The 57,324-nt window shown below is 44.0% G+C and carries 55 protein-coding genes and 1 tRNA gene (2 of these 56 running past the window's edge); 20 read left to right on the forward strand and 36 right to left on the reverse strand.

Features of this window, described 5'->3' with window-relative positions:
* The 7 genes from WCW_RS00240 to WCW_RS00270 form a co-directional block, all read left to right on the forward strand.
* A protein-coding gene (locus WCW_RS00240) for an MFS transporter (protein WP_227738816.1) crosses the window boundary here: on the forward strand, positions 1 to 641 show its 3' portion. 613 nt of this gene lie to the left of the window's left edge; 641 of the gene's 1,254 nt are visible here — the last part of the coding sequence; its start codon lies off the left edge, out of view; the stop codon is at positions 639 to 641.
* Between the two features lie 52 nt (positions 642 to 693).
* A complete protein-coding gene (locus tag WCW_RS00245) occupies positions 694 to 1,335 on the forward strand; it encodes an alpha/beta hydrolase (RefSeq protein ID WP_013181158.1) in 642 nt (213 codons plus the stop codon).
* A 33-nt stretch (positions 1,336 to 1,368) separates the two neighbouring features.
* Positions 1,369 to 1,608: a hypothetical protein gene (locus tag WCW_RS00250; protein WP_041941428.1), complete on the forward strand. Its 240-nt coding sequence runs from the start codon at positions 1,369 to 1,371 to the stop codon at positions 1,606 to 1,608.
* Between the two features lie 6 nt (positions 1,609 to 1,614).
* Positions 1,615 to 2,274 carry an HAD-IB family phosphatase gene (locus WCW_RS00255; RefSeq protein WP_013181160.1) on the forward strand — a complete coding sequence of 220 codons (660 nt, stop codon included), beginning with the start codon at positions 1,615 to 1,617 and terminating at the stop codon, positions 2,272 to 2,274.
* Complete coding sequence (serA, locus tag WCW_RS00260) at positions 2,258 to 3,481, forward strand: phosphoglycerate dehydrogenase (protein ID WP_013181161.1); 1,224 nt, start codon at positions 2,258 to 2,260, stop codon at positions 3,479 to 3,481. Before WCW_RS00255 ends, serA begins: the two co-directional genes overlap by 17 nt.
* Before the next feature lie 64 nt (positions 3,482 to 3,545).
* Positions 3,546 to 5,345: an exonuclease/endonuclease/phosphatase family protein gene (locus WCW_RS00265; protein WP_013181162.1), complete on the forward strand. Its 1,800-nt coding sequence runs from the start codon at positions 3,546 to 3,548 to the stop codon at positions 5,343 to 5,345.
* Positions 5,346 to 5,408: 63 nt separating this feature from the next.
* Entirely contained in the window at positions 5,409 to 6,533 is a 1,125-nt protein-coding gene (locus WCW_RS00270) for an Lpg1974 family pore-forming outer membrane protein (protein ID WP_013181163.1), read from the forward strand.
* Here WCW_RS00270 and WCW_RS00275 read toward each other — a convergent pair.
* The 10 genes from WCW_RS00275 to WCW_RS00320 form a co-directional block, all read right to left on the reverse strand.
* Entirely contained in the window at positions 6,530 to 9,349 is a 2,820-nt protein-coding gene (locus tag WCW_RS00275; protein WP_013181164.1) for a wzc Tyrosine-protein kinase, read from the reverse strand. The two genes, WCW_RS00270 and WCW_RS00275, sit on opposite strands and share 4 nt — an antisense overlap.
* A 20-nt stretch (positions 9,350 to 9,369) precedes the next feature.
* Positions 9,370 to 10,416, reverse strand: a complete 1,047-nt coding sequence (locus tag WCW_RS00280) for a polysaccharide biosynthesis/export family protein (protein WP_013181165.1) — start codon at positions 10,414 to 10,416, stop codon at positions 9,370 to 9,372.
* A 124-nt stretch (positions 10,417 to 10,540) separates the two neighbouring features.
* A complete protein-coding gene (locus tag WCW_RS00285; protein ID WP_013181167.1) occupies positions 10,541 to 11,626 on the reverse strand; it encodes an Lpg1974 family pore-forming outer membrane protein in 1,086 nt (361 codons plus the stop codon).
* Between the two features lie 220 nt (positions 11,627 to 11,846).
* Positions 11,847 to 12,944, reverse strand: a complete 1,098-nt coding sequence (locus tag WCW_RS00290) for an Lpg1974 family pore-forming outer membrane protein (RefSeq protein WP_013181168.1) — start codon at positions 12,942 to 12,944, stop codon at positions 11,847 to 11,849.
* Positions 12,945 to 13,213: 269 nt separating this feature from the next.
* Positions 13,214 to 14,284 (reverse strand): Lpg1974 family pore-forming outer membrane protein, encoded by a 1,071-nt coding sequence (locus tag WCW_RS00295; RefSeq protein WP_013181169.1) that lies wholly within the window; start codon positions 14,282 to 14,284, stop codon positions 13,214 to 13,216.
* Positions 14,285 to 14,371: 87 nt separating this feature from the next.
* Complete coding sequence (locus tag WCW_RS00300; protein WP_013181170.1) at positions 14,372 to 15,274, reverse strand: glycosyltransferase family 2 protein; 903 nt, start codon at positions 15,272 to 15,274, stop codon at positions 14,372 to 14,374.
* On the reverse strand, positions 15,267 to 16,193 hold the full coding sequence (locus tag WCW_RS00305; RefSeq protein ID WP_013181171.1) for an NAD-dependent epimerase/dehydratase family protein: 927 nt from the start codon (positions 16,191 to 16,193) through the stop codon (positions 15,267 to 15,269). The genes WCW_RS00300 and WCW_RS00305 overlap by 8 nt, the downstream gene beginning before the upstream one ends.
* Positions 16,190 to 16,717, reverse strand: coding sequence for a dTDP-4-dehydrorhamnose 3,5-epimerase (gene rfbC / locus WCW_RS00310; RefSeq protein WP_013181172.1), 528 nt, complete (start codon positions 16,715 to 16,717; stop codon positions 16,190 to 16,192). Before rfbC ends, WCW_RS00305 begins: the two co-directional genes overlap by 4 nt.
* The gene (gene rfbG / locus WCW_RS00315; protein ID WP_013181173.1) at positions 16,668 to 17,753 is read right to left on the reverse strand and encodes a CDP-glucose 4,6-dehydratase; all 1,086 of its coding nucleotides are present in this window, start codon (positions 17,751 to 17,753) and stop codon (positions 16,668 to 16,670) included. Before rfbG ends, rfbC begins: the two co-directional genes overlap by 50 nt.
* On the reverse strand, positions 17,737 to 18,585 hold the full coding sequence (locus WCW_RS00320; RefSeq protein ID WP_013181174.1) for a glucose-1-phosphate cytidylyltransferase: 849 nt from the start codon (positions 18,583 to 18,585) through the stop codon (positions 17,737 to 17,739). The genes rfbG and WCW_RS00320 overlap by 17 nt, the downstream gene beginning before the upstream one ends.
* A gap of 130 nt (positions 18,586 to 18,715) precedes the next feature.
* Between WCW_RS00320 and WCW_RS00325 the strand changes: the two genes are divergently transcribed.
* Positions 18,716 to 19,942, forward strand: coding sequence for an amino acid permease (locus WCW_RS00325; RefSeq protein WP_013181175.1), 1,227 nt, complete (start codon positions 18,716 to 18,718; stop codon positions 19,940 to 19,942).
* A complete protein-coding gene (locus WCW_RS00330; RefSeq protein ID WP_013181176.1) occupies positions 19,939 to 20,673 on the forward strand; it encodes an FkbM family methyltransferase in 735 nt (244 codons plus the stop codon). Before WCW_RS00325 ends, WCW_RS00330 begins: the two co-directional genes overlap by 4 nt.
* Before the next feature lie 39 nt (positions 20,674 to 20,712).
* Here the strand turns inward: WCW_RS00330 and WCW_RS00335 are convergent, their stop codons facing one another.
* The 10 genes from WCW_RS00335 to WCW_RS00380 all read right to left on the reverse strand — a co-directional run bounded on the left by WCW_RS00335 (position 20,713) and on the right by WCW_RS00380 (position 31,292).
* Entirely contained in the window at positions 20,713 to 22,080 is a 1,368-nt protein-coding gene (locus WCW_RS00335; RefSeq protein WP_013181177.1) for an NAD(P)(+) transhydrogenase (Re/Si-specific) subunit beta, read from the reverse strand.
* A gap of 2 nt (positions 22,081 to 22,082) precedes the next feature.
* Complete coding sequence (locus WCW_RS00340; protein ID WP_013181178.1) at positions 22,083 to 22,373, reverse strand: NAD(P) transhydrogenase subunit alpha part 2; 291 nt, start codon at positions 22,371 to 22,373, stop codon at positions 22,083 to 22,085.
* Between the two features lie 8 nt (positions 22,374 to 22,381).
* A complete protein-coding gene (locus WCW_RS00345; protein WP_013181179.1) occupies positions 22,382 to 23,518 on the reverse strand; it encodes an NAD(P) transhydrogenase subunit alpha in 1,137 nt (378 codons plus the stop codon).
* 42 nt (positions 23,519 to 23,560) lie between these two features.
* Positions 23,561 to 25,339, reverse strand: coding sequence for an AMP-dependent synthetase/ligase (locus WCW_RS00350; RefSeq protein ID WP_013181180.1), 1,779 nt, complete (start codon positions 25,337 to 25,339; stop codon positions 23,561 to 23,563).
* Positions 25,340 to 25,406: 67 nt separating this feature from the next.
* Positions 25,407 to 26,393, reverse strand: a complete 987-nt coding sequence (locus tag WCW_RS00355) for a rod shape-determining protein MreC (RefSeq protein WP_013181181.1) — start codon at positions 26,391 to 26,393, stop codon at positions 25,407 to 25,409.
* Positions 26,390 to 27,586, reverse strand: a complete 1,197-nt coding sequence (locus WCW_RS09860; RefSeq protein WP_013181182.1) for an amino acid aminotransferase — start codon at positions 27,584 to 27,586, stop codon at positions 26,390 to 26,392. The genes WCW_RS00355 and WCW_RS09860 overlap by 4 nt, the downstream gene beginning before the upstream one ends.
* Positions 27,587 to 27,655: 69 nt before the next feature.
* Positions 27,656 to 27,728 (reverse strand) — tRNA-Ala (locus WCW_RS00365).
* A 78-nt stretch (positions 27,729 to 27,806) separates the two neighbouring features.
* Positions 27,807 to 28,463, reverse strand: coding sequence for an NYN domain-containing protein (locus WCW_RS00370; protein ID WP_013181183.1), 657 nt, complete (start codon positions 28,461 to 28,463; stop codon positions 27,807 to 27,809).
* Positions 28,464 to 28,519: 56 nt separating this feature from the next.
* Positions 28,520 to 29,122 (reverse strand): XTP/dITP diphosphatase, encoded by a 603-nt coding sequence (locus WCW_RS00375; RefSeq protein WP_013181184.1) that lies wholly within the window; start codon positions 29,120 to 29,122, stop codon positions 28,520 to 28,522.
* Between the two features lie 4 nt (positions 29,123 to 29,126).
* Positions 29,127 to 31,292 carry a GreA/GreB family elongation factor gene (locus WCW_RS00380; protein ID WP_013181185.1) on the reverse strand — a complete coding sequence of 722 codons (2,166 nt, stop codon included), beginning with the start codon at positions 31,290 to 31,292 and terminating at the stop codon, positions 29,127 to 29,129.
* A gap of 293 nt (positions 31,293 to 31,585) precedes the next feature.
* Between WCW_RS00380 and WCW_RS09605 the strand changes: the two genes are divergently transcribed.
* From WCW_RS09605 to WCW_RS00410, 6 genes are all read left to right on the forward strand, one after another.
* Positions 31,586 to 32,401 (forward strand): SET domain-containing protein-lysine N-methyltransferase, encoded by an 816-nt coding sequence (locus tag WCW_RS09605; RefSeq protein WP_013181187.1) that lies wholly within the window; start codon positions 31,586 to 31,588, stop codon positions 32,399 to 32,401.
* A 70-nt stretch (positions 32,402 to 32,471) separates the two neighbouring features.
* Entirely contained in the window at positions 32,472 to 33,923 is a 1,452-nt protein-coding gene (sufB, locus tag WCW_RS00390; protein ID WP_013181188.1) for a Fe-S cluster assembly protein SufB, read from the forward strand.
* Positions 33,924 to 33,928: 5 nt separating this feature from the next.
* Positions 33,929 to 34,696: a Fe-S cluster assembly ATPase SufC gene (gene sufC, locus WCW_RS00395; protein WP_013181189.1), complete on the forward strand. Its 768-nt coding sequence runs from the start codon at positions 33,929 to 33,931 to the stop codon at positions 34,694 to 34,696.
* Positions 34,693 to 35,958 (forward strand): Fe-S cluster assembly protein SufD, encoded by a 1,266-nt coding sequence (gene sufD / locus WCW_RS00400; RefSeq protein WP_013181190.1) that lies wholly within the window; start codon positions 34,693 to 34,695, stop codon positions 35,956 to 35,958. Before sufC ends, sufD begins: the two co-directional genes overlap by 4 nt.
* Positions 35,958 to 37,184 carry a cysteine desulfurase gene (locus tag WCW_RS00405; protein ID WP_013181191.1) on the forward strand — a complete coding sequence of 409 codons (1,227 nt, stop codon included), beginning with the start codon at positions 35,958 to 35,960 and terminating at the stop codon, positions 37,182 to 37,184. The genes sufD and WCW_RS00405 overlap by 1 nt, the downstream gene beginning before the upstream one ends.
* Complete coding sequence (locus WCW_RS00410; RefSeq protein WP_013181192.1) at positions 37,174 to 38,097, forward strand: L-threonylcarbamoyladenylate synthase; 924 nt, start codon at positions 37,174 to 37,176, stop codon at positions 38,095 to 38,097. The genes WCW_RS00405 and WCW_RS00410 overlap by 11 nt, the downstream gene beginning before the upstream one ends.
* Here the strand turns inward: WCW_RS00410 and WCW_RS00415 are convergent.
* The 11 genes from WCW_RS00415 to lpdA all read right to left on the reverse strand — a co-directional run bounded on the left by WCW_RS00415 (position 38,094) and on the right by lpdA (position 47,312).
* Complete coding sequence (locus WCW_RS00415; RefSeq protein ID WP_013181193.1) at positions 38,094 to 38,672, reverse strand: chloramphenicol phosphotransferase CPT family protein; 579 nt, start codon at positions 38,670 to 38,672, stop codon at positions 38,094 to 38,096. The genes WCW_RS00410 and WCW_RS00415 overlap by 4 nt on opposite strands.
* A 1-nt stretch (position 38,673) precedes the next feature.
* A complete protein-coding gene (locus tag WCW_RS00420; protein ID WP_013181194.1) occupies positions 38,674 to 39,519 on the reverse strand; it encodes an EscT/YscT/HrcT family type III secretion system export apparatus protein in 846 nt (281 codons plus the stop codon).
* Complete coding sequence (gene sctS, locus WCW_RS00425) at positions 39,520 to 39,798, reverse strand: type III secretion system export apparatus subunit SctS (RefSeq protein ID WP_013181195.1); 279 nt, start codon at positions 39,796 to 39,798, stop codon at positions 39,520 to 39,522. It lies immediately after the preceding gene.
* Positions 39,799 to 39,809: 11 nt separating this feature from the next.
* A complete protein-coding gene (gene sctR, locus WCW_RS00430) occupies positions 39,810 to 40,700 on the reverse strand; it encodes a type III secretion system export apparatus subunit SctR (RefSeq protein WP_013181196.1) in 891 nt (296 codons plus the stop codon).
* The gene (locus WCW_RS00435; protein ID WP_013181197.1) at positions 40,697 to 41,386 is read right to left on the reverse strand and encodes an HrpE/YscL family type III secretion apparatus protein; all 690 of its coding nucleotides are present in this window, start codon (positions 41,384 to 41,386) and stop codon (positions 40,697 to 40,699) included. The genes sctR and WCW_RS00435 overlap by 4 nt, the downstream gene beginning before the upstream one ends.
* Positions 41,383 to 42,246 carry a hypothetical protein gene (locus WCW_RS00440; protein WP_013181198.1) on the reverse strand — a complete coding sequence of 288 codons (864 nt, stop codon included), beginning with the start codon at positions 42,244 to 42,246 and terminating at the stop codon, positions 41,383 to 41,385. Before WCW_RS00440 ends, WCW_RS00435 begins: the two co-directional genes overlap by 4 nt.
* A gap of 14 nt (positions 42,247 to 42,260) precedes the next feature.
* Entirely contained in the window at positions 42,261 to 43,286 is a 1,026-nt protein-coding gene (sctJ, locus tag WCW_RS00445) for a type III secretion system inner membrane ring lipoprotein SctJ (protein ID WP_013181199.1), read from the reverse strand.
* Between the two features lie 103 nt (positions 43,287 to 43,389).
* Positions 43,390 to 44,025, reverse strand: a complete 636-nt coding sequence (locus WCW_RS00450; RefSeq protein ID WP_041941431.1) for a hypothetical protein — start codon at positions 44,023 to 44,025, stop codon at positions 43,390 to 43,392.
* Between the two features lie 4 nt (positions 44,026 to 44,029).
* The gene (locus WCW_RS00455) at positions 44,030 to 44,929 is read right to left on the reverse strand and encodes a hypothetical protein (protein WP_013181201.1); all 900 of its coding nucleotides are present in this window, start codon (positions 44,927 to 44,929) and stop codon (positions 44,030 to 44,032) included.
* Positions 44,926 to 45,897 carry a lipoyl synthase gene (gene lipA / locus WCW_RS00460; protein ID WP_013181202.1) on the reverse strand — a complete coding sequence of 324 codons (972 nt, stop codon included), beginning with the start codon at positions 45,895 to 45,897 and terminating at the stop codon, positions 44,926 to 44,928. The genes WCW_RS00455 and lipA overlap by 4 nt, the downstream gene beginning before the upstream one ends.
* Positions 45,894 to 47,312 carry a dihydrolipoyl dehydrogenase gene (lpdA, locus tag WCW_RS00465; protein ID WP_013181203.1) on the reverse strand — a complete coding sequence of 473 codons (1,419 nt, stop codon included), beginning with the start codon at positions 47,310 to 47,312 and terminating at the stop codon, positions 45,894 to 45,896. The genes lipA and lpdA overlap by 4 nt, the downstream gene beginning before the upstream one ends.
* A gap of 224 nt (positions 47,313 to 47,536) precedes the next feature.
* Between lpdA and WCW_RS00470 the strand changes: the two genes are divergently transcribed.
* The 4 genes from WCW_RS00470 (at position 47,537) to WCW_RS00485 (ending at position 49,656) form a co-directional block, all read left to right on the forward strand.
* Complete coding sequence (locus tag WCW_RS00470) at positions 47,537 to 47,866, forward strand: hypothetical protein (protein WP_013181204.1); 330 nt, start codon at positions 47,537 to 47,539, stop codon at positions 47,864 to 47,866.
* On the forward strand, positions 47,863 to 48,426 hold the full coding sequence (locus WCW_RS00475; RefSeq protein ID WP_013181205.1) for a hypothetical protein: 564 nt from the start codon (positions 47,863 to 47,865) through the stop codon (positions 48,424 to 48,426). The genes WCW_RS00470 and WCW_RS00475 overlap by 4 nt, the downstream gene beginning before the upstream one ends.
* Before the next feature lie 12 nt (positions 48,427 to 48,438).
* Positions 48,439 to 49,020 (forward strand): hypothetical protein, encoded by a 582-nt coding sequence (locus WCW_RS00480; RefSeq protein ID WP_013181206.1) that lies wholly within the window; start codon positions 48,439 to 48,441, stop codon positions 49,018 to 49,020.
* A gap of 177 nt (positions 49,021 to 49,197) precedes the next feature.
* A complete protein-coding gene (locus tag WCW_RS00485; RefSeq protein ID WP_013181207.1) occupies positions 49,198 to 49,656 on the forward strand; it encodes a hypothetical protein in 459 nt (152 codons plus the stop codon).
* 16 nt (positions 49,657 to 49,672) lie between these two features.
* Here the strand turns inward: WCW_RS00485 and WCW_RS00490 are convergent, their stop codons facing one another.
* Positions 49,673 to 51,079 (reverse strand): hypothetical protein, encoded by a 1,407-nt coding sequence (locus WCW_RS00490; protein ID WP_013181208.1) that lies wholly within the window; start codon positions 51,077 to 51,079, stop codon positions 49,673 to 49,675.
* Positions 51,079 to 54,177 (reverse strand): preprotein translocase subunit SecA, encoded by a 3,099-nt coding sequence (secA, locus tag WCW_RS00495; protein ID WP_013181209.1) that lies wholly within the window; start codon positions 54,175 to 54,177, stop codon positions 51,079 to 51,081. Before secA ends, WCW_RS00490 begins: the two co-directional genes overlap by 1 nt.
* Positions 54,178 to 54,311: 134 nt before the next feature.
* Between secA and WCW_RS00500 the strand changes: the two genes are divergently transcribed.
* Entirely contained in the window at positions 54,312 to 55,055 is a 744-nt protein-coding gene (locus WCW_RS00500; protein WP_013181210.1) for a Bax inhibitor-1/YccA family protein, read from the forward strand.
* On the opposite strand, the gene WCW_RS00505 is transcribed toward WCW_RS00500, so the two are convergent.
* From WCW_RS00505 to WCW_RS00515, 3 genes are all read right to left on the reverse strand, one after another.
* On the reverse strand, positions 55,033 to 55,947 hold the full coding sequence (locus WCW_RS00505; protein WP_013181211.1) for a phosphatidylserine decarboxylase: 915 nt from the start codon (positions 55,945 to 55,947) through the stop codon (positions 55,033 to 55,035). The genes WCW_RS00500 and WCW_RS00505 overlap by 23 nt on opposite strands.
* The gene (locus WCW_RS00510) at positions 55,944 to 56,726 is read right to left on the reverse strand and encodes a TatD family hydrolase (RefSeq protein WP_013181212.1); all 783 of its coding nucleotides are present in this window, start codon (positions 56,724 to 56,726) and stop codon (positions 55,944 to 55,946) included. Before WCW_RS00510 ends, WCW_RS00505 begins: the two co-directional genes overlap by 4 nt.
* 93 nt (positions 56,727 to 56,819) lie before the next feature.
* Positions 56,820 to 57,324: the 3' portion of an OTU domain-containing protein gene (locus tag WCW_RS00515; protein ID WP_013181213.1), read on the reverse strand. The gene runs 392 nt beyond the window's last position; the window shows 505 of its 897 coding nt (coding positions 393–897); the start codon falls outside the window, past its right edge — the gene reads right to left on this strand; it ends in the stop codon at positions 56,820 to 56,822.

The following is a 57,324-nucleotide window of genomic DNA, read 5'->3' on the forward strand; positions in this document are numbered from 1 at the left end:
CCAAAAGTTCTCCGTTCGGTGTTGCAGGATGCTTTGCTGCGGGATTGATCATGAGTACGATCTACAGTTTTTTTCCGATCTATTCCGAGTCGATTCGTATTCCCAGCGCAGACTTGATGTCCGTCACAATTGCAGGAGGAGTTCTTCTGCAGTGGCCCATCGGGAAACTCTCCGATTATTTTGAGAGGCGGCGTACGATTCTAACGGTTATTGCTATCACTTTAGCGCTTTCCCTTTTAGCTCTCATCAGCAGTACATTTAACATGTACAATACTCTTCTTCTCTTTTTTTTCCTGGGAGGATTTATTTTTACCCTCTATCCTTTGAGTGTGACCCAGGTATGCGACCATCTCGACCAATCGGACATCACCACCGCTTTGTCTCTGCTTCTGATTGCTTTTGGCTTGGGTTCTGTTGGAGGACCGACAACATCGGCATTTTTAGTTGCTGAAATGGGAATTAGCTCTATTTTCCTCTATTTTGCCGTTTTACTTGGAGGCTTATTCATGGTCGGAATGATCTCAACAATTCAAAGGCCTATTGTTCCTCTCGAAGAGCAAAATGATTTTATTCCGCTGCCTACAGCAACGCCTGTTGCTTATGAAATGGATCCCCGTGGCGAGGGGGACCTGCCCGAATAAAAAAACTTGCTCAATTTATCTCGAAATTCTATGAAATATTCGAGTTGAGAAAATGTTTGATGTCAAAAAAGTGCCTAATGGAGGAATTTGGATTCCTTCGACTAAAAAAGATTCTAAATGGGTTTTGGTTGCCTTGCATGGCAGTGGAGGATCTTCAGAAAATTATCGCGGTTTAGAAGCTATTTTCAATCTTCCTCAGCTGAATTATCTTTTTCTCAATGGCCCAATACGTGAATACGCCAATTTTCGTTGGTATGGAGATTCTGCTGAAAGCAGGCAGAGGGCTCTGGAGTATCTTGCCGTTGTTTTTGATCAGTTAATGAGTGCCGGGTTCCCTGCTTCGAAGATTTTTCTGATGGGGTTTTCACAAGGGGCTGCATTGGTCTTTGAATTTGGCCTTCGTTATGCTCATCTATTCGCTGGATATATTGCGATCAGCGGACGGATTGAAGACCTGCCGGCTCTGCTCCATCAAAAAAGAGCGCACATAGCGGAAAAAGGGCGTTGGCTTGTGACCCACGGCTCCAAAGATTATCATCTGTCTGTCATTGTTATGCGTGATCAGGTCGAAAAGCTTAAAAATGCAGGCTTGCATATCGATTATCGGGAATACCCGAAAATTCATGAGTTTGATCACCGGAAAGAATTGCCTGAAATCTGCCAATGGATTTCCCATTTGGCACCGAATAGATAAAATTTGTTATAATTGAGAAAAAAGGAGGAGGTCATGAAAGACAAGCTCTTTTTATTTACAATGTTAATACCGTTCAATTTTTTGACAGCGGAGTTGGCTCCCGATCAGATTCAAAATCTGGAAGAACAAAAAAAAGCTTATGGCGAAATCCCAGAAAGAGAAATTAAGTATTACGAAGAAACCGCTCCACAGAATGCCGATAAACAACGCAATTTCTACATGCACGACCATCCGCTCCAAGAGGATTCAGTGCCTGATGACACAGTTAAATAGTCCCGCATGGCAACCATCGTTTTTGATTTTGACTCGACGCTTGTGCAATGCGAAAGCTTAGAATGGATTCTCGAAGAGCAGCTGAAAGGCAAGCCGGAAGTCAAAAAACAGATTCATGAAATCACGTTGAAAGGGCTGAAAGGAATCATTCCTTTTTCCGAATCGTTGACCGAAAGGTTGAAACTTGCTGCTCCAAATAGGAAAGCTGTTGCAGCATTTGGCCAAAAAGCTTTGAAAATGATCACTTCAGGAATCCCTGAATTGATCAGTAAGTACAAAAAAGACGGCGTGGATATCTGGGTCATCAGCGGAGGGTTGTACGAGTCTCTAGTTCCGGCTTGTAAACACTTAGGGATCAATGAAGAGTGTGTGATGGGTGTGAGGCTTCTTTGGGGAAATCAGGGTGAATTTTTAGGGATCGATCCTAACGATCCTTTAAGCAGGTCAAAATCGGCGGCAGCGGCGGCAGTTTCTTTTTTGTGGAGCAGACCATGCATTGTCGTCGGAGATTCTGTGTCTGATTATCAACTTTTCAATGAGGGAATTGCAGATGAGTTCGTGTTGTATACAGAACATATCGAATGCACAGAAATTGCAAAACTGGATGTAAAAAAAGCAAATAACACGAAAAAATTAAAAGAGATGATTGATGCTATCCTTGAATAAAGACAAAATTAAAATCGTACTGCTTGAAGGAATCGATCCGAATTCTGTTCAATTTTTTAATGAATGTGGCTATCGAAATGTTGAGTTGATCGGCAAAGCCTTGGAAGGGCCGGATTTGGCGGCTGTTTTAAAAGAGGCTTTTATCTTGGGAATCCGTTCGAGAACACAGTTAAATCTAGAAATTTTACTGCAAGCCCCTAAACTTTTTGCTATCGGATGTTATTGTATTGGAACAAACCAAGTGGCTTTGACCGATGCTGCAAGCCGGGGAATCCCTGTGTTCAATGCCCCTCATGCAAACACTCGCTCTGTCGCAGAACTTGTGATTGGGTGGACGATCATGCTGATGCGCCGCATTTTTGAAAAAAATCACCTGGCTCATGAAGGAAAATGGAAAAAGACAGCTTTTGGAAGCCATGAAGTACGCGGGAAGATCATGGGGATTGTAGGGTATGGGCATATTGGATCCCAAGTATCGGTTCTGGCTGAGGCGATGGGGATGCAGGTGATCTATTATGATATTGTGGGCAAGCTTCCCCTTGGCAATGCTCGGCCAGCCCAAAGCTTAGAAGAGCTTTTACAAAAATCTGATATTGTCACGCTTCACGTTCCTGAATCAGCTCAGACCAAAAATTTGTTGGATGCTGAGCGGATGGAATTAATGAAAAAAGGGGGGTGCCTGATCAATGCCAGCAGGGGAACGACGGTCGATCTCGATGCACTTAAACAGTTTTTAGATCGAGGGCATCTTGCTGGAGCAGCACTGGATGTTTTTCCGAAAGAGCCGGAAGGGGAAGCAGTGGAATTCAATAGCCCTTTGAGAGGAGATCCTCGAGTGATTATCACACCTCATATTGGAGGGTCGACAGAAGAGGCGCAGAGTCAAATTGGTAGCGAAGTTAGCCGTAAGCTTGTTCAGTACAGCGATTGGGGAAGCACGGAAGGAGCTGTGAATTTTCCTTCTCTTTCACTGCCTAAGCATCAAAAAACGCATCGTATTCTTAACATCCACAAAAATGCTCCAGGCATGATCCGAGAGATCAATGCTGCAGTTGCCGGTGAGGGGATTAATGTGCAAAGTCAATATTTACTGACAAATATGGAGATCGGATATGTTGTTTTGGATATAGAAAAAGCTGTATCCAGCCGATTAAAAGAAAAAATTCAACAGTTAGAAGGCTCTATACGCACACGAATTTTGTATTGATCCCCTATTGTCAGGAAATGATGAAAACCGCTAAAATGCGAGCCTCTGCGGTTTTCCGGTTTTCATGAAAAAAATCTATTTCTTCCTATTGATTTTGCTGACTTCTATTGAACTGTGTGCAATCGAACACGGTTCCACTGCCCATTATTATGTTGGCGAATTAGGGGAAAAATGGCAATTTCCAAGCGATCATTTGCCTGTGGGTTTGTCTGTAGGCGATATCCATTTAGCTTTATGGAATACGTTGAATACCCGCTATCTTTATCATATCCATGCGAATCATCAGGGGTTGAAGGGAAGTTTAATCACGACAGCTAATATTCCTGAGGATGCGCACTCCAAATTGACGATGAGAGAAGAGGCTGTTATAGACCTTGTACTTGGTATGGTGCATCACGCGGTTTTTCCACGCTCTTTGATCGCGCTGCAGGAAGTCGGCAACGAAGTTTACGAAGAGCTCAGGAACCGTTTGCCGGAAAAGATGGCCTTTGTCACAGCTTTTCCAGATGATTTGGCGAATGGAGATATTTTTATCTATGATACGGATCGATTTGATGAAATCTCCTTAGTCTCTGGCTGTTTTCAAATCTGCCCGCGCAACACTTATTTGACGTTGACGCTTAAGGAAAAGAAAACCGGAGAGATCTATCGCTTTATGCAATCCCACGTACCCGGAGGTCCGGTTGCTTCAGGATCTGCGAGAAAAGAGTGGGCAGAGGATCTCTTGATCAATTTCGATCCCAATGCTGTCAACATCGTGATGGGAGACATGAATCGTTCTCCCGATTTTTTTCTTAAGGATTTAAAAGATGCCGCCGAAGATTTTGAGCTGGAAAAGCATCCTTTTCAAAATTTATGGGTCCCTTATCCCACGCATATCGACACTTATAAACGAGCAACTTGGATCGACAACTTTTTTATCTATCAGCCTAGATGGTTTCCTTCTGTCAGCGTGGAAAAAGATCCTGAGAATTTGGGGCCTGATGTTGAGAAAGCAGTCTCCATCTTGCGTGGGTTTTGCAGTTGCCCTTTAAGAGCGGCACTTGAGCTTCGCAGCCAGCTTGCTGTCCATCAATTTGCAGTTTTTCAAGGTTCTTTTGGAAGTTGGACGGATGTGCAGCTGAAAGCGGCGCTTCCAGACACACTGTATGTGAAGTGCAATTTGCATCAGTTGTTTTGCATTCAAGAAGGAGAAAAGGAGAAAGAGTGGATCAGAGAGAATAAGCGCCGTTTGATCGCTGATTGGAGTGAAGAAGAGTGCATCGTCATTGATCAATTTGATTTTGCTTCTGCTTTAGAGGATTCTGAGGATCAGTTGGAAACAGTGATGGAAGTGATTGATATGGCTCGAACGCTTCTGCGGCAAGGAAAGTCCGTTGTTCTGGTGACCCATCAAAATTGCCGCTCCGCATTTAAATTTTGGGAAATATTGTCGGATGCGCTCTCTTTTCACCCAAGCAATATCATTGTTCAAGAATATCTGACAGATGAAGAAGAGGAAAGACTTCTATCCAACAGTGAGCTGAATAGGGAGGAAAAAGATCTATTCAAGGCTTTGACTAAAGGTTCTCCCTTCGCCTATGCTGCGCTGGCAGATCAAAAAGAATCCAAAATGAGTTTTAATGAATTGTGCGATGGGATGATGCATCACATTGAATATGCCTGGTCTGAATTTGCAGGCAATGAATCCTTTGACGTGCAGTCTATCCTTGTGGAAATCGCTCACCAATCATTGGAAATTGATCTGCTTGCTGAAACTTCGGAATTTGGTTATCTACTGGAAACAGGATTCATCGGAAGCAAAAACGGCACCTGGATTATGCCTCAAGTGATCAGAAATTTTTTATTAACAATCAATCCATAAGAAAAGATTTGATTCTTAAAGTTGATTCGTTATATACGGTTCTTTTTTTAAGAAGAGGTTTGAATGATGAAAAGGTGTTTTTTATTTTTATCGGTTTTTGTGTGTTGTTGCTTCTTTTTGTCCAGGGTTGATGCAGGTAATTGCTGCGCTTCCCAATCATATGCTCCTGGTTTTCGAGAAACACCTTTATACAGGCCTAGTTGTTGCAATTATGTAGATTCTTGCAGTTATGAATGCGATCGCCAATGCTCTATAGAGATTGGGGCCGAGTTTCTCTATCGGAAAGTTTGCCTTGACGAATTTAACTGGGCGTTTACCCGTACAGAGACGACTGAAGCCAATGTGACCTCCATCGATCTTTCTTATGAGAGGCTGTGCTTGGATGATGAACCTGGCGTGCGTGCTTGGTTGGGTTTCCAGCCTGCTGGAAAAGAATCTTTAGGGATCTATTTTGGCTATGTCTATTTATCCGGCAGCAAGAATGATTCAATTCAGCAAAGCTTCGGCAATACAATCGGTACGACTGTGATGCACTACGGCCTTTTTCAGGAATCAGCAGGTTTTACCGATATTGCTGTCGATTGGAGAAATCAGTATCACGAAGGAGAAGTTGTTCTTGGCTCTAGTGCCTTTTGCGGAAAAAACCATGTATTTCTCCCCTACTTTGGAGCTGCAGGGATTTATCTTGAACAGAAATTTGCATTAGATCTTTCCGATCCTGATTTGGTTTTTGCAGGTGATGCGGGAGCTGTCGATTGGGAATCTCAATATTGGGGCGTTGGACTTCGCTTCGGTTCTCATTACAAATACCAACTAGGAAGCTGCCTCGCTTTTATTGGAAGATTTAATGCTTCTTTACTCGTTGGTGAAAATAAATTTCACAACTTTCAATCTGTGATTTTCTCCTCGGAGGCAGAGGAACTGCAGCTCAATATTTCTGGAAAGAACAAGTGTCATGTTGTTCCCGGCTATAGTTTAGGCGCAGGATTTGCTATTGAGCCGGAAATTTGCGGCTGCACCCTATCACTGAGAGTAGGGTATGAATTCAACGAATGGTACAACATTCCGAAGCATCGTACATTTTCCGGTGAATCGACTGTCGATGGCGAAGTTGCCTATTCCGATTCAGCTTCAAACCGTACGTGGGGGAGTCATGGACTCTTTGCGGGTTTGAGTTTTGCGTTTTAAGGTAATATAAAAACTAGATTCTGCTTGCTTGATTTTTGTATCAAAGGTTGAAGCTCGATATTGGTTTCTTCTTTGAGAAGAAGATAAGCTGTTTCCACCAGGTCTAATACCATGCTAGACGTTGCCGAAAGAGGGCGAGCAGAAACGCTTAAAATTACGTAATCGTAACTGCTTTCGGCATCTTTCAATACTTGAGAGAGATTGTATGCTTCCGATGCATTTTCTTCGATAAACAGTGTTTCATAGCTTGAATGCGATTCGATACTTTCTCTTTTTGCTTTCCCTAGTTCGATGACGAATAATTTTTTTCCTTGTTGAGCCAGGCGCTTGGCCAAATGCCTGGAGAAAGAAAACTGCAGATCTCCAATAACAGCGAACTTTCCCCTCTCGCTTTTTATCAGAGAAGAGAGAATATTCATTTCAGTTTCTTGAAGACGAGAAATTGTTCCCCCAATATTCACACCTGCGCCTGCTAAATGATCTTGAGAAACGGCAAACCCTTTTACAAATGCATTGAAGAATAAAAAGCCGCAGGAAATGCACATCCCAAAGATAGCTCCTAAGATTGCATACAGTAAAAGATGAGGACGAAGAGGTTTAACAGGAGGGGTAGCCAGATCTAAAGGAGCTGATTGGGCAATCTCCAGGTTAGAGGAGATATTTTTGGACTCTACCAGTTTGGTTAACTCCTCTACCATCCGGGCATTCATGTCGATTTGATGTTCGATGAGTTTTTCTGAAGCCCATTTTTTAGGTAATTGATTCAACTCTTTTTGGATTTTAGCCGTTTGCCGGCTGATTAAGTTTTTTTCTTGCTTTAAGCGCTGTTTCTGTGCAGCAACGGCTTCTGCTAATTGGTTGACCAGGATCGATTTTTGCTGTTGGATCAGATCTAAAACTGCGCTCTGCAAAGATTCAATTTTTGCTTTCAATTGCAGTTGTTTCAAATTAGTCAATTCGAGGGTTTGATTGAGGTGGAGAGCATAAAATTTCTTTAATGTTTCCAATTCAACTTGAATTCTCTCTTTTTCCCTGGTGCCATGATTGGAATCGTCTTGAATGGCGACCACGTATTGGCTGGCTTTTTTTGTCAAATCCAACGAAACGGGGTCGTTTTGGAATGCGGAGCTGAATGAGCTGATCTCAAATCCTGGCTTATAGAGCTGATCGATCATGTATTCATATTGCAACGCTTGATTTTCTAAATCGCTAAGTTGTTTTGAATAAGTGATATAAAGTTCCGAAGCAGTGTCAAGGTTGATCCCCTGGAATTCAGTTTGCGGAAATTGTTGATGCTCCAGCCTTTCCTTGATTGATTTTTGGCTGACTTCGAGATAATGCAGTAAATGACTGAGATAATTGATGAATTGGAGGCGGTATTGCGTAAGCTCTTCTTTCAAGGTGTCTTCTTCCCAAGGATGGGCATTCTTAAGTTTCTCTAAACACCTGTTGAGTTCTTCATTCCATGAGTTGACCAGATAGTTAGGATGATCCATTAAGCGCACTGCTGGCAGAGGATATTTTTCGCTTTTGAGGCTTGCTATCACGATTTGTGCGTCTTCTGTCCGATGACGCAGTTCATTCAGGTCTTCAATGTGTTTAGAGAAACTCTCTTGCCAAGCGGAGGCTGTCTTGGAATGAGAGGTTCGAAGAGCAAGTTCAATTTGATCGGAACGGGCGTCAAGTTCTTTAATTTTAGAAACCAGTTCATTGAAATATTCTGGCTGCTCTTTTGCTTGATAAATGCAGTGATTGGTATCAAATTCTTCAAACCTTTGCAGGTTTAGCTCAGCGTGCATGTATTGCTGCCTAAGCATTTGCAGCTCTTTTGTTAGAAGCTCCATCCCTTTTTCAGATTCGATATAGCCAACGCTGTCGGTATCATCGGAAAGCTGAGAAGCGTAAGTAGTCAGGATCTGTTCAAGGCTGTCTACCATCTCTTTTTCTCGACGGTTGAGATAGGAAATTTGCTCTGCGGAAATTCTGTCTTGCTCTTCTCTTTGGTATTCTTGATACACTCTCATCAATGCGTTTAGAAACTGAGCTGAGAGCCTGCGATTGGGATCATCGAATGCTAGTTGCAAAAGAGAGCTGTCATCAGGATCGGAAGTGATCGATAAGCGGTTGCGCAGGCTCTCTACGACGTTATCCATAGGGAGCAGATGTAAAAGGTATGGAGCCGATTCTTCAGGCGTTTCGTTGATGCGGACGACAAAGGAAAAATCTGCATTTTCAAATGGGAGATTTGGAGCGCCGGTACCCAGAATCTCTCCGGTTTCTACATCGATCACTTTAAAAAAAGGTTCTTTTGTAAAAATAATGGTTAGAGATTTGGGAATTTGAGAGGTGTAGATTATCTTTTCAATGAAAATTTTAGATTGTTGGTCTGGAATCGGATAATTTTGAATTTTTCTCAGATAGTAGTATTCGGTGGTAAAATTTTCAAAGATCTTTTGTTTAAGACCGGCCTGGCTCGGAAACTTCTGCAAAGATGCTTGCAGCCCAAGCTGGTAAACGACCCTTTCCAGTAATTTTCGAGACATCATCAGTGATTTTGCATCGCTTTTTTGCTGGTTGGAAAAGCTTGATGTTAGAAGGGAGGCAAGATTGGAAGTGCCAAGAGAGTCTTTTGTTTTTCCTCTATCTTTGAAGCTGGCCTCTGAGTGGAACATCACCGGGCGGGTGAGCCCAAAAATGCTCATCGCAAGAGATCCTAATAAGATGGTGAAAATGATCCAATGTTTTTTCTTTTTTAAGAGGGAGTACAGGTCTTTGAAAAGAATGGCATCTTCCTGAGGTTGCTGCGTTTGGGGCATGGGGCTCTCTTTTTTCTTATCTAAAACATTTCATAAGTCATAAAGATATCACGCGTTCCTACAAGTGAAGGAGTCAACTGGCTGATGAATCGGTTCCACTGAGTGATCGGTTTTTCCGATACGTAAATGGTGTCTCCAGGCATGAGCAGCATGCTTCGATTGGGCAGATGAATGATATGCTCCCATGAAATAACGTAGATTTTTGGACAAGCGAGATCTCCTCTGATGATTTGAATGCAGCGTCTATTTCCTGTAAAAGGGATTCCTCCTGCCCTTACAATGGCTTCAGGCAGGCTAATATATCCATAGGGAATTTCGATTGCTGAAGGGCGGTTGACCTCCCCCATCACCATCACGACGGCATCATCCGGGTTGGCAATGAAGATCTTATCTCCCCCTTTCATGACGATGTTTTGGCTCATATCCCCTTCGTTCATGAGTTTGTAGAGATCAACAGAAAGAGGGGTTCCGTCTCTTAAAACATAGCTCATGAAAAGGTTTGCTCTGGGGTTGATTCTTGCTTTTGACAACATCTCGTATAAGCGTATTTTGCCATCTGCCGGCATGATCGGAACTTCTGCGTTTCCTGCGATGTCCACTTTGCGAGACAGACGGTCCCGATATGAGATAAAGACTTCCGCATCGGCATATTGCTGTTGAATTTCCCGTTGGATTTTCTGTTGTGCTTCTAGCAAAGTCAATCCTTCTACTTTAACCGGAGCAATATCCGGTAGATCTACTTCGCCATTAACAACGCGAAACCCTCCGACAGCATGGTTGATGAAGTCGAATGCGTTTTGAATCTCTTTTCGCAAAGGGTGGTAGAGGACGATATTGAGCACGTCGTCTTCGACAATGACATCTTGATACTCAATCAAAGCATCGTGAGGAAGCGGGGGGATCTCTTCTCCGGTCATTTCCAGTATAGCTAGTTTTCCCTGACGGATGCGGTAGGAGTCGATCACAAATTCGTCGGGACCAACGACATTGTAGTCACAGCATGGCCGTGAACATGAGTTAAAGAGAATGAAGGAGAAAAGAATTAGTATAGAGAATTTTAAATGCATTTCAAGTCAATACTTCGTAAGAGTGACCTGACATGCTACTGGATTTTTATTTTTTTGTCTTTAAGACAAAAAAAGAGGAACAAAATTTTGTTCCTCTTTTTTTAAAGTATCTATCAAATTCAGCTTAGAACGCAGCAGACAATCTTACGAACAGACCGTCAAAGCCAAGGTCGCAGCAGTTTGAAGAGACAAGGCCGATGTCGCCAGATTTGGAGAGGTCTGTGAAGCCGCCAAGGTTAAACCACTGGTGGAACTCATAACCTACAGAGAAAGCCAGATCTGTGCAGCAGACATTGCAAAGCGGGAAAGTGATGCCCACATTTAGATCAAGCACAGCGATAGACTTCCAGCAAGAGCCGCTTACTAGAGGACCTTGAATGAATTCATTTCCCTCTCCAGCTGATTTTCCACTGTATCTAAAATCTTGAGAAGCCTCCCCGACGCCGATTCCTAATGAAAGCCCTCCAAAGAAATCAAAGCAATCGCAGATTTTATAGCTGGCCTTGTTTCCTATGTAAAGTCCATAAAAGTCTAAGTCTGCTTTTTGGAAAATAACATCTGCAGCGCTATCTTCCCCAAGAGGATCTTCAATACTGCTGGAGTATATTGAGTCCCTGGTTTGTTTGATGTTGGCGTACCGGAAACCGGAGAAGAGTCTTGTCGCAAGGCAGTCGGATAATTCGAGATGGTATCCTAACTCGACATCAACTTGATTGAGTTCAACTTTGTAATCCGAAGCTGCAAATTCAATTAGAGGTGGAGTTTCGCCTGCGATATCGCTAAAAACGACACCTGAAGATCCGGTTATACCAATAGCAAAGTCTTGATCGACATTATTGATAGAGCTGCCGTCTTTGCTGCGGAACCATGTGTAATGGATGCCAAGATCAAGATCGCCGCATGCTTTCAAAACACCGATGCGGAAGCCTGAATCGTAAGAAGGGCATATGCCTGCAAGTTTTCTTACATCCCCCCCTATAGCTCCCTCAGCACCCACATATGTGAAAGCGTAATCTAAATCGCATCTTCTAGGCCTCCAGTAAAGATAGTCGGCATAGATTGACCAGCCTTCGCATGGATCGCAATCGCATAGACTGAATCCGCAATCGCTTCCTGTATCGCAGCTGTAGTAGTCGCTTGCGTTTGCGGGAGTGAACTGGGTTGAGGAAACAACAGTTGACAGAGCAACTATCCATTTTTTCCAAGACATTGAATATCCTCCAATTTTAGAATTGCTTGTTGATTAATGATTCAAGTAAGACCTATATCAATATTCCTATTTTTAAGAAAAGAAATATTTTCTAGATAAAATTTAATTACTCAAGACTCCTTGGCAGCATTGTTGCCCTATCCCTCTCTAGTATAGATCAAAAAAAAAGAGGGACAGGAATCTGTCCCTCTTTCATTTAAAAGAAATATCAAATTTCAGCTTAGAACGCAGCAGACAATCTTACGAACAGACCGTCAAAGCCAAGGTCGCAGCAGTTTGAAGAAACGAGGCCTCTGCCAGCAGCTTCTCCTTCGCTGTCAACAGTACGTGAAAGGGAGGTGAAGCCGCCAAGGTTAAACCACTGGTGGAATTCGTAACCTACAGAAAAAGCCAAATCTGTGCAGCAGACGTTGCAAAGAGGGAAAGTGATGCCCACGTTTAGATCAAGCACAGCGATAGACTTCCAGCAAGACTCATTCACTAAATCCGCTTGAGTGTAATCTGTGCCGCCTATACTTTTACCTTTGTGATCAAAATCCTGAGAAACCTCTCCGACGCCGATTCCCAGTGAAAGTCCTCCAAAGAAATCAAAGCAGTCGCAGATTTTATAGCTAGCTTTGTTTCCTACGTAAAGTCCGTAAAAATCCAGATCGGCTTTCTGGTGAATAACATCCACTTGGTTAAGAGAACTTTCGGCGAACTGATCATTAATATTACTGGAGTATACTGAGTCTTGAGTTTGCTTAATATTAGCGTAGCGGAAGCCTGAGAAAAGTCTTGCCGCAAGGCAATCGGACAACTCAAGGTGGTATCCTAATTCGACATCAACTTGATTGAGCTCAATTTTATAATCCGAAGCTGCTAATTGGATCCCGTCAGTAACAAATAAACTTGCACTTCCAATTTTAGTTGGAAGAATCAAGAAATCTTCGCCGACATTGTTGATGGAACTGCCGTCTTTGCTACGGAACCATGTATAATGGACGCCAAAATCTAGATCGCCGAACGCCTTCAAAATACCGATGCGGAAACCGGAATCATAAGAAGGGCATATGCCGGATAATCCTGTAGCGAATGCTTCTTGTAGTTCACTACCATTTTCGATATACGTTATCGCATAATCTAAATCACACTTTCTAGGTCTCCAGTAGAGGTAGTCGGCATAGATTGACCAGCCTTCGCATGGATCGCTATCGCAGAAACTGAATCCGCAATCACTTCCTGTATCGCAACTGCTGTAGCTGCCAGCGTTTGCGGGACTGAACTGAGTTGAGAAAACAACAGTTGACAGAGCAACTATCCATTTTTTCCAAGACATTGAATATCCTCCAATTTTAGAATTGCTTGTTGATTAATGATTCAAGTAAGACCTATATCAATATTCCTATTTTTAAGAAAAGAAATATTTTCTAGGTAAAACCTGATTTTCAAAAAAAAATATTTTATAGATTTTCATCGCCTTTTAGGGTAAATAGGTCCATTTTGCGCGGGAGGAGGTTTTAAGAGGGAGATTTTTGCATGAGCTAAAAAAAAAGAGGAACAAAATTCTGTTCCTCTTTTTTTTAAAAAATCTTTGGATTTTTAGCGTTAGAACGCAGCTGACACCCTTACGAATAGACCATCAAAGCTAAGGTCGCAGCAGTGTGAGTCGACTCCATAATTTCCGAAAGGAAAAGCGATGAAGTCGCTAACGTTAAACCACTGGTGGAATTCGTAACCTACAGAGAAAGCCAGATCTGTGCAGCAGACGTTGCAAAGAGGGAAAGTGATGCCTACGTTTAGATCAAGCACAGCAATAGATTTCCAGCAAGAGGTGCTTACTAGATCGCCTTGAGCGAATTCTACATCTGGACCCCCATCAGCTTTACCTTGTTGATCGATTCTTTGAGAAACATCTCCGACGCCGATTCCCAGTGAAAGTCCTCCAAAGAAATCAAAACAGTCGCAGATCTTATAGCTGGCTTTGTTTCCTACATAAAGTCCGTAAAAGTCCAGATCGGCTTTCTGTTGGATAACATCCACTTGTGCAAGCGGGTTGCTATTAGCGTATTGATCATTAATGTCACTGGAGTATACCGAGTTCTGAGATTGCTTGATCTTGGCGTATCGGAAACCGGAGAAAATTCTTGCAGCAAGGCAATCGGATAATTCAAGATGGTATCCTAACTCGGCATCAATTTGATTTAATTCAACTTTATAATCTGAAGCCGCTAATTCGATCGGATCGGTAACAAATGGGCTGATAACTTTAGTTTGGCCAATGATAAAATCTTCGCCGACATTGTTGATGGAACTGCCGTCTTTGCTGCGGAACCATGTATAATGGACGCCAAAATCTAGATCGCCGAACGCCTTCAAAATACCGATGCGGAAACCGGAATCATAAGAAGGGCATATGCCGGATAATCCTGTGACGAATGCTAAATTTTCATTTTCTGTATCTAAAGTTGTGAAAGCATAATTTAAATCACATCTTCTGGGTCTCCAGTAAAGATAGTCGGCATAGATTGACCAGCCTTCGCATGGGTCGCTATCGCAGAAACTGAATCCGCAATCGCTTCCTGTATCGCAGTTATAGTAATTGCCTGCACTTGCAGGAGAGAACTGAGTTGAGAAAACAACAGTTGACAGAGCAACTATCCATTTTTTCCAAGACATTGAATATCCTCCAATTTTAGAATTCCTTGTTAACTAGTGATTCAAGTAGAACCTATATCATTATCTCTATTTTTAAGAAAAGAAATATTAATCCCAGTAAAAATCCTGGCTGCTAAGCGTTCGTTTGATCGTGATAGGTGCGTTCAAGGTCAACTTTCCGATATAATATCCCGCTAATTTGGCTGCCGTCTGCAACACTGCATAAGGAAGGAGTTGTTTTTTGGTTTGATAAACTTTTTTTAACAGAGCAAGTGCATAAGCCTTTCCCCTTTTATTATCGCCGCCTGCCCCGGAGAATAATTGACTATATTGTCTGCGTGCCAGCCCTGTATCGTAATGCCGCTGAAATTCCTGCCACAAGGAATAGCTGTGGGAATGCCGTACTTTTGCTTCAGATATGTAGGCGATTTTATGCCCTTTGCGCAAAAGCTTCGCGGCGGCAACAGTATCTTCTCCTAGCAAGACATGAGAAAATCCTCCAATGGAATCCAGAGCGCTGTTTTTCCACGCACAGCAGGAGTTCGAACAGAAAAACGTGTAGACTCCATAGGTGTCGAGATCCTCAATTCCCCTCAATTGCGATTTCTCCGGATAATTGTATTCTCTGGAAAAAGAAGCGAATAGGTCTGCGCCTTGATGTGGAATTTGCTTGGCGTAGGCAATAGACGCTGTTCCGTCGCGCAGCGGCTGAGTCAATGTTTCAACCAATGAACTGTCTTCGGCGTAAGCATCGGGAGTGATCATGATCACAATGTCTGTTGCGAGATGTTTTCTTGCCGCTTCTCTGGTCTTCCCATGATTGAAGCTGTTTCTCGGAACAACAAGAGTCTCTGCTCCGAGCGTTTCAGCCTCTTCGACTGTTCCGTCATGTGAAGAGGAGTTGACGACTAAAATTTTTGGCTTCATAGGAGATTTAAGCAATGGAGGCAGGCAGTATTTAAGATGATGCTTTGCCTGATGCGTTATGACTGCTATGCCAATTTCATCCATAGTAATGACTGTAAAAGGAGGCTAATTGATCCCAAGCCTCTTTTTCGCTCCACGTTTCGATGTTAATGGGTTGCGTATTAATTCTTTTTTTTGGTTCGGGAAATTCTGTTTGCTCTTTAAGGGTGAATGCGCAAGGAACCGATAGCCTCTTTTCCATCTCTTTAGCAAAACGTTCAGTGAACTTGGCTTGGGATTCGCTATATCCGCTGGGATTCCATTGTTGATAGGAAGTGTTGCGGTCAATTGATGCGGCAGCTTTTGCATAGAGCTTAGCCAGCAAGGAGACGTGGATATTATCTCGCACATAGTTCGGGAAAGAAACTTCGGGAATTTTTCTTGAAAGCCATGATTTTGCGAGATAGGTTGTAAATTTTTGTTCTTCATAAGGGCCAAAGGGGTTTGGAATCACAAATTTTCCTAGCTGGATCTTGTTTTGTTCGCAGGCAAATCGAAAAATTTCAGATGTCAAACCTTTCGAATATCCATAAGGAGAAACCGCCTGCTCAATGTTGTCTCCTTCCCCTTCGTTTTGCTCGAATACAGATCCTGTCAGCATGATTCTACAGCATCCTCTTTCCTTTAGAGATTGAAGGATTTTTTCTAATCGCCAGGTGTTTTTCTTTACTGCATTGGAAACATCAAAATCGGAGCTTTTGTAGCAGCTGACTTCTGCTGCGTGGTGGCAAAGCAGATCCCAGCGGCTGCTTTTGACGAGTTCAAGAAAAGAGTCTGAACCAAATTTGCAATTAAAGTGAGAAATGCAACGAGTTAGTACAGCCGCGACCCTTTTTCCTCTCAACTCTTGATAGGTATTTTGGCTCTTCTGAAAAATGCAGGTGACCGCGTGCCCTTGAGAGGAAAGCTCTTTAGCAAACCACATTCCGGTAAATGAACTGGCACCTGTAAAAAGAATGTTCATAAAAAATCAGGATGGGAGTTATCTCTTTCAGAAATCACTCGAGGAGGCTCTGGCCAAGAGATGTTGAACCGAGGGTCGTTCCATCGAATGCCTCTTTCGAATTTAGGAGAATAGGGAGCAGAAACAAGATAGTAGACTTCCGTATAAGGCTCCAGGGTTAAAAATCCATGGGCAAAACCACGGGGTACGTACATCATCGTGCGGTTGTCAGCGGAAAGTATGGTTCCAAACGATTGTCCGAAGGTGGGCGAGTCCTCTCTTAGATCGAGGACTGCATCGTACAAAGAACCCTTGATGCATCGGACAAGTTTCGTTTCAGCAAAAGGAGGCAGCTGATAATGCATTCCTCTTAGAGTTCCCTGTTCTATGCTGAAAGAGTCGTTTGCCTGGACAAAAGCGGTTTCCAACCCTTTTTCTCTGAATTCCTCAGAGCAAAAGGTGCGTGCAAAAAAACCTCTTTCATCCTCTCTTTTTTCAAGATTGATGAGAAAAACGCCCTCTAGCGGGGCTGGTGTCATTTTCATATTTTTCGATCTGTTGCATGCAGGTTTCAAACATGTTTGATTGGGTGTCGTATGCTTTAAACCAAGAAGCTGTTTTTTCGATTGCTTCTTTCCAGCAGTATCGAGGACTCCAGCTAAGTTCTTTGGCAGCTTTTTCCCAATTCAGTTTAAGGGTTTCCATTTCCTCCGGAGCGTTTTTGCAGCTGTTGTCGGTCCAGTTTCCGCTGCCCCACGTTTCAATTGCGTATTCGACCATTTCTTGAACGGTGACGGCATTTTTTTCAAAAGGGCCGAAATTCCATGAACCGGAGAAAATTTCTCCGGTTGTCAACAGCTCGCCGGCTATCTTCAAGTATCCGTATAAAGCATCGAGAACATGCAGCCAAGGCCTGATGCTTTTTGGATTGCGCACTGAAATGGATTGTTGATTGATCAAGGCGCGAAAACAATCCGGCAGTAAACGGTGTGGAGAAAAATCACCTCCTCCGATCACATTGCCGCATCGAACGGTTGCTACTGAAATATTTCCTTTCAAAAAAGATTCCCGATAGGAAGAAGCGGCAAGTTCAGCCATCGCCTTGCTTGCACTATAAGGGTCTTTTCCCCCTAATCGGTCATTTTCACGGTATCCCCATACCCAGGAGCGGTTTTCATAGCATTTATCTGTTGTGGCGATCACGATTGCGCGGATTGATGGAGAGCGGCGGCAAGCTTCCAATACATTGACTGTCCCCAGGGCATTTGTGGAAAAAGTTTCCTGAGGCGACTTGTAGCTGTTCAGCACAATAGATTGGGCGGCAAAGTGAAAGACCGCATCAGGATTGGTTGTTTGAACGATTTCAGAAAGCTGCGCAAGATCCCGCACGTCTCCTTGTGCGTGGGTGATGCGGTTTTCCAGTCCGACAAGTGAAAAAAGATCGGAGGGTGCGAGGCTGTATCCGATAACGTGAGCGCCTAGTTTATTCAACCAAAGGGAGAGCCATGTTCCTTTGAATCCTGTGTGACCGGTCACTAAGACTTTTTTTCCTTTGAACGCATCTTTAGGAAATTGAGGCATATTCGAGACTTCCTTGAGAGAGGGCATTGGCCTGTAGCAACCAAGGCGGCTTACCTGTTTTCCAAAGTTCGTTTAAGTGGTCCCTGTCCCTTTGAGTGTCCATACATGACCAAAAACCGCGATGTTTATAGACTTGCAGTTCGCCGTCTTCGGCTAGGCGAACCAGAGGGGTTTTTTCTAGAATGCAATCGGAAGATTTCTCGAGGTATTGATCGATAAATTCCCTTTTGAAAAAGAAAAACCCTCCGTTTATCCATTTTTTGGAAAATTCAGGTTTCTCCACAAATTTGATGACTTCGTTGTTTTGAAGATGAATTTCTCCGAACCGGGAGGGAGGATTGACGCCTAAAATCGTACCGGTTTTTCCATGGGAAAGGTGAAAGGCAAACTCATCGTGCAAGTTTGCATTGCAGAGGCCGTCTCCATAGGTGACTGCGAAATGCGGAGAATCGCCTAAATATTTTTCTGCAGCCATTGCGATGCGGCCGCCAGTCATTGTTTTTTCTCCGGTGTAAGCGATTGTCACATTCCAATCTTCTTTATGGTGGATAGAGTGGACTGTCATTTTATTTTTTTCAAGATTGATGGAAAAATCGCTGTTCATGTAGCTGTAATTGAGAAAATAGGATTTGATCACTTCCGACTTGAATCCGGTGCAGAGGACGAACTTTTTAAATCCGTTGCGCCTGTAGATATGCATGATATGCCACAATATTGGATGGTTGCCGATTGGCACCATCGGCTTGGGTCTGAACTCGGTTTCCTCTTTAATTCTCGTGCCTAGGCCTCCGCAAAGGATGAAGACCGGGGTTTGTTCAGTAGGCTGTACCATGTATCGCTAATTTTTTTTGTTGATTATTCTATTGATATTTAGACTTGTATGCAAATTTTTTTTCTTGTTTCTAAACAAAAAACTATAGTAAACTATTATCTTAAGCCTTGATTTTTTGAGAAAATCCCCTATGAAAGAAGAGTCCATGTCTTTGTCCCAGGAAAAATCCCAAGAGGGAAGTGTTTGGAGCGGTATCTTATTGATTAGCGGCACGAGCATTGGCGCAGGGATGCTTGCGCTTCCGGTTGTGACTGGGCTTTCTGGATTTTTACCTGCGATGTTTGTCAATGCTGTTTGCTGGTTGTTTATGCTTGCGACTGGTTTGCTGCTTTTGGAAGCAACATTATGGATGAAAAGCGGGGCGAATATCCTTTCCATGACCGAGAGGCTTTTAGGGCCGGTGGGAAAAGTTTTTGGAGGAGGCTCCTTTATTTTTCTCTATTATTGCTTGTTGATTTCATATATTTCAGGAGGCGCGCCTCTTTTAGGCAACTCGGTGGAAACTCATTTGGGATTAGAGCTTTCCCCTTCTTTTTATTCGTTTCTTTTTGCTTTCTTGTTTGGGGCGATTATCTACTTCGGGCACCGCGTTGTTGACCGTGTAAACTGGTTGCTTATGGTTAGCCTGATTATCTCTTATGTCCTTTTGTTGATTATCGGAACGACTGAGGTTTCTGCAAAGAAACTTATGAATAAAAACTGGGGGCTTTCGTTAATGGCAGCTCCTGTTCTTTTTAGTGCCTATGGGTATCACAACATCGTTCCTTCTGTGACTTTTTATTTGAAGCAGAATGTGAAAAAGCTTCGCTTGGCGATTGTTTTAGGAACGGCCCTTCCTTTTCTTGTGTATTCCCTTTGGCAATGGATGATTTTGGGAACGCTTACTCCGGAAGAGATTGCGCTTTCTGCTAAGCAGGGAGTTCCTGTAACCTATACCCTCCAGGAAATTACCGGTAGCACGGTTCTTAGCCTTTTAGGAGGGTATTTCGGCTTTTTTGCTTTAGTCACTTCGTTTTTGGGAGTTTCCCTTTCGATGGTTGATTTTTTTGCTGATGGATTTCAGGTCAGGGGAGTGGGTTTCTCACGCGTTGTGCTTTGTCTTTTGGTTTTCTTTCCGCCGGCAATTTTCGCTGCCGTTAACCCTGGCATTTTCATCGAAGCCTTAGGGATTGCAGGGGGATATGGAGAGGCGGTCCTCAATGGCATGATTCCTGTCATGATGGTTTGGGTTGGCAGATATCATTTGAAATTAGAGGGAAAGTATCGCGTTATAGGGGGGCGCCCTTTGTTGATTCTCCTCTTTTTATTCACAATTGTGATTATTGGTCTTGAGACGCAGCATTTGTTGTCGGAATGAGCTGCAAGTATCACCTGACGGAAAACCTGGCAATTTTTTGCCGTTCCTCTATAGAAAAATTTAGGTGTGAAACGTTTTGGACAAAGGAACCCGAGACGCTTGAATGGATCGGTAGATTTAATTCCAAGGCAATTTTTATCGATGTTGGCGCTAATATCGGATTATATTCTCTTTTTGCAGCTTCCATTCACAGTAAAATGAAAATTTATGCCATTGAACCGTTGAGTGGCAATTATCAAAGCATCAAGGAAAATATCCAGTTAAATGGCTTCGACCAGGTGATTCCGCTTAAGATCGCTGTTTCAGACAGGGAAGGGGATGTGCCGTTTCATATTTTGAATGAAGAGTCCGGATCTAGCGGCAGTCAGATTATCGAACCGGTGAAAGAGTCCGGAGAGTCTTTTAAGCCAGTGAAAGAGGAGATGATCCATTGCGTAACAGTTGATAATCTTTGTGAGCGGTTTAATATTCGGTGCGATTATTTGAAAATTGATATCGATGGCAGGGAATGGCAGGTACTGAAAGGAGCGGAAAAGAGTCTCGAGTCATCGGTTCAAAGTGTGCTGGTCGAATTAAACCCTTTTTATGTTGCGTTGGATAGTGTTCATGCATGGATGAAAGATAGAGGATTTTCCATCGATGGAATTTTGCAATCGCTTGCTAATCATTCAAATAACAGACGCAGCCCACAAGGCCCTCTCAACTTTATATACACCAAAACCGATTCTTGAAGCTGTTTCGATGTATTCGCGATAACGATTCATTGATGATTACTTCTTAAATTCGCTGACCAAAGAGGAAAGAGATTGTTTGGCATCGCCAAACAGCATCCGCGTATTCTCTTTGAAAAAGAGCGCATTTTCCATTCCTGCAAAACCAGGATTCAGCCCCCGCTTCAAGACGAGGCAAGTTTTTGCCATTTCCACATCAATGACCGGCATGCCGTAAAGAGTGCTGGAAGGATCCTCTTTCGCGGCTGGATTTACAACATCGTTCGCTCCAATGACAACTGCTACATCCACAATTCCCATTGTTGGATTGACATCTTTCGGCTCCACAAGCAACTCGTAAGGGACATTTGCTTCTGCTAAAAGCACATTCATATGACCTGGCATCCGCCCGGCAACAGGGTGGATCGCATACTGCACTTCGGTGCCATTCTCCTCTAACATGTCCGCAAGCTCCTTAACAATATGCTGTGCTTGCGCAACAGCCATGCCATAGCCCGGGACAAAGATCACTGATCGCGCTGCTTCCAACAAGAAATAGGCATCCGATGCGTTGATTGGCTTTGCCTCTCCTTTGATCCCCTGTGATGACTGACTGGAAGCCGTTTTTCCAAAGCCGCTGAAAAGAACATTGAGCAAAGAACGATTCATTGCCTTGCACATGATATTTGTCAGAATCAATCCGCTAGCTCCCACTAAAGAACCGGCAACGATTAGAACGGTGTTGTAGATGATAAAGCCAGCCATGCTTGCAGCAAGCCCTGAGTAACTGTTCAATAGGGCGATAACCACCGGCATGTCTGCTCCGCCAATGGGGATCACTGTTAATATTCCAAGCAGAAGAGAAAGTGCGGTGAATGCCAAAAATAATGTGTAACTGTTTCCAATAGAAAAGCTGAAAAGAATTCCGCAAACAACTGCAATCAACATAAGCAGAGCATTGACCGATTGCTGACCTTTGAATAAAGTTGGCTTGCCATCCATCTTTTTCGCCAGTTTGGCGTAGGCGATCATGCTGCCTGTAAATGTTACACCGCCAATGAGAACGGTAAGGAAAATTGCGAAACGGGTGAAGGGATCCTCAGAAGGTTTCGAATGAAATTCCGCCCAACCGACAAGAAGGCTGGCAATGCCCCCGAATCCATTGAAGAGCGCAACCATCTCCGGCATTGCTGTCATCTGAACAGATTGAGCTGTCAAAGCACCGATTGCCGCTCCAGTTGCCAAGCCGATGGCTATCCAAGTGTAGCTGAGCCCGCTGTAAAGCAGCGTTGCAGTTATGGCAACCAGCATGCCAACAGCAGATATTGCGTTTCCTTTCCGGGCAGTCTTAGCGGAACTGAGCATTTTCAAGCCGATAATAAACAGAATAGAGGCAAAGATATAAGCAAAGTCAAAGAGTACATTCATGGTTATTTCTGGTTCTTGTGTTTGAAAATTTTCAACATGCGGTCTGTAACGAGATAACCTCCCACTACATTGATTGTTGCGAAAATAACTGCCAATAGGCCTAAAACAATTGCAAAAAGGCTATCGCCCAGATAGCCTGTGGCAATGATCGCCCCTACGATGGTGATCCCGGAAATGGCATTTGATCCCGACATCAAGGGCGTGTGTAGCTGAGAAGGAACTTTAGAAATGAGCTCAAATCCTGTAAATACTGCCAGGACAAAGACAAAGAGTAATAATCCAATCGATTCCATAACGCTCCTTATGCGGGTTGCAGGCTTTGAAACTGAGAGTTGACCACTTCCCCGCAGTGAGTGATCAAACTCCTGGAAATGATCTCATCATCCAAGTTCAACCGCAAACTTTGAGATTCTTTATCCCAAAAATGCTCGAGAAAATTTGTCAAATTGTTGCTGTACATTTCACTGGCGTTGTAAGCAACTTGCCCGGGAAAATTGCTGAGTCCGATGATTTTAACTCCATTGCGTTCGATAATTTGATCCGGCAGCGCTCCTTCGACATTTCCGCCGGATTCCACTGCGAGATCAACCAACAGACTTCCCGGCGCCATCATATCGATGATTCGATTTTCGATAATGAGAGGTGCCCGTCTGCCAAATAATTGTGCTGTGGTGATTACGACATCCGACTGAACGCATACTTTGGCCATTGCTTCTTTTTGCAGAAGCAGCTGCTCAGAGGTGAGCTCTTTGGCATAGCCTTGTTCCGTTTGAGAGGTTTCTCCAAGATCGACTTTGACGAACTTTGCTCCCAGGGATTGTACCTGCTCGGCAACTGTCGGACGAGTGTCGAATGCTTGAACACGAGCGCCGAGCCTTTTTGCTGTGGCAATTGCTTGAAGCCCTGCAACGCCTGCGCCAATGACAAAAACGCGCGCGGGCTGAATGGTTCCGGATGGAGTTGCCATCATAGGGAAAATTTTGTTGAGATGTTGCGCTGCGGTCATGACTGCAACATATCCTGCCAAGCTGGCCTGAGAACTTAATACGTCCATTTTTTGAGCAATGGTTGTTCGTGGGATCATCTCAACGCTGATTGCACTGACTCCGGCTTCTCTGAATGCTTCAATAAGCCCAGGGTTCTGAAAAGGGTTCATGCAGCCTAAGTAGATGGCTCCTTTCTTCATCGATCCGACCTCTTCGCACGAGAGGGGGTTTAGCTTCAGAACTATATCAGCATCGCGGAGCGCGAGATTGCGGCTTTCCACAATTTCAGCTCCTTTGCAGAGATATTCTGAATCAGAGAGATAAAGGGAGTTCCCGATTCCCTGTTCGATCTGGACGCTTGCTCCCATCGAAATCAATTTCGAGACAGAAGCTGGCGTTGCGCTTGCGCGTGTTTCTTTTGAAGAAGTTTCCTTAGGGATAAAAATACGCATTCTTACATCCAGGTGAAATGTATAAATCGCGCTATTGTATAATTAATCTTGGATTAAATAGAAACTTCTTTTTCCCACACAGTGGTAGATCTCTTCAACCACACTGGCGTATTTCTCCAAAATGGCTTTGCGTCGAAGTTTAAGCGTCGGAGTCAGCTCCATGCCATCGATCGTCGGCGGAGTCAGAATAAAGCGATAGGCTCTGATTTTTTGCCAATGGTCAAGTGATTTGTTGATCTCCTCAATGAGTCGGATGATCTCTTCATTGACCTCTTCGGAATCAAGGAATTCGTGAACCGAGAGATATCCTTGGCTTTTTTGTGCTTTCCAGTTTTCAACTGATGGGAAATCGGGAAACAGCAAAACAGCTGGAAAAGGGTGCCCTTCGCCAATTACCATTGCCATGTCGATCAATGGCGATTCGGAAAGCCTTTGTTCAATTGGTACGGGTGAAACGTATTCCCCTTGAGATGTTTTGAACGCTTCGTTAATTCTTCCTTGAACGACTAGGTGTCCGTCATTGTCTATGTATCCATAGTCTCCTGTATGCAGCCACCCTTCGGGATCTATGGTTTTTCTCGTTGCCTCAGGATTTAAATAATACCCTTTCATGACGGTTGGGCTATGCGCCAAGATCTCTCCATCTTCGCTGATCTTGAATCTGACTCCAGGCACAGGCGGTCCGACTGTGCCTACTTTATTTTGATGAAGCCTGTTAACTGCGATACAGGAACCTTCCGTGAGTCCCCAGCCTTGCAAAATTGGGATGCCGACACTGAGATAAAAGCGGTGCAGGTGGGGATTTAAAGGGGCCCCTCCAGATAAAATTGAATGAAAATGAGGGCCGAAGGCTGAACGGATTTTTGAATACACCAATTGATCAGCAATGGGGAAAAGAGATCGTTTGATCCAATCGTTTTTCCTGTAAGCAAGATTGAACGCCCAAGTACCGATCAAGCGTTTAACCAAGCTGCTTTTTTTGACGCTGTCCAACATCTTCGAATAGACTTTTTCTAAGATCCTTGGAACAACGATCATGCGTGTAATCGGCAGCGTTGTTGCGACTTCTGTGATTTTTGTCAGATCGTTAAGAAAGTAGATTGGAACACCCCACGCTGTCATGATGAGGTGGATCTGTTTGGCAAAAATATGTGCCAGAGGAAGGATGCTTAAGTATTTGTCGGTACCCCTGAGGAGAAAGTCATCCATATTAACGATGCTGACTAAATTGCGGTGTGTGAGCTCAACGCCTTTTGGGCTTCCAGTGCTTCCACTTGAATAAATGATTGTTGCGACATCATCAGGGTGAATGGCTTGTTTGAGGATTTCTATTTGGTAAGGAGTTTCTTTGAGGATATTCATCCCTTTTTCGACCCAGTCATAAAAATTGTGATCCGTATGTTCATATGCGCCTTGTTCGATCCCTATCGTTGTTTCGAATTTTTCTTTGTGTTCTTTGATATGATCCCAGTCTTCCCGGTCGCCGACAAACAGCCATTTCGGTTTGGACTGCTCCACTTCATACACAAAATGCCTCCCGGAAAGATTCGCAAAAAACGGAACGGTGATTCCGCCGGCTAAAGTAACAGCGAAATCAATGATGCTCCAGTAAGGAGAGGATTTGGCGTAAATCCCGACTCTTTCCCCTTTTTTCAGCCCTTGATCTTTGAGGTATAAAGCCAGGCTTTCTACTTGATTGACAACCTGTTCTGTGGACAGGTGGAACCATTGGCCATCTTTCATATAATTGAAAGCTTGGCTTTGCCTTGGCCTTTCATTAAAACTGTGCAGCAAGTCAGGCAGATGTCTAAGAGGATCCATGCCTACTAATTACCACAAAAGAGAAAGTAAAATCTATCAATTAAAAATTTAATACAGTAACTAGTTGCTAGTTAGGTAGTTGATAGGGAGATGGTTGATCACATGGATCGAAGCCTTGAGGCGGAAGGACAGAGACGATCATCAGGTGGTCTAAATTTGTACAGCAGGGTTCTGCTTCAATGTCATAATAATAGTCGCCCTCTTTCAACATATTGACTTTAGTGACTGTGGCAACGCAAAGGCCAGAAGGAAAGACACCGTCCATTCCGGTTGTGACGAGTAAATCGTTTGGCATGATGATGTCTAAAGCGGGATAGTGTTTTGATTGATCTCCCAGGACGGCTCCACTTCTTAGGTCTCTAGCAGGTCCCTCCTGATCGGGAAAGTCGTAGTTGAATCCTGTACCGATCAGGAGCTTTTCTTTCGTTCGGTATTGGGAAAGAGAGCTTCCTTTCAACTCTCCTTTGGCGAGATACCAGGTGCGGCCGTCCACAACTCTGACAGATCGAACTGAGGGAGTTAATGAGGGATCTGTAATCAGCCGAACACGGCTTTGCTTATTGCCGACGTAATCAACTAATCCGACGACATTAGTTCCGACGACAACAGGGCTGTTTTGGGAGATCACTTGTTTTCCCAATTGTTTATTATGTTCCTTGCCGACATTGATCCATAAAACGGTATTCCAAGAAGTTCCAGGGCGGAAAATCACCTGGGCAGGAGCTGCTTCAAGCTCTTTGCTTGTGACCAGGTCTCTTTTTTGCTCTTGCTTGAGCAGCTCTTTCAATGTAGCGATTTCGTTTTTTAACAACTGATTTTCAATGTGCAGTTTTTGGATCTCTTCATGGACATAGAGTGTTTTCCCGTCTTCTTCGAAGGTTTCTTCGGAAAGATGCTGAATCCCCTGCTTAATGATTGCTAATTGATTCCATGTAGGGGCAAGGATGGCAATGCTGTACCCTTGAACTTTTTCGCTGGTCGATTTAGAAACACTGAGCAGAGTTAATAATACTGCCAGCAGTTGAAGAAAGGGTTTTGGAGAAAAGGATCTCATGACGGTTCTTTTACAGATAGGATGGCATCGATAAAATAATCAAGATTATGCGCATTCAACCCTGCAATGTTGATGCGTCCATTTTTCAACATGTAGATGCCTTGTTCAGATTTCAGACGGCATGCCTGCTCTGGATTTATTCCGGAAAAGGAGAACATTCCGGTTTGATCGGCAAGATAATCAAACTGTCTACCTCCTCCTTTGAAGATAAGTCCTGAAACAAGCTGTTTTCTCATTTCCTGAATCCGTTCCCGAACATTTGCCAGCTCTTTGATCCACTCATTCCGAAGAGATTCGGAATTCAAAATTGTAGAGACAATGCGGCCGCTGTAAAGAGGCGGCATGGAGTAATTGCTCCGGATTAATTGCTTCACTTGGCTGCCGACTGCTCTTGCGTTTTTCTCATTTTCAGTGCAGATGGCGAGATGGCCGATTCTTTCCCCATAGAGACCCATGTTTTTGGAATAGGAGCTTGCGACAATCATCTCGGGATGATGTTTGGCAAACATTCTGATCACTTTTGCATCCTCCTCTAATCCTTGATCAAAACCTTGATAGGCAAGATCGAAAAAAGGGAAGACTTGTTTTTCTTTAATCAGGAGGCAGAGAGCTTCCCATTGTGGAAAAGAGAGATCTGTTCCGGTTGGGTTGTGACAGCAAGGTTGGAGCAGAATCGCTGAGTTTTGAGGCATTTGCTGCACGGAGTTGCAAAGGGCTTGGAAATCAACTGTTTTATGGAGGGAGTCATAGTAGTTGTAAGTGTCTAACTTGAGGCCGGCATTGTGGAAGATCGAAAGGTGGTTTCCCCAAGTCGGATCGGACAGGAAAATAGTAGAGCAGATGTTCTTTTTAGCGAGGAACTCTCCGGCAATTCTCAACGCTCCTGTTCCTCCCAATGTTTGTGCTCCGAAGATTCTTCTAGTATCGCAATCCTTGCCGAAAACAAGCTCGATAGAAGCTTCGATAAATGGCTGTAATCCTTGAATGGGCGGATACTCTTTATCGAGGCGCTGATCGAGAATTTGCAGCTCTGCTTGCCGTACGCAGTTGAAAACCAAGGAGGAACCTTCAGAGTCTTTGTATGCTCCAACTCCCAAATTTATTTTTGACTTGCGCTCATCGTTTTTGAACGCCAACGTCAGGTCTAAAATGGGATCTCCGGGAGCTTCTTCTAATGTATCAAAAGCGGCCATCTTAAAAATCCGAGTCACTAACAATATGCCATCATAGTGTAGAATAGGGGAAATGTCGAGTGAAAGATATGGAGCGTAACGGAGTCGAACCGTTGACCTCAACAATGCCATTGTTGCGCTCTACCAACTGAGCTAACGCCCCGAATAAGGAGGTGCTATTTTAGCGGAAAGCTCTAATTACGATCAAGATGCCTGTTCCTCATCAATTTTGGAAAGGTATTCACAATACATTAGGTGTGTCTTCGTCAAGATCCCGATTTTCAAACAACCTCTGCCACCTTTCCATTTCACTTTCACCTGCTTTTTTCGATGAGGTCTTTTTTTTAGGCTTGGGAAGGCTGCGTTCAGGCTCCAGCTCTTTGAATTTTTTTTCAAAAGCGTTTAGGTAATAGCTGTCCGCAGTGCTCTTCTCTTGTGAAACGGGAAGCTCTTCCGGAAGGGAGATCTTTGGCGGTTCCTTAATGACAAAATCTTTTGGAAGCTCTTTTTTTCTTTTGCGGTAACGGTGATCCAGCCAGCGAACGAATGTTTCCACTTGTTCTGACTTGGCATGCATCCTTCTCGCCAGCCAGGCAAGTTTGTTGTCCGATGTAACGACAATCTCTTCTCTTGGATTTGGCACTGAACTCAGCTCGCGAATAATATAGTCGTCAGCTGTTTCCCCTTCGTCCGTAAAGCAAATTTCTAAAAAATCAAGATGAGTGCGAGAACCGAGCCCCTCTTGATGTTGAGCGTCGAAGACAATGGTGACATCTAGCCCAACAACTTGAATTTTGGCGTAGAGATTTGAGATAAACTGCTCTCTTTCTGCTTGCAAGGAGTCGTTCATCATAGACAAACGGAACATCAAATTGTATCCGTCAATGAAATAGTGCATCAATTCTCAAAATATAAACAAAGAAAAAATTTTACAAGAGTTGGAAAATGACGATGCTATTCCGAAGGAATTTGTGCTTCCAAAAATGCTAAAATTTTATCCAAAGCTTTGCGTCTGTGTGAAATACGATTTTTTGTCTGCTCTTCAAGCTCGGCGAAAGTCTTATCGTAATCATGTTTGATAAAAATGGGATCGTATCCAAAGCCGTTTCTCCCCTTTTCCTGCTCGCCGATTAAACCTTCACATGTCGCCTTAGCTGTTTTTAAGATCCCTTCCGGTCCAGCAATTGTGATGCAGCATTCGTAGTAAGCCGATCTGTCCAGATCTTCGAACTTTTCCATCTCTTGCATGAGCTTTTCACGATTTTCTTTGTCTGTAGCATCCGAACTAGCGTAACGAGCCGAGTAGATGCCTGGAGCTCCCTGCAATGCGGGAACGACAAGCCCTGAATCATCAGCCAAGACAATCGCTTTCAACATCTTAGCCGCATGTAAAGCTTTGAGATCGGCATTTTCTTGAAAGGTTTTTCCCGTTTCTTCCGGCAGTTGATAATCAGGAAAATTGCGGAGGGAAATGAGATCCAATCCCTTTACCTCCTTTAATATCTGTCTGAATTCCCTGATCTTATGGAGGTTATGTGTGGCTAAAATGAGTTCCATCGATTTATCCTTCGAAAACGCTTTTTAAAGCGGTGATCTTGTAATGACCGTCTTTAAATGTAAAGGAATCCCCAATTTTATGACCACTCATTGCTTGGGCAATTTGCGACTGATAAGAAATGATTCCATTGTCGATATCTGCTTCCCATGGACCCAAGATTGTGAACTGCTCTTTTGCCCCGCTTGGCTCCTCCACCTCAACGATGCAACCGACTCCTGCAATGGAAGAATCGACATCCTCTGGTGTCAACACTCGCGCAGCACTTAACTGCTTAGAGAGCATTTTCATTTCGGACTGCAAACGGGAGCGTTTCTCACAAGCGAATTTATATTCTGAATTCTCTCGAAGATCGCCGTGTGAACGAGCCTCTTCCACTTCCTTTGCGTTCTCAACCATCTCGACAGTTGCAATCCGCTTAACTCTTTCTTGAGTTTTGCGATATCCCTCTTCGGTGGTCCACAAAGTGGAGGCGTCATCGGTAATCGATTTAGATTTCGACGGAGCTAGGGAGGGGTGCACAACTTGAGCCAAGGAACGCATGATCTTTTTATCGTGGTCTGAAAAGACATGGACTTTCGCCACCAATAATAAAAATTCTTTGATAAATTCAAGCGTTGTGTTTTCGATCAGATTGCGGACAACTTCAAATCGTTTGGATGTCAATGTGTTATACATCTTTTTTACAAGATCTTTCCATTCATTTTCATGCTCGATTCGATGGAGGAGGATTAAAAACGCCTCGAAGAATTGGCATTGCCCCTCTTTGTTTGAAAATGGGATGTTTCCCGGATTTTTCTTACAAATTTTCTGAAAATACCAGACAAAAATCTCAGGGTGCCTCTCTGGATATCTCAAGAGAGTATTGAGCTTTTTCATCAGGAGTTCTCGAGATTCACTGGATTGGAGTTCTTGGAAAAGATAATCTCGCAGAGGATTTTGATGGATGGAAAAGAGAAGGGAAGAAAAGGTTTCGGCCCAGTCTTCTCGATTCTCTCTGATCATCGTCAATGCCCGTTTTTTAAAGGCGATGATCTCCATGGAATTAAGAACCTCTTCGACATTTTCCATTGAATGGATGAAATCTTTGACAGATTTCCCTTCAATGGAATGACCAAATAATGTTTCTAAGAAAATGCAGATCTGAAGCTCTTGTGCCGAGGAAAGCTGTTCTTCGTCCAGCAAGCTTACCAACTTGTCTCTTAAAGTATCTTTGACTTCCCGCCTTCTCAATACATGGGGAAGATCTCTGACATATGTATAGGTCGTTTGAACGATGTCATCGACTGAGGTTTGTTTTTCAATTTCCCGATGCATTTCCTCTTCGTGAGAAAGTTCTTTTTTCCTCAGAATGAACGGATCTTTCAGGCTGTTGGGAGTTTCAACCATGGTGTCTTTTTTTAGACGGGCTCTGGCATTTTGCCACCAGCGGCTCCATTCCTGCTCTGGAATCACCAAAATGCAAAGTTCATCCTTAATCTCGCCCGCTGTCTTGGGACCGAGGTCATGCAGCAATGCTTTCAACACTTCCAGGGGATCTTTTTTTGCTTGTTTTTCTAGCAGGTCGGGATCGGCAAATCGGCGTGCGAGGAAATGCTCATCAAGAAGGGGAATCAACGTTTTAAAAGCATTTTCGAAAGATAAATGTTTGATTCCGGTCACATTTTCAAATTCAACGGCAACTTGCTCGCGAATGTGGGAAATGTCCATAATCTCTCCGGTTCCCCATCCGCTTGTGTGAAAGACGAATTTCCCTTTAGCCATATGATTGAGAAGTTCGAAATTAGAAATCGCCCCTTGAAAATTTGCCTGTGTGCGGAGGCCTATTTGACGCAGCCGCTCTTTGAACTTCGGGTCTTCTCCATAACGTTTCTTTAACATGGAGATCGCCGTGCTTGCCAATAAAGAGGAATTAGATGTTTGAAGATCGAGAATCCGCTTTAAGACCTGATAGGATTCTTCGTCGTCTTTGATGCATTGCCAAAGAGGCAGGGCTGTTTCAGCAAACTGGCCGAATAAAGTGTTGAAATCGGAATTTTTGATGATATCGAGAAGGCTGATAAACTCGTCGCTGTCAACTTCATCGTTTGTGCAATACTCTTCCCAGAGTTGAAAAAATTTATGAAAATCTCGGTTGTTAATTTGGTTTTGGAATTCTTCCAAATAACTCATAGGCCTTCCCTTGCAGATTCTTTAAATTGGATTTCACAAAGAAATGAAACTTAACATTTCCCGCGTGAGGAATTATACAAATTGCTTGGTTTATTGACAATATGCTATACCGAATCAACTTCAAGAATCGGAATTTTGGCAAAGAGTTGCCTTGAATTTGAGCCAGGCGAAGCCGGTGCTGAAGCAGTTCAACCTGAATAGGTTGAGCGATGCAAGCGGGTCTCAAAATCAAAGGCTGACGATGACGTCAAAAACCGATTCTTGAAGTTGATTCGGTATATATCGGGCTGAATATGTTTTTTTGGAATAGCAATCACGAAACACCTTTAACTCAAGCGGTGATTTCCGGCAATACGGAACTTGTCAAAAGGCTTGCGCACCACTCAGTTCATCGCAAAGCTGCCAATTATCTTGGCTTCAGTGCCGAAGATTTGGCGATTTATCTGGGAAGAGAAGAGATGGTTGATCTCCTTGGCCTGCAGAAAAATAAAGTTTTCAGAGTGTTGAAAAAAGGAGGAAACGGTGTTGTTGAAATGGACGTTTGCGAGTATGAAAAATTTTTTCACACTAAATACATGTCATCGCTTCGAGTGACCTCCTATCAAGATTTTTGCAAAATTGTTAAAAAATGCCCTAAGCAAGTAAAAGTCGGAAAAGTAGGGGCGTCGATGCGGGATCTGTTCGAAAGTCATAAAGAAAAAATTAAAAACGGTTATGTTTGCGAGTCAACGATTAAGTGGATCGATGAGCGGACGGGGTACGGCCTTTTTACTGATCGTCCCATTAATAAGGGGGAGTTTGTCGGAGAGTATGCTGGGCTGCTTCTTATCCGTCAGATCCTTTCCCGCATTCGAGGGGATTACTGCATGCGGTATCCCAAGTTGTCTTTTGGCTTGTCTTATTACACGTTAGACGCTGAAAAGATGGGTAATGAGGTTCGATTTATCAATCACGATTATGTCCCCAATCTCCAGCCTATGTCCGCTTTAGAAAATGGATTCTGCCACTGCGTCCTGATTGCTTTGCGGGATATTAAAGCCGGTGAGCAGCTCACTTACGATTATGGCGAAGATTATTGGAGCCGCCGCGATCCTCCTGTGGATTTCTAGTACTTTGCGCAAAAGTTGGAACTAATTCTTTTTATTTGTTAAACTATGCCATTGAAAATTATCGGTTTGAATGATTATGGCTTTAGCGGATCAATCTTTTTCCAGTGAAAACAACGAATATAAGTACGGTTTTGTGACCAATGTGGAGACTGAGCGTCTTCCCCCCGGCTTAAACGAAGAGATCATTCGTGAAATCTCCCGAAAAAGAGGGGAGCCGGAGTTTCTATTGAATTTCCGAGTGAAGGCCTTTCAGAAATGGCTGACAATGGCTGAACCAACATGGCCCAATGTTGCGTATCCTCCGATCGATTATCAAGCGATTTCTTATTACTCGGCTCCAAAAACCAAGTCTTCTTTAAGCAGCCTTGATGAAGTCGATCCGGAAATCCTGCGCACTTTTGAAAAGTTGGGAATTCCTTTGGATGAGCAAAAGCGGCTGGCCAATGTTGCTGTCGATATGGTCTTCGATTCTGTGTCTATTGGCACAACATTCAAGAAAAAATTGGAAGAGGCGGGTGTTGTCCTTTGTTCCATTTCCGAAGCGATCCATGAATATCCCGAGTTGGTAGAAAAATATTTGGGAAGCGTTGTTCCGGTAGGCGACAATTTTTTCGCAGCTCTTAATTCGGCAGTTTTTTCCGATGGTTCGTTTGTCTACGTGCCCAAGGGAGTGAAGTGTCCGATGGAGCTGTCCACTTATTTCCGCATCAATGATAAAGAATCCGGGCAGTTTGAACGGACGCTGATCATTGCGGAAGAGAGATCTTCGGTCAGTTATTTAGAGGGGTGCACAGCCCCTGCATATGACACCAATCAACTGCATGCGGCAGTTGTTGAACTGGTTGCTCTCGACGATGCCGAGATCAAGTACTCAACTGTGCAAAATTGGTATGCCGGCGATCCGAAGACAGGTTCTGGAGGTGTGTACAATTTTGTGACAAAAAGGGGCAGATGTGCAGGAAAGCGTTCCAAAATTTCATGGACGCAAGTCGAAGTTGGAGCTGCAATTACTTGGAAATATCCCAGCTGTTTATTGCAAGGAGATGATTCTGTCGGTGAATTTTATTCTGTCGCATTGACGAATGGGAAAATGCAAGCCGATACGGGAACTAAGATGATCCATATGGGAAAAAATACCCGTTCCACAATCATTTCTAAAGGGATTTCCGCCGACCAGTCCCACAATACTTATCGCGGATTGGTGAAGATGACACCTAAAGCGGCAGGAGCGCGTAATTATACGCAATGTGATTCTATGTTGGTCGGCGATCAATGCTCTGCCAACACGTTTCCTTACATTGATGTCGGCAATAGCAGCAGCGAAGTGGAGCATGAGGCGTCCACATCCAAGATGAATGAGGAGCAGATTTTTTACTTCCTTTCCAGAGGGATTTCTCAAGAAGATGCGATCAATATGATCGTCAACGGATTTTGCAAAGAGGTTATCCAGGAGTTGCCGCTTGAATTTGCCACAGAGGCGAAGCAGTTGTTGGCCCTTAAACTTGAAAATTCAGTAGGTTAATTGAAATGTTATTAGAAATAAAAAATTTATCTGCTTCCATCGATGGAAAACCCTTGCTTAAAGGGGTTGATCTAGAAGTGAATCCAGGGGAGATCCATGCGATTATGGGACCAAATGGCGCAGGGAAGTCGACTTTGGCTAAGGTGCTGGCAGGCCATCCTTCCTATGAGGTTACCGGAGGCGAGGTATGGTTCAAAGGGCAGAACATTCTGGAAATGGAACCTGATGAGCGTGCACAGTTGGGATTGTTTATGAGCTTTCAATATCCCGTGGAAATCCCGGGTGTCAGCAATATGCAGTTTTTGCACGCTTCTTACAACGCGATTAAAAAGGCTTCGAACCAGCCTGAGCTGGAAGAAGGGGATTTTGAGAAGCTTTTGGATGAGAAAATGAAAATAATGGATATTCGTCCTGAATTCAAACAGCGCAATCTTAACGAAGGATTTTCCGGCGGGGAAAAGAAAAGGAATGAGATTCTGCAAATGGCTGTGATCAACCCTTCGCTTGCTATCCTTGACGAAACGGATTCCGGGTTGGATATCGACGCCATGCGCACTGTCGCCGGTGGAGTAAATCATTTGATGAATGATGACATGGGGCTGATTTTGATCACCCACTATCAACGGCTGCTTGATCATATCCGTCCCCATAAAGTTCATGTGATGGTTAATGGAAAACTTATCGAATCCGGAGGGCCTGAACTTGCAATTAAACTGGAAAATGAAGGCTACGATTGGCTTGTCAAGAATATCCAAGAGGAGATGGCAGGATGACTCTTTTCGAGGAACAATTGAAACGGCACTATCAATTGCTTCCTGGGGACGCTGCCTTGGAAACCATCCGGCAGAAAGCTTGGGACCGGTTTCAAGCAGTGGGTCTTCCTCAGAAAAATCAGGAAGTGTGGCGGTCGATTAAACTGCGCAAACTGTTTGAAAAGTCTCTGACTCTGCCATCCTTGGGCACACGATCTCGAGAAGAGATTGAGACGTTGATTTTGCCTGGATTTAAAAAAAGATGTCTAGTTATGATCAACGGCCAGTTGGATCTTGAGCTTTCGTCAACAGAAGATCTTGGCGGCCGTCTAATCGTTTCCCATTTGGAGCGTGCAGCAAAATCATACGGCGGTTTTCTTAAGCCGGCTTGGATGCAGGCGATCAAGGAGGAAACCGATCCTTTTGCCGTTCTGAATTCCGCTTTGGGAGCTAAAGGCGCGTTTGTGTATCTTCCTCCCAATGCAATCATCGAAAAACCTGTACAGATATTGTCTGTGCACAGTTCTGAAACCTCTTCTCTTGTACAGCCTCGTCTGCATTTGTTTGCTGGAAAGGGATCTCGGATCACTTTGGTTTCAACGCCTCATGTTTTCAGCAGCGGCAGTGTTTGCAATGCTTCTTTTGAATTGTCTATCGACGAAAATGCGGATGTTTCCCTCTATCAGCTCAACCACCGGATGCCGGAAGCTCATTGGCAATTGGAAACGACGCGCAGCTTTTTGAAACGGGATAGCCGGTTTACTGCTGTCAACTTAACAAACGGATCAGAAACCGTGCGCAGCGATTACAAAGCCGTGCTAACCGGAGAAAATGGAGAGGTCAATTTGTCCGGTCTCTGGATGTTGCAGGGAAATCGGGAGGCGCATACCAATATCTTGATCGACCATCAGGCTCCTCATTGCCGATCGAATCAGCTTTTCAAAGGGGTGTTGGACGATGCGAGCCGCAGCAGTTTCGAAGGAAAGATTTATGTCAGGCAAGCGGCTCAGAAAACCGATGCGTTTCAGTTAAACAACAATTTGCTATTGTCGGAAAAAGCCAATGCATTCAGTAAGCCGAATCTAGAAATTTTTGCCGACGATGTCAAAGCCTCTCATGGTGCTACAGTGGGGCAATTGGATAAGGAACAGCTGTTTTATCTCAAATCCAGAGGATATTCCCAAGAGATGGCGCAGAAAACGATGATTAAAGGGTTCTACTTGGAAATCATTGATCAGATCAAAGACTCAGTTGTAAGGGATGAAATAACAAAAGGTTGGTAATGGCAGATGATCTTTCTCACTTGAGAAATGACTTTCCGATGTTGTCCAAACAGATGCATGGCAAGCCGCTCGTTTATCTTGATTCGGCGGCAACGGCTCAAAAACCTCAGTGCGTGATTGATACGATTAATCATTTCTACACATCCCGCTATGGAACAGTGCATCGCGCGATTTACGAATTAGCAGCTCACGCAACAGAAGAGTATCAAAAAGTTCGCGAGAAAACACGGGCATTTATTGGTGCGCGTTCCGGGAATGAAATCGTCTATACAAGGGGAAATACAGAATCGATCAATATGGTTGCCTATTCCTATGGGAAAGCGTTTATCCAGCCTGGCGATGAGATCCTCATTTCGGAAATGGAGCACCATTCCAATATCGTTCCCTGGCAGATCCTTTGCGAAGATCGTGGAGCGCTTTTAAAAGTGATTCCTGTTTTAGATAATGGCGATCTGGATCTTGTTGCATACAGACATTTGCTTTCGGAAAGAACGAAGCTTGTTGCTGTTGCTCATGTTTCAAATACGTTGGGAACAGTCAATCCCATCAAATCAATTGTTGCCGATGCTCATGAAGCCGGCGCTCATGTTTTGGTCGATGGAGCGCAGGCAATTCCCCATTCTCCCGTCAATGTATCCGAGCTGGGTTGCGACTTTTATACCTTTTCTGTCCATAAAGCTTTTGGTCCCACCGGGATCGGAATTCTTTACGGAAAAGAGGAGCTGCTCAATCAGCTGCCTCCTTGCCAGGGCGGCGGAGATATGATCGACAAGGTGGCATTTGAAAAAACGACCTATCAAAAAGCTCCCTTAAGATTTGAAGCGGGAACCCCGATGATCGCAGAGGTGATCGGCCTGGGAGCTGCCATCGATTATCTCGAGGGGATCGGTATGAGAAACATCCAAGAATGGGAGCATCAATTGCTCGTTTACGCTGAAGAGCAGCTTAAAGGGATAGATGGCTTGCAGATCATTGGCCGATCTCGGAATAAAGCTGCGATTATCAGTTTCGTTGTCGATGGAATCCACCATCTTGATTTGGGAACATTTTTAGATCTCCAGGGGATTGCCGTTCGAACTGGCCACCATTGCACCCAACCTCTGATGAAAAGGTTTAATCTCGCTGGTACGACCCGTGCTTCTTTTGCTCTCTATAATCATCGGAATGATGTCGATCGTTTTGTCAATGCGTTAAAATCAGTGATTCAAAAGCTCCATGCGTATTGATAGCAGGCAAGCCATTCGAATGCTTTTATCGGGAGAGGTAGTTGCTCTGCCTACAGAGACTGTCTACGGCCTTGCAGCTTCTCTCAAGTTTCCCGAAGCAATCAAAAAAATTTTCTCCCTTAAAGGGCGGCCTTCCGATAATCCTCTGATTGTCCATGTGGGCAAAATTGAACAGCTTAGCTCTTACGTCACAACTTTTCCTCCGGGCTTTGAGAGTCTGGCGGAAGCTTTTTGGCCCGGAGCTTTGACGCTGATTATTGATGCAAATAAGGAGATGGTGCCTGAAGCTGTACGTGCCGGGCTGTCGACAGTTGCTGTACGAATTCCATCGCATGCGAAAACTCGTCAAGTTTTGGAAGAAACAGGAGCGTTGGTCATGCCATCTGCGAATCTTTCAGGGCGTCCCTCAGCAACGACTGCGCAGCATGTGATTGATGATTTCCAAGATGCAGCTCCTGTGCTCGATGGAGGAAAATGTCAGCAGGGAGTTGAATCGACCATTATGATCTTCCGCGATACAAGGTGGGTGATTGCACGCGAAGGCGCTGTAACGGCAGAAGAAATCGCTTTAGTTCTTGGCTATGCTCCAGATTTTTCAGAGAGAACAGCCAAACCGATATGTCCTGGCCAGCACTACAAACATTATGCACCAAATGCAGTTTTGAAGCCATTGGGCAAGGATCAAACCGGTGTCGTCATCGGTTTTTCCGATCGAAAATATCCCCATTCTACTGCGCTGTATATTCTTGGAGATTTGTCGGAGCCGGAAATTGTTGCCGGCAATCTCTATTCGGTTTTGAGAGCATTGGATACAGATGGAGTGCAAGAAGCTTTCATCGACTGGGATTTTCCCAATGAAGGTCTATGGAGAACGATACGCGAGCGTCTGCGAAAAGCTTCAATGTCTCATTAACTTTTTTTTGATTTATTTAGGATTTTGACAGCAGCTTCTTTCGGAGAGATCAAGGATGTGTCGATTTCTAAGTCGTAAGGCTTTTTCATCCCATAGACCTCTTGATATCGCCCTCTCGCGGTTCCTTGGAGCTCAAACCTCTCTTTTTCCCTTTGTTCTAATACCTTAAGCGGTGCGTGAAGGCCGATGAAAACAACAGGGTACTGTGATAGTTGCTTTGTCAGCCAATCCAGCCACTTTAGATCGGTGATGATGGCGTCAGCTACAACATGATTTCCAGCTTTGGAAAATCCTTTCACAGCGTTGATATAGCCTCTGATCAATTTTTCTCCCAAAGGGCCGGCCTTAAATTTGATCTCTGCGTTTCCTTCGCTATCAGTCGTTGGGTGGAACCCAATCCCTTCAATATCGGTCAAGTCATCTGTGAAGTGGATCCAACGGGAGGGAAGTTTGTTCACGAATTCATCAATAGGCAAATAATAGTAGGGCTCTTCGGCAATTTCCTGGATCTCTTTGGCGATGGTTGATTTACCTACACTCGGGCTTCCATCGAGGATAATGATTGCGCCTTTCATATCACTGACGACCTATATCGAAGATGATTAAAACTCTGTCGATCACGTTCATCCATCTATGGGAGTCTTCGGCCATTTGATTGATAAGTACTTTCCATCCGATTGTGATTAACGTCAGCCCCAATAAAGATTTGAGTGGGAGCCCAAGGAAAGTGATTTGGACTTGAGTTGCCAGGCGGTTGGCAATGCCAAGAAAGACATCAGTCATCAAGATCGCAATTAAAGCAGGAGAAGCAAATTGGATGGCAAGAACCATGGCATTATTTAACAATTGAAAGGCAATCTCAGAAAAAGCGGAACTCTTGTCAAAAAACTGTGGATTAAAAAATCGATCGGGTGGAATTGCAGAGTAAGAAGTGTTAATTGCGTCAATAAAATAAAAGGGTCCGTCGATCATAAAAAAGATATAAATTAACACCATATTGAACATCGTTCCCAGAGGAGAGGACTGATTCTGAATGGTAGGATCGTTTACCATTAAGCTAGCGCCGCCTCTTTGGTGGTCAATCAGCATGCCGGCAGTTTGGACAATAGTAAAAGGGATGCTGATCAAAAATCCGATAAGATATCCTACAAACAGCTCTTTGGCAAAAAGAGCAAGAGAAAGAGGGGTGAAGCTTAGCTTAGATTGTGTGACGACTAGCAGGTGAGGGACAAAAATGGCAAAAAGAGAGATGGCAAAAGCAAGCTTAACTGGATGGGGAAGAACGCGTGCACCGAAAAAAGGAGAAAGGGCGATGATTGGCAGTATCCGAGCCAAAAACAAAAAGAGTAAAATAAAAACAGCCCCGGGATCTTCGATGCTGAGAGAGCTGTTTAGAAAAAATTCCCAGTAATTATCGGTCAATTAGACTCCCCCTACGCTCCATCTCGGGAAGTTGGTAAAGATATTGATAGAAAATGACATGATTTGTGCACCTAGCCAACCTCCTAAGAACATCAGAGTCAGAGTAACCGCTACGAGCTTAACGGTGAATGACAGCGTTTGTTCTTGAATCTGTGTCGCGGCTTGGAAGATGGCAACCATCAGACCAAAGAACATGCTAATCAAAATCGGGGGAGCCGATAAAATGAGGATAAGAAGCATCCCTTGATAAGCAAGTTGTACGACTTGAGTTTGAAACATATCTCAATCCTTTACCTAAAGGTATTTACCAGACCTTCAACCAGCAATGTCCAACCATCAAGCATCACGAGCAAGAACAGCTTCAGCGGCATCGAGATGGTGACAGGCGAAAGCATCATCATCCCCATTGCCAGCAAAATGTTTGAGGTGACAAGATCGATGACAAAAAAGGGAATGTAGATCAGGACACCAATTTCAAACGCATCTTTTAGTTGGCTAGTGATAAACGAAGGAACGACGATAATAAAGTCTTCCGGCTTTAGGTTCGGGCGGTATTTTTCAGGCAGCACTTTGTAGGCCATGCGAAAGAAAAGGGCTCGGTGGCGCACACTGGAATTATCAATGAGAAACGTTCTTAGAGGCTCTTTTGTTGCATCGGCAATGGTTAAAATATATGTGGAAGAACCAGAGGAAATAACGGAATCTGGAGCTTGCATCTCCTGAGTGGCTTTTTGCGAGACTTCATACATTTCCACGACGGTTGGATACATGATGAACATGCTTAACATCAGACCGACGCCGTTGATGATTTGGTTTGGCGGAGCTTGCTGCACGCCCAACGCGTTTCGTAAAAGCGAAAGAACAATCACAATCTTCATGAAAGATGTGAGAATCATGACAATAAAAGGAAGCATAGACAAAATCGTCAGAACGGCCGCTTGGGTAATGAGCGAAGGTTTTTTGAAATCTTCATAGTTGTCTAAAATATTTGCCTGGATCGACTGTTGTTGAGGAGGTGCAGCTTGCTGTGGCGATGTCGTTGTCCGCGGAGGTGATTGAGCGATCAAGTTTTCATAGCTTTCGGCTGCATGAATTTTTTGTAAGATCAGTTGGTTGGGAGAAATCCAAAGGATGCCAATAATGACGAAAAGTTTAAGGCTGAATAACAGTTTTTTCTTCATTTCGCATCCTTTGCCTTTTGCATTTCAGAATCGCCGGTGATTCCCACTGCGGTGGGTTGTGTATTCACAAGTTTTTGAAAAGCATTTTCCAGGATCATCCATTGATTCTCCAGCTGGGCATTGATAATGCCGCCCTCTGTCTCGATGATGCAGCCTCCCGAGTCAACGTCATCTTGCGGAAGGATCGAGAGAGCTTCCAGGTTTTCAAAAATTTTTTTAATTTGTTCTCTGCTTTTCTCAACTGTATCGAATTCTTTTGCATTCACGTAAATTTTGATTCTTTTGTGCTGAGAGACAGCTTTCAAGGAGTTGGCAATGATGTCGACGACTGTTTTTTCAGAGGCTTCAATTTCTTTGCCAACAATTTTTTTAGCAGCTTTTAAAGCAATTGGGATAATGACCTTTTGCATGTCGCTGCGCACTTTTCTAATCTCTTCTTCCAAGGAAGCAATTTTTTCCATCCACTCGGAGTATCCTTGTTCAAAGCCTTCTTGCTGAGCTTGAGCTTTGAGCTTCTCGATTTCTGTGACAACCTCTTTTTTATAGAGTTCAGCGTCCTTTTCCACTGCGGCCAATACCTCTTGCGCATCGACCAATGTTGACAGAGCTTCTGCTGGTATGACTTTCGTTTCAGGGGCGATGTGGATATTTCCCCCATGGATCAGACTGAAAAATTTTTTACTCACTGCTTGCTGCCTTTTTTAAAGAATGCCATCACATCTAGAACCTGTTCTCTTAACGTTTTCGTTACTCCGGGAATTTCCTTGTCGTTGATGTAGCGTAAAAGCTTTTTTCCCCTTCCGGAATCGAGAATATGAGTGATGTGCCAGATTAAGTTGTTGTCCTGATTGCACAATGCGTAGCCAAGGCGTACCATCCCTCTGTGATGGATCAGTTTCGAGAGTTTTTCGGGATCTCCATCCCAGTATTCCAAATTCAGCCGGTTAGTCACCAGCTTTTCTTTTGAAAGAAGACACTTTTTTACATAGGATTTTTTCTTTGGAGTCAGAGCGTTATAGATCTTTTCGAGCAGCCGTTTATCGACAATGTTATGGATCTCTTCAGAGAGGTCGTATAAGCCTAAAAAATCAATCAACTGGATCAATTCCTGTTTTTGCAAATGTGCAAGAGTGCTGAGCTCGGATTCGAGAATATGGGAGAAAGGAGGTGTGTCTTTAAAAGGGATGTCGTTTGCTAAGTATTTAAGGATAAATTTCCTCATTAATGGAGATAGGGAAGGGATCTTGCTTTTGATTCCCAGTGCTGCTTTCAGTTTTTCTGCCTTTTCCTTTTGAATCATTGCCAAAAGATAGAGCACAGATGGTTTTGGGATCTTTTTCAAAGTGTCAAGCATCCACGAATAATGGATCCTATTTAGGTTTTCCAGGGGAGCATATAAGATAGCCTCGATATCGCTTGTCCTAAGAGGGAGCTCGGAGACCAGCTTTGCTTTTTCTTTAGGGAAAGGTGCCAGTACAGCCTCATGAGGCCCCTTATGGTAGCGGTTCAAAAGTAGACGTAAATAAGTAGGGCTTCTATCCTGCACGTTTTACCTGGATTTCAAGTGACGTCCGTAGGAGAAGTGTCTTCTTCAGGCTCTTCTCCTTCTTCTTCTTTTTCCTCTTCAGATTCCTTTTCTATAGGTTCCTCTTCGCTTCCCTCTTCAGCCCCTTCCTCATTTTCTCTCTTCTTCTCTTTTTTTTTCTTTTTCGAGGTCATTGGAGATAAGGAAAACAGAGAGGAAAAACCGCCGTTTTCTTTGATTAAAGGGGAAATTTTCCAGCTGATCCATACAAACGCTAGGATCAGGAAGAGAAGCAGCAGCGTAAAGGAGAAAAACACGAGGCGGAATCTGTTCAGAGACTCTTTTGCAACAATGATTGTCCAAACACTCACGTACTCCTTGTCTTCATCCCGTGCTCTTTGAAGGCCGATCGGAAAGTCTGCAAATCGCGCCCGATCAGCAATCACCGTAACATTGTCGTATTTCAGTCCTGTGACTGCTCCCGTTACTAGACGTTTGATTTTGGTAATTGCGTGCGTGTTAGGGTCGTCGAGGACACCGGAGTGCTTGACATAGACTGAAGCGGTGATCTCTCCTTTCTTTTGTCCAGGATTGAGCGGGTCTTCCTCGGGAAAGGAAATTTGCACTTCAGCGTCAAGAACGCCGTCGAATTTGCGGATTGTGCTGGCAATTTGCTCGGCAAGGCCAGCTTGATAGCGGATTCTTTCCTGCATCTCCGAAGGGACAAGACCGGTATTGGAGAAAATCCCCAGTAAACTCTGTCCGCTTCTCTTTGGCAATCCCGCCCGGTTCAGCATAGACATTGCCTCTATCGCTTGTTCTTCAGGTACGCTGATATCCCATAGAGCGATCTTCGACCCTCCACCGCCGCTGCCTTCTGCGCTTTTAACTTTAGCGGCGTCAACCCCTTCGTTGGACAAGAAGACGACAATTTCATTTGCTTCTCTTTCATCTAAACCGTTGACAATTGTTTTGCGCTTTTCGCAGCCTGTCAAAAGAGACAAAGAGATGACAATGAAAAGAATTTGTGGAATAAGTCGTTGAAACTGTTTAACGCTCATGAATTTTTCTGGGCCTCGATGATAATGAACTCAAAAATCTATACATTTTCCAATAATGATCGGTATAACACAATTGGAAAAATATAACAAAATGATACCGATGCTATTTTGCATGATCACTGATAATGGTAAAAAAAACGTAATTTCCCGCATTATAATTGAATAACACATATGGGTAGTCACAGTTATAATCTTTAGGCCCATTGATGTCATACTCCGGCAGCCATGCACCGCCAATCATGACCTTTTGTCCCTTCTTCCATTTTTCCAAGGTTTTGAAATCGTGCGGGTTGATTAAAAGTGTCAATTGAATGGCCGTTTCTTGCAGCGGTATTGAAATTTCTAGGCAATCCTCGCTTTGCTTGAGAATATAGGACGCTTCCTTTTCGTTAGGAGGAGACAGGTACTCGACTGTAAAGTCGACCCATCCATGCTCTCTTTCTGAGTGAATAATGACTCTAAGGGGGTAGTGTTCGGCTCCGGCTTCAGGCATGATGGTCAAAGGGGTATTGAGCAGCAGCGGTTCATGCTCTTTAATCCACTCTGATTCGGCCGGATTGATTTTCCAGGAAGATCCATCGTTGAGAAAGGCAAAGCCTCCGTGGGGAGTAAAATGGAAACTATCAATTTGATGAATGCCCCAAGCTTTGTCTGCATCGATGATACGATCCTTCATACAAGCCTGTCCTTCGATATTCCAAAAAGCGGAAATCATTAAAAAAAGTAAGATCGGCTTCAAAGATTCAACTCCACTTGTCCGCAATGGATCTGATATCAAGCGCAAGGTCTTTCGAAACACCGGCAGTGTTCATCATTTTCCGTAAAAATTCCCGCTTCTCCTCGTCCTGCAAGCCTTCGCACGCAAAAATTAAATAATGTGTCAGAGGAAGAAGAGGATCGAAATTGATTTGATGTAATAGGTCGTAGCACGCTTCAGCGACATCAGGGTCTTCTTTGAAAGCTGCAAGGGCAATCGCCGCGTGCTCGTTGTCTTCGTTGACCGGCATGCCTCGAACAACAGTGATTAAAAATTCTTTTGCAGGTTTTCCAATCTTTTTGATTGCTTGCAGAAGAGAGTCCTCATGGTCGAAATCTCTACGGCCAATTTCTTCAAATAGGGAGATGATTGCCCGTTTGTCGCCAATGAGGCCTAAACACTTTGCAGCTAAAGAAGGGGCTAGACCGTAACCGGGAAATAAAGGATCGTAAAATTTTTCCGATTTAAGCACTTCAAGAAGAGATGGAACAATGGCATTTTTCTCTTTGACAATTGCCTCGATCTCCTCTGCCGGCTCTTCCTCTTCTGAGAGGATCAAAGAAGCGATCAGTTGGGGATAGTGAAACTCGTTGCCGCGTTTATCGAATAGATCTTTTAGCTGTTGATAGGCTTTTTTTGCTTCTGCGATTTTTTCAGCGTCTGCCCCGTTGAGTATGGAAGGGGCGATGTTGCTCCCCGACGCCTGTTCGAGCTGTGCCAAACGCCTGATCTGGGAGATCTCGAACATATCGGAAATTCCTTTGCCTCCTCCTTCGTAGTAGTTGAGCATGACATTAAAGCTGCCGCCGAAATGCACGTCTCTGTGCATCAGGATCAATGCATCAGTTGCTGATTGGAGAGGAAATTCTTCGAATGGTTGACTCATGGCTGCTTAACTTCCTGAAAAACTTGTCCTGCATTGTAGCTGGATCTGACAAATGGTCCGCAAAACATGTATAGAATTCCGATCGATTTGCCATAATTTTCATATGCTTTAAATGTTTCCGGAGTTACAAACTCTTTAACAACAAGCTTTTGTCGGTTGGGCTGCAGGTACTGACCCATTGTGACGATATCGCATCCCGCTTGATGGAGGTCGCCGAGAGTTTTCCTTATTTGTTCTTCTGATTCACCCAGTCCAAGCATAATTCCCGACTTGACAAAGCGGGTTTTACCTTTTTTCTTGCGGCTGACGTAGTCTAAAACCCCGAGGGTTCTGTCGTAGGTGGCAACATGTCTGACACGCGGTGTAAGCTCCCTGACAGTTTCTATGTTATGGTTGAAGATCTCCGGTTGGGAATCGATGATAACATCTAAGGCTTCTTGCTGTCCAGAGAAGTCTGAGGTTAAGATCTCTATGGTTGAGCTAGGAGACGTTTTCCTGACTTCTGAGATCACTTTTGCGATGTGTGCAGCTCCTTGGTCCGGGATATCGTCGCGGGCGACCATTGTAATGACAACATGTTTAAGGCCAAGTTGTTTCACCGATTCGGCGACTCTTTGCGGCTCGTCATCTTCCAAGCTTTTCGGGTTTTTGGAAAAATCGATGTCGCAAAAACCGCAGCTGCGCGTGCACTCTTTTCCCATAATGAGGAACGTTGCCGTTTTTTTACTCCAGCATTCAAGTAGATTGGGACATTTTGCTTCCTCGCAGACTGTGTGCAGCCTTTGCTCTTCCAAGATAGCGTCGGTTTTCCAGAGGTTGCCTCCTTTGGGGAGTTTTCGGTGCAGCCAAGAGGGGAAGCGCCCAGGCCCCACTGCTTTAGAGCGGTCGGGAGTTTCGGGGTTGGGAGGGAGTTTGTTCAGCTTCTTTTTGACCGCGGGCCGTGTATCGAATTTCCTGATGATGCTCATGTTCTTGCCATTCTTTTTTTTGCTGGAGGCAAGTGTAAAGGTTCTTCATTTGCAACATAGGCAGCTTCCAGCCATACTTCTGCAATTGTTGGATGAGCATGGATGGTGTGTGTGATTTCATCGACAGTCATCTCATTTGCGATCACAATGCCCATTTCGGCAACAAGGGTGGAGGCTTCGTGTCCGACCACTTGTGCGCCGAGTACTTGGCCAGTCTCTTTGTCAATCACAATTTGGGCAAAACCATCCGTGTGGAAGGCTGCTTGAGATTTTCCAAGAGCCTGGAAGGGGAATGCTCCGAGGGTTGCACGATATCCTTGATTGATAGCGTCTTCCAGCGTATACCCTACGGTGCCGATTTCAGGATGGGTAAAAATCACGGAGGGAACGGCGTTGTAGTGCATTTTCATCGGCTGTCCCACTGCATTGCTGGCTGCGACAACCCCTTGATGGGAGGCTACGTGTGCCAGCCACCAGCGGGATGCGATATCTCCAACTGCGTAAATTCCCGGTACGGAGGTTTCCATGCGGTCGTTGACCTGAATCAACCCCTGATCGTTGACGACAACGCCTGCGTTTTCCAATCCAATCTTTTGAATATTAAGTTTTCTTCCTGTTGCAACCAAAGCCATATCTGCATCGATCGATTCTCCACCGGCTAGTTTGACGCAGACTCCTTTTTCCTTTTTGTCGATCGATTCGACAAAGACATTTGTACGGATATTGATTCCCCGCTTTTTGAATGCCTTAGCCAGAGCGTTAGAGACGCTGCTGCACTCCATCGGAATGATGCGAGGCAGAACCTCCAGAATAGTCACTTCTACTCCGAACTCTACGTATAAAGAGGCAAATTCGCATCCGATGACGCCTCCTCCGACAATCACGAGATGATTGGGAAGCGTTTCGATTTCCAGCATCGAGGTGGAGTCGTGGATTTGTTTATGATCGAAAGGGAATGCCGGCATCTCTTTAGGTTCGGAGCCTGTGGCGATAATCGTTTTTTCCGCAGTGATTTCGCAGTTGTCCTCGCCGGTGATCTTGATTCTTCGGGGAGTGATGAACTTGCCATATCCTTTAAAGAGAGAGATGTTATTAGCTGCAATCAACCCTTCCAGTCCGTTGCGTACTTTATCAACGACTTTATCCTTGCGATTGACCATTTTTCTAAAGTCGAAAGAGAGGTTTTCCACATGGATGCCGAATTCTTCAGCATTCTTGATGTTGTGCAGCATTTCTGCTCCGGCGATCAGGGCCTTTGATGGGATGCATCCGCGGTTCAAACAGGTGCCGCCTAGTTGGCCGGCTTCAATGAGAGCGACGTTTTTACCGTTTTGAGCGGCTTTGATTGCTGCGGGATATCCGCCGGGTCCTCCTCCGATGACTGCGAGATCAAAAAAATGCTGTTTGTGGCTCATCTTATATCGTTCCTCTTTATAAACTTCCTTTTATGATAGATGATTTTTGCGTATTCCTCAACGGCCAAAAGATCGGGCTCTTTTAGCATACTTTATGGCTTTATACCGATTCATGTTTCAAAATTAAAATTCATGCATCGTCCAACTCATTCGAGTTGAACTGTTTGATGTGTCGACTGCATCTGGCTTAAATTCCGAATGCTTCCTCATTTGAAAATTTAATTTTGAAACATGATTGGTATAAGTCGGGAAAGATTGTTCCAAAAAATGCTAATGTAATTCCTCATGTTATGCAAAAAAAACATGCATGGGATAAATTAGTAAAACTTAGCGGAAACAAAGCAGAAGATTTTGCAAAAGTATCTTCTCTTCTTGAGGAATCTGGTATTTTATCTGAAAAAAACATTCTTAGAACTAGAGAGTTTTATAATGGAAAGATAATAAGATCTGATTACAAGATTATTATTAATAATTTTGAAGTACAAGCTGTGTTCGAAACACAAGTTGGAAATGAATTATTTTTCTTAAAAGATGCATGGGTTGCTATAAAATGACAATTAATTACAAATATAAGGAATTAAAAAATATATCCAAGATAAGTAGTCCAAAGAATTTAATTGAAACAATGAATTTTGATAGTGCGATTTTAATGTCAAAAGAAATGTTGAATAATGAAGAGTGGGATGAAGAACTTCAAAAATATGCAGCAAAAATATTGGAAGAGTTAAGAAGGAAATATCCAGACGAATGGAATTTTAGTTGGAAATATGATGCTTTTTTAGGATATGTGTATGATATAATTTCAAATTATGATAAACGGTACAAATTTTATGAAAAGGCAATTAAAAAAGCTCCTTTTCCAACTCCTCCTCAGTTGTTAATTGCCATAGCAGGTTGTTGTTGGGCACCAGGAATACCACCCATAACAGAGAAGGAATCTATAGAACTTGTCAAACAAGCCCTATCGAACAAGAACTATTATGAAGGGGTTAGCTTGTTAAGAGGTTTGTATAAATCTATTGGAAATCAGGAAGAACAAGATTACTGGGAGCGAATTTTGGAAAATATTAACGAAGATGAATCCCGCCTTCCTCCGTTAGATGATCTGTCTTGATTGCGGAAACAAATGAATGATATAGAAAATTTAATGAACAGAGAACATCTAGAAGAGATAGTTAATCACTACTCTGTGGAGGATTTAATAAAGCTGCTCTCCTTCAAGAAAGCTATGGCCTTGTCAAAATTGTTGCTGGAAAATGAGAATTTCGATTTTGATATCCAAGAATATGCGCTTAATCTCATTAAAAAAATAAGGCAGGTATATCCAAACAAATGGGATAAGGATTGGAAGCATGAAGCCTATCTTGGATATGCTTACGGTATATTGGGTTGTGATATTGAACAAGAATTTGATGCTTACTCTATTGCCGCAAAAAAAGCTGTTGATCCTCCCTTAGAGATATCCATGCATATGGCATTGCTTTGGAGTTATCCAGGTGTATACAAGTTGAAGATGGACGAAGAAAATGCGATAAAAATACTTGAAAATGTTGCAAGCCAAATTCCTTATATGGAAGCTGTCGGAGGATTAATTAGATTATACGAAGAAACAAAACAGGTTGGAAAGATTGCTTATTGGAAAGAGGTTTTAAGAGAATCTGAAAAAAAAAATCTCTGTGATCGATACTTATACCTCGATTTTTTTTAAAAATATTTCTTTTAAATACTCACCCCTAGATAAGTTCTTGCTCATCAAGGATTTATCTAGGATTGACTACTTAGGTGTAGCTGTAAAAAGATGAATATGGCAAAGTTTAGAAGAAATCGTCCTTGCATGAAAACGTAAGAATTAATAAATAAAAAAAATTTAACACATCGTAGGCATATGAGCACAAAGCAAAAGAAAAAGCTCTGCTGGAACTGTGAAGGACGCGTCTCGTTTGAAGAGGAGAACTGTCCCTATTGTTCCGTCTATCTGGGACCGGCAATTGAAAAGGATGGAAAACAAAATGTGCTTGCGCCTCCTTATCAAATTATCGAAGAGGAAGAGGACCTGGATGCTCTTGAATCCCCCTATCAGATCGAAGGGGACTCAGCCGCAGAAGAGGTGCCTGAATTAGATGAAGCAAAAAATGACATGCGACAGGTGGTGCTTCCTTTGGGAATGCTTTCTGCCGGTTCGCTCTTTTTTTTATTTGGATTGATGCTTCTAATTTTTTCCGATCATGGGACGTTGACGCTTTCCTGGAGCGCCGATTATTGGTATCTTTATGTTCTTTTAGCCCTCCCCGCCCTCTTTTTCGGCTGGGTGTCTTTGGGCCGTTCCGATTTACAAGGGGAATAATGATCGCTGCCAGGTTCTAAGAGCTCATAAGGCATTCGGAAGGAAGGCGATAACGCCTCGAGGATTCCGGACCCTCCTGCATTCTCCACTCTTCGATCTCTTTCTTGAGAATAAGTCCTGTGTAACGAGGCGGGTGGAAATACAATTTTTGAGGGTTAAAAAGATCGCGGAAAGAGCGAATCAAGGGTTTTACTTCGACCCCTTTGACTTTCAAATCTTTATCGACAATAGATCCACCTAAGATCCAATGAAGAATATTTAAGAAAATTGTTGCTGAGATATAGAAAATTTTGTGAACCAGTTTGGGTAGATATCTCATTGTTTTATCGTAGATTTTTTGCCATTTTATTGGGGTGATGTTCCTTAAGACAAAAGTGGAAGTTTTTAAATCAATTCCTGCAATCTTAGCTTTTTCATTGACATACTCTTGGCAATTTCCATTGAAGAGTTGAAAGTGCCGATTTTCTTCATTCATTTTGTCAGATTCGATCGATGTTTTAATCTTTTCGAACTGCTCTTTAGTGATTTCAACGGGGATGCGATGGATAGGAGTTGGCCACCACACGCTGACATCAGGCGACATCAAGTAACCTTTTTTGACTCTTAAAGGGGTGTGAAAGGTATCAATAGAACGGGTTTTTCCCGGACGATAAAGGCCTACTGAGTAAATCTCCCCTTGAGGCGTTTTCAACTCCAACCAAGAGTGATCGCCATTCAAACCAAATGAAGGATTACAGCATACTGTAAACTCAAATAGATAACGGTTTCCCCAATCAGGTTTGACTACTTTATAAGGGGTAAGTTTAGTCCAAGCATACATATCCCGCTTTTGAACTCCGTTTTGCCCATACAGCCACATTTGCCTGGGATTATCAGGGTGGTTTTTTCCCGGAAGAGGCAGCAGATCTATTTGATCTTTGATCACTTCCCAGGTTTGATATTTTCCTTCAAACATCAAAGAGATTTGCTGGTTCTCAGGATTGACGCGGATCTCATGGTCGTAGTCAGATAAATAACGTTCGAGATGGCTTTTTAATGCAAACTCTTCAAATTCCGGATTTGCAGAAAAAACTCCAACCTCAACGCCGAGCTTTGCTGCCAACAGCTGACGGCAGCAATCGCTGACATGAGGCTCAGAGAGTTGTTGAGGATTTAAAGATCTGAGGAATTTTCTTGCAACTTTCAGGGAATCATCTTTGACAGCTGCTGAGATCTTCATTCTTGGAAGATCGCGAATCTCTTGGTTCAGTACTTTTGCAATTTGTCCGATCCGTTTGAGGTGGTAATCGCGATCTTTCCAGAAAAAAAACCGATTCCATAGAGATCGCCTTTTTACGCGCCATTCGCCTGTTTTGCTTTTCGATGCGGAGAATGAATTCTCATGAGCAAGCGCACTGCCAATATTGGAGAGAAAAGGGCTCATTATTCGTCAGCCTGATGGATGCCGCAGCATTTTTTATATTTTTTTCCGCTGCCGCAAGGACAAGGATCATTGCGCCCCGTTTTTGGAGGAACAGTTACCGGTAGCTCTTTTTCAACTTCTTGTTGATTGAACTCTGTTGGCTTCATCGCTTCATAAGGCATGGGGGAAGGGGCTCCTTCCGTTATAGATTTCGGCACCTGTTCTCCAAAATCGCTTAGGAAAGAGCGGTTACGCTCCATTTGAAGACGGTTGAGAAGCTGCTCGATCTCTTGTGCTTCGGGAGCAATAATTTCAAAACGGAAGAGATCATGCGTGATCTCTTTGCGCACTTTCTTCCCAAACAGATCGAACAGGCGAAACGCTTCATGTTTGAACTCCATCAGAGGGTCTCGCTGGCCGACTGCCCGCATGTTGACATCGGATCTCAAGTGATCCATGGTTAATAGATGCTCTTTCCAGTCCTTGTCAATTTTTCTGATCATCAGATGGCGCAGCGCTTCGTTGGCCGGCTTGGAGGGTGCTTGCACCCCTTCGGGAAGGTCGTAGGCCACTTTGGCGTTTTCGTTTTCCAATCGCTTGCGGAATGCGTCGATAATTACATTGACTGCTTTTTGGGCGAGCTCTTCAGTGTCGGAGTGATCATCGTCGAATTCTCCCTCTTCAAAAGAGACCGGAAATTGTGTCATGATCCAGTTGCGGAAGCCCTCAGGATCCCAGCCCTGTTCATCTGTACGGCTATGGAAATGCTCTTCAGCGGCATCAACGCAGACGTGTTCGATCAATTCGCAGGCAACTTCTTCAATTAAATCCGTTTGCAGGATATCGTTCCGAAATTCATAGATTTCCTGCCTTTGCTTGTTCATGACATCGTCGTATTCCAGGGTATGCTTGCGGATTGTGTAGTTGCGCTGTTCTACCCTTTTTTGCGCCGTTTCGATCGATTTGTTCAAAATTGTTGCTGAAATGGGCTCTCCCTCGGGCGGGCGGAATTTTTTCAGGATCTGAGTCATCCGCGGAGAGGCAAATAAGCGTAACAGAGAGTCCTCAAACGAGACGTAGAAACGGGAAGATCCAGGATCTCCTTGCCTGGCGCAACGCCCTCTTAGCTGTCTGTCAATGCGCCGCGACTGGTGCCGAGTTGTTCCAATGACATAAAGCCCCCCTAATTCAGCGATCCCTTTTTCCAATTTGATATCTGTTCCGCGGCCTGCCATGTTTGTAGCGATGGTGATTGCACCTCTGCGGCCCGCCTCAGCAATGATTTCCGCCTCTTTCATGTGATTTTTCGCATTGAGAACGGTGTGCTCTAGTTTGTTCTGACGGAAGATGCGGGAAAGCTTTTCGGAAACTTCGACCGATTCTGTTCCGATCAAAATGGGGCGTCCTAATTCGTGGATTTCCTTGACGTCTTTAAGGATTGCGTTGTACTTCTCCCGTTCCGTCATGTAGATTTCGTCATTAAAGTCTTTGCGGATACAGGGACGGTGGGTTGGAATTTCCAACACCTCCATTTTGTAAATTTGTTTGAATTCTCCAGCTTCGGTGATCGCTGTTCCTGTCATTCCTGCCAGTTTTTCGTACATGCGGAAGAAATTTTGCAGGGTAATTGTTGCGTAGGTTTGCGTTTCCTTTTGAATTTTTAGCCCCTCTTTCGCTTCAATCGCTTGATGCAAGCCGTCAGAAAAACGGCGGCCTGGCTGAGGGCGGCCTGTATTTTCATCAATGATGACGATTTTTTCGTCCTGGACAATGTAATCGACATCCTTTTCCATCAAGAGATGAGCCCGCAGCATTTGGCGCAAATTGTGTGCACGTTCCTTGCGTTTTGCGTCTTCTTCCTGGATCTCCAAGCGTTTCTGCATTTTCTCTTCGTCGGTCAGAGAATTGTCGAGATCGATTTTTAGATATTCCTCACTGATGTCCAGCATGACAAAATCTTCGCCTTGGCCATCTCCATGGGTGAACTCATGCCACATCGCAATTCCCCTGTCGGTGAGCTCGTATTCACTGCTTTTCTCATCAACGACGACGTACAGCTCAGAAAGCTTCTCCGCCTTTTCTTCTTTGTTGCTGTCCGAATAATAATAGAGATCCCATTCGTCAATGGCTGCACGCGCATCGGGGTTTTCCCTAATGCGTTTGAGAATCTTGTTGCGCGGAGTTCCTTTGCTGACTAACCATAGCTTGCGGAACGCTTCTTCTTCTCTTTGTTTTTCCTCTTTTGTTTGCGATTTGTCCTGTGCTTCTGAACGATCGCCTAGGTCGATCACTTTTTTTGCCTCGGAAGCCAATTTTGAACAGAGGTCGCGTTGCCGGCGCACCAATTCCGAAACGCCTGCTTTGAGCTCGTCGTACATCTGCCGGCTTTCAGGAGCGGGCCCGGAAATGATCAGCGGCGTCCTGGCTTCATCGATCAAGATGGAATCGACTTCATCGATGATGGCGTAATAGTGTCCTCTTTGGACGAGTTCCTCTTTGCGTTTAGCCATGGAGTTGTCGCGCAGATAGTCGAAACCAAATTCTGAGGCAGTGCCGTAGACGACATCCTTTTTATAGAGCTCACGGCGCTCTTCCAGTGGGGTGTCGTTGGTCAGAGCCCCTGTTGAGATTCCCATCCAGTGCAAAATAGATCCCACCCATTCGCAGTCGCGTGCAGCCAAGTAGTCGTTGACGGTGACCAAATGCACGGGCTTTTCTGTCAGGGCGTTGAGGTAAAGAGGCATGATGGCCGTCAGCGTTTTTCCCTCTCCCGTGTGCATTTCAGAAATGTTGCCATTGTGCAGAGAAATTGCGCCGATGATCTGAACATCATAGGGGACCATGTCCCACTGCTGGTGATAACCGGAGACATGCACTTCAGTTCCCACATGGCGACGGCAGGCGTTTTTGATCGCTCCGAACGCTTCGGGCAGCAAATTGTCCAGCAATTCACCACTTTTCAAGCGCTGCTTGAATTCGTCAGTTTTTGCTTGTAGTTGTTCATCGCTTAACGATTTGTATTTTTCATCCCATTCGTTGACTTTGGAGACGAGTTTCGAGTAGCGGCGGACAATGCGGTCTTGTGCTGTTCCGAATAATTTCTTGAAAAAACTGATCATTGCAATACACGTGGTTATATTTTGTAATGAGGAGAAATAAATTTTACAGCAGAAAGGGGTTTAATTCAACTAGGGAACAATTGATTTGATGTGTTATCATCACCTTTCAGATTCTAATTTAAGGAGAAATAGCGATGAGATCTTCAAATCCTACATTGCAGCCTGAAACGTTTAGGCGGTCGGGTGTTGCAGCTCAAGGCGAAGAAATGACCATTCAAGGCGTGGTCAACAAAACTGGGCTTCTTCTGTTATGCCTCTTGATTTCTGCCGGATGGACATGGATGCAATTTTTTCAATCGGGAGGTAATCCTGCGGCAGTCCAAACCTGGATGTGGGTCGGCTTGCTGGGAGGTTTGGGGTTGGCAATTGCCACTGTGTTTAAAAAAGAGTGGGCTCCCGTCACTGCCCCTCTCTACGCTTTTGCCGAAGGGTTATTTATTGGAGGAATCTCCTCTATTTTTGAGGCAAGCTATCCAGGAATTGTTGTGCAGGCAACGGCGCTTACATTTGGAACAATGCTCGCAATGTTGGTGGCTTATCGCTCAGGGATGGTCAAGGCTACGGAGGGATTTAAGCTTGGCGTGGTTGCTGCTACAGGAGGGATCGCTATTGTCTACTTCATCGCCATTGTTCTCAGCTTTTTTGGAGTGAACCTTTCGTTTATTTACGGCAATGGCGCACTTGGTATCGGCTTCAGCTTGTTTGTTGTTGTGATTGCAGCACTCAATCTTGTGTTGGATTTTGACTTGATTGAACAAGGCGCCCAATACCGTCTTCCAAAATACATGGAATGGTATTGCAGCTTTGCTTTGATGGTCACGTTAATTTGGCTCTATATTGAGTTTTTGCGCTTGCTTAGCAAAGCGAGGAGCCGTTAGAGGCAATGCCCATTGATTGCCCCATTAAGCAGCGGATTTCGATCCGCTGCTGGGAAGCTTTCACTAGATCTTCGTCAAAAATGATCGTCTCCGGCTCAAAAAGAATGATGATTGAGGAGCCTCCAAATGAAAAATACCCTTTTTCATCCCCTTTTTGATAAGAGCGGCCAGGCGTAAACGTTTGATGGATCGCTCCGACATTTGTCGCTCCCACCTCAATAAACAATACCTTCCCAAACGTTTGCGAATCAAGATGTGTAATCATTCGTTTGTTTTCGGTAAAGATCCTGATATTTTTCCTTAGTGCTAAAGGGTTAACGGAGTAAAGATGTCCATTGATGAGTGAAGGGGGGGTGGGGATGCAGTCGACAGGGAAATGAAACCGGTGGTAGTCCGTCGGGCAAAGCCTGGCAATCACCATTGATCCCCTGGTGTACCGTTCAGCAAGCTCTCCATTTTGCAGCAGGGCCTGGAGATTGAATTTTCTTCCTTTGATCACATATCCATCTGTTTGCGCGATGTTGGAAAAGAAGAGGTAGCGGGCATCGGCCGGCATCACACCCGTTTCCTTTCTTTGATCGATCGGACGCGCTTCTGGTTTAAGCTTTCGGATAAAAAAATCGTTAAAAGAACTGAATGTTTCGGGAGAATGTAAGAATTCCGATGCGTCTATTTTATAGGATTCAATAAAGGGGATAACACGGCTCTTGGTCCAAAGCCTTTTTTGCCACCAACCGAATGCTTTAGAAACCAAAGAAGAGCGTGCAATCCATCGATTCAGTTTAGAGCCAACAGCATGATTATAGAGGAAGTGGATCGCCTTCTCGCCAAATACCTTCTCTTGCTCCAGTTTGCCAGTGTCTCGGTCGATGTATCGTATTGCATGTTTCATGATAACTTAAAAAGTGTTTTTGCGTTGTTGTATGTTGCAAGAGAGAGCTCCTCTAAAGAGATCCCTTTGATATCGGCAATGTATTGAGCTGTCTCTGGCAAATAGCTGGGCTCGTTGCGTTTTCCACGGTGTTTTTGAGGGGCAAGATAGGGAGTGTCTGTTTCGATCACCAGCTGTTCCAAAGGAACGATTTTTGCCACCTCGCGAAGTTCCTCGCTTTTCTTAAATGTCACAATTCCGCTTAAGGAGAGGAACCATCCTTTTTCAAGAACAGCCTCTGCTTCTTGCATTGTCCCAGTGAAACAGTGCAGCACACCCGGGGCATGCTGGCCGTCAACTCTGTACTCGGCATCCAGAATCTCGAAAAAATCGGCAAAGGCGTCGCGGCAATGGATCACTACCGGTAGGCTGGTTTCCAAAGCGAGATGTAGATATTTGATAAGAAATTTCTTCTGAATATCCTTCAGAGAGTGTTCATAGTAGTAGTCAAGACCCGTTTCTCCAATGGCGACAAGCGATCCTTGACGAGCATGTTCGGCTATAAAGGAAAAATAGAGATCTCCTTCCTTTTCCACATCGTGTGGTGTCGTAGCAGCTGTATGATAAATCCAGGGGTAATGCTTGGATAGCTCTATTCCTTTTTCCAGCGTCTCTTTATCTGTGCAGATATTCACGATGTGACTGACAGAGGCTTCTTCTGCACGCTTTAAGATCTCATTGATCTCAGGCCAAACTTGTGAGCTGGAAAGATGGGCGTGGGAGTCGATCAATTGGATCATACGATTAAAATTCCTGAAATGTTTAGCTAAATTGATGACGCGCCTTAACTATATATGAAGAGGGGAATTTTTTACACGTTGGCTTTAGGAGCGCTAGTTTTTTTTAGTTACAGGAATATAATGGCCCCAGACTCCTCTTGCCAGGTTCCCTAATCGGATTGTTTCCTCCGCTTTTCCATCATTTGGACGAATGGTGTCGCGTGTTATTTCTGAGCAAAGTTCATATCCTGTGTCATCTTTGCGTTGGTATTGATATTTTTCAAAATCTTTGTACTTCTCGTCCATTCCATCAAAAAGAGAAAGCTCAAAAGCCATGACGCTAAACACTTCTATGTTGACGTGATAGATATCAGCAATGAGTTGCAGACAGGTTTTGTTGCCCCAGATAGGCGCTCCTTCAGTGATCTCCCCTGTGCAGAGTCCGATGCGTTGGCAAAATTCTTCGTAGGTGTGCTCTACGTCTGTTTCTTGCAAGTTTCGATAACGGTCATGGCCGCAGGTTTCTAAGTGTTTTTTAATGTCTTCACGAATTTTTTTCTTTGTAAAATGGCTGCCGGGTTTTAGTCTATCGAGTTCTTGAGCAACCGCGTCGAAGAAA

Source organism: Waddlia chondrophila WSU 86-1044, assembly GCF_000092785.1.
In the GTDB taxonomy this organism is placed as follows: Bacteria; Chlamydiota; Chlamydiia; order Chlamydiales; family Waddliaceae; genus Waddlia; species Waddlia chondrophila.

What these genes read in the sequence shown, in the direction of transcription:
- WCW_RS09605 (WP_013181187.1), top strand. Translation starts at nt 31,586, where the DNA reads ATGTTTTTTTGGAATAGCAATCACGAAACACCTTTAACTCAAGCGGTG.
- WCW_RS00320 (WP_013181174.1), bottom strand. Translation starts at nt 18,585, where the DNA reads ATGGTACAGCCTACTGAACAAACCCCGGTCTTCATCCTTTGCGGAGGC.
- sufB (WP_013181188.1), top strand. Translation starts at nt 32,472, where the DNA reads ATGATTATGGCTTTAGCGGATCAATCTTTTTCCAGTGAAAACAACGAA.
- WCW_RS00305 (WP_013181171.1), bottom strand. Translation starts at nt 16,193, where the DNA reads ATGAACATTCTTTTTACAGGTGCCAGTTCATTTACCGGAATGTGGTTT.
- WCW_RS00355 (WP_013181181.1), bottom strand. Translation starts at nt 26,393, where the DNA reads ATGAGATCCTTTTCTCCAAAACCCTTTCTTCAACTGCTGGCAGTATTA.
- WCW_RS00280 (WP_013181165.1), bottom strand. Translation starts at nt 10,416, where the DNA reads ATGCATTTAAAATTCTCTATACTAATTCTTTTCTCCTTCATTCTCTTT.
- WCW_RS00290 (WP_013181168.1), bottom strand. Translation starts at nt 12,944, where the DNA reads ATGTCTTGGAAAAAATGGATAGTTGCTCTGTCAACTGTTGTTTTCTCA.
- WCW_RS00475 (WP_013181205.1), top strand. Translation starts at nt 47,863, where the DNA reads ATGACAATTAATTACAAATATAAGGAATTAAAAAATATATCCAAGATA.
- WCW_RS00410 (WP_013181192.1), top strand. Translation starts at nt 37,174, where the DNA reads ATGCGTATTGATAGCAGGCAAGCCATTCGAATGCTTTTATCGGGAGAG.
- WCW_RS00510 (WP_013181212.1), bottom strand. Translation starts at nt 56,726, where the DNA reads ATGATCCAATTGATCGACTCCCACGCCCATCTTTCCAGCTCACAAGTT.
- WCW_RS00505 (WP_013181211.1), bottom strand. Translation starts at nt 55,947, where the DNA reads ATGAAACATGCAATACGATACATCGACCGAGACACTGGCAAACTGGAG.
- WCW_RS00405 (WP_013181191.1), top strand. Translation starts at nt 35,958, where the DNA reads ATGGCAGATGATCTTTCTCACTTGAGAAATGACTTTCCGATGTTGTCC.
- WCW_RS00415 (WP_013181193.1), bottom strand. Translation starts at nt 38,672, where the DNA reads ATGAAAGGCGCAATCATTATCCTCGATGGAAGCCCGAGTGTAGGTAAA.
- WCW_RS00345 (WP_013181179.1), bottom strand. Translation starts at nt 23,518, where the DNA reads ATGCGTATTTTTATCCCTAAGGAAACTTCTTCAAAAGAAACACGCGCA.
- WCW_RS00285 (WP_013181167.1), bottom strand. Translation starts at nt 11,626, where the DNA reads ATGTCTTGGAAAAAATGGATAGTTGCTCTGTCAACTGTTGTTTCCTCA.
- WCW_RS00245 (WP_013181158.1), top strand. Translation starts at nt 694, where the DNA reads ATGTTTGATGTCAAAAAAGTGCCTAATGGAGGAATTTGGATTCCTTCG.
- WCW_RS00330 (WP_013181176.1), top strand. Translation starts at nt 19,939, where the DNA reads ATGAGCTGCAAGTATCACCTGACGGAAAACCTGGCAATTTTTTGCCGT.
- rfbC (WP_013181172.1), bottom strand. Translation starts at nt 16,717, where the DNA reads ATGAAAATGACACCAGCCCCGCTAGAGGGCGTTTTTCTCATCAATCTT.
- sufD (WP_013181190.1), top strand. Translation starts at nt 34,693, where the DNA reads ATGACTCTTTTCGAGGAACAATTGAAACGGCACTATCAATTGCTTCCT.
- lipA (WP_013181202.1), bottom strand. Translation starts at nt 45,897, where the DNA reads ATGAGCATCATCAGGAAATTCGATACACGGCCCGCGGTCAAAAAGAAG.
- WCW_RS00295 (WP_013181169.1), bottom strand. Translation starts at nt 14,284, where the DNA reads ATGTCTTGGAAAAAATGGATAGTTGCTCTGTCAACTGTTGTTTTCTCA.
- WCW_RS00480 (WP_013181206.1), top strand. Translation starts at nt 48,439, where the DNA reads ATGAATGATATAGAAAATTTAATGAACAGAGAACATCTAGAAGAGATA.
- WCW_RS00325 (WP_013181175.1), top strand. Translation starts at nt 18,716, where the DNA reads ATGAAAGAAGAGTCCATGTCTTTGTCCCAGGAAAAATCCCAAGAGGGA.
- sctR (WP_013181196.1), bottom strand. Translation starts at nt 40,700, where the DNA reads ATGAAGAAAAAACTGTTATTCAGCCTTAAACTTTTCGTCATTATTGGC.
- WCW_RS00370 (WP_013181183.1), bottom strand. Translation starts at nt 28,463, where the DNA reads ATGCACTATTTCATTGACGGATACAATTTGATGTTCCGTTTGTCTATG.
- WCW_RS00300 (WP_013181170.1), bottom strand. Translation starts at nt 15,274, where the DNA reads ATGGATGAAATTGGCATAGCAGTCATAACGCATCAGGCAAAGCATCAT.
- serA (WP_013181161.1), top strand. Translation starts at nt 2,258, where the DNA reads ATGCTATCCTTGAATAAAGACAAAATTAAAATCGTACTGCTTGAAGGA.
- WCW_RS00270 (WP_013181163.1), top strand. Translation starts at nt 5,409, where the DNA reads ATGATGAAAAGGTGTTTTTTATTTTTATCGGTTTTTGTGTGTTGTTGC.
- WCW_RS00490 (WP_013181208.1), bottom strand. Translation starts at nt 51,079, where the DNA reads ATGAGCCCTTTTCTCTCCAATATTGGCAGTGCGCTTGCTCATGAGAAT.
- rfbG (WP_013181173.1), bottom strand. Translation starts at nt 17,753, where the DNA reads ATGCCTCAATTTCCTAAAGATGCGTTCAAAGGAAAAAAAGTCTTAGTG.
- secA (WP_013181209.1), bottom strand. Translation starts at nt 54,177, where the DNA reads ATGATCAGTTTTTTCAAGAAATTATTCGGAACAGCACAAGACCGCATT.
- sufC (WP_013181189.1), top strand. Translation starts at nt 33,929, where the DNA reads ATGTTATTAGAAATAAAAAATTTATCTGCTTCCATCGATGGAAAACCC.
- WCW_RS00275 (WP_013181164.1), bottom strand. Translation starts at nt 9,349, where the DNA reads ATGCCCCAAACGCAGCAACCTCAGGAAGATGCCATTCTTTTCAAAGAC.
- WCW_RS00500 (WP_013181210.1), top strand. Translation starts at nt 54,312, where the DNA reads ATGAGATCTTCAAATCCTACATTGCAGCCTGAAACGTTTAGGCGGTCG.
- sctJ (WP_013181199.1), bottom strand. Translation starts at nt 43,286, where the DNA reads ATGAGCGTTAAACAGTTTCAACGACTTATTCCACAAATTCTTTTCATT.
- WCW_RS00380 (WP_013181185.1), bottom strand. Translation starts at nt 31,292, where the DNA reads ATGAGTTATTTGGAAGAATTCCAAAACCAAATTAACAACCGAGATTTT.
- WCW_RS00340 (WP_013181178.1), bottom strand. Translation starts at nt 22,373, where the DNA reads ATGGAATCGATTGGATTATTACTCTTTGTCTTTGTCCTGGCAGTATTT.
- WCW_RS09860 (WP_013181182.1), bottom strand. Translation starts at nt 27,586, where the DNA reads ATGGCCGCTTTTGATACATTAGAAGAAGCTCCCGGAGATCCCATTTTA.
- WCW_RS00455 (WP_013181201.1), bottom strand. Translation starts at nt 44,929, where the DNA reads ATGAGTCAACCATTCGAAGAATTTCCTCTCCAATCAGCAACTGATGCA.
- WCW_RS00265 (WP_013181162.1), top strand. Translation starts at nt 3,546, where the DNA reads ATGAAAAAAATCTATTTCTTCCTATTGATTTTGCTGACTTCTATTGAA.
- WCW_RS00375 (WP_013181184.1), bottom strand. Translation starts at nt 29,122, where the DNA reads ATGGAACTCATTTTAGCCACACATAACCTCCATAAGATCAGGGAATTC.
- WCW_RS00335 (WP_013181177.1), bottom strand. Translation starts at nt 22,080, where the DNA reads ATGAATGTACTCTTTGACTTTGCTTATATCTTTGCCTCTATTCTGTTT.
- lpdA (WP_013181203.1), bottom strand. Translation starts at nt 47,312, where the DNA reads ATGAGCCACAAACAGCATTTTTTTGATCTCGCAGTCATCGGAGGAGGA.
- WCW_RS00350 (WP_013181180.1), bottom strand. Translation starts at nt 25,339, where the DNA reads ATGGATCCTCTTAGACATCTGCCTGACTTGCTGCACAGTTTTAATGAA.
- WCW_RS00255 (WP_013181160.1), top strand. Translation starts at nt 1,615, where the DNA reads ATGGCAACCATCGTTTTTGATTTTGACTCGACGCTTGTGCAATGCGAA.
- WCW_RS00485 (WP_013181207.1), top strand. Translation starts at nt 49,198, where the DNA reads ATGAGCACAAAGCAAAAGAAAAAGCTCTGCTGGAACTGTGAAGGACGC.
- WCW_RS00250 (WP_041941428.1), top strand. Translation starts at nt 1,369, where the DNA reads ATGAAAGACAAGCTCTTTTTATTTACAATGTTAATACCGTTCAATTTT.
- sctS (WP_013181195.1), bottom strand. Translation starts at nt 39,798, where the DNA reads ATGTTTCAAACTCAAGTCGTACAACTTGCTTATCAAGGGATGCTTCTT.